The following is a 57,671-nucleotide window of genomic DNA, read 5'->3' on the forward strand; positions in this document are numbered from 1 at the left end:
ATGGCGAACAAACCGAAGTGGCGAACTTCGCTATGAAAAAATCAGTTTGGGTACCGGCATTTTGCAAAGTGTTGCCGTTGATGGTTAGTTGGTTACCAAAACCTCCACCTAAAATGTAATCGCCGGAAGCGTCTACGGTTAGGGCGGTGCCGTAATCGTCATAATTTACGTTACCGGGAATTTTGTGCAAGCCTAAGCAGTCTCCAGTGTCTTTGTTAAATCGGGCCAGCATGACTTCTGTGCCTTCGTTGGTGTTGGAAGCAAAAATGGTTTGAGAACCCCAAGTGAATGTTGGTTCAAAGCAATATGCTGCCAGACCTACTTCATTGCCATTTAAAGCTATAGCACCGTAAATATAGGAACCGTTGTAATTGTGTCGAGTACTCCAAAATACCGTATCGGCAGTTGCATCGGTTTTGATAATAAAAGGAGTGTTTATCCCCGATCCTGCTGTAAGCCCCAAAAAGGATTCTGTGGCACCAGAAATTTTTCCGGCTATGTATAGATTGTTTGATGAGTCGAATTGCAAATTGTAAAAACGTAATGATGCTGGCGAAGTGCTTGTACTTTCTTTTTTCCATTGAAATTGTCCAAGCTCATTAAAACAGGCTAAAAAGGCTGCATGCGTTATGGTTTGCCCTGCAACAGTAGCTGTTCCACTTCCTCCAGTATTACTACTGGCAATATAAAAATTTCCGTTATACGGATTATGACTGTAGATAGCATTTAAACCAAAATTACTTGTTAATTGTAAATCTAAATGAGTGGCACTAATAAAATTACCATTCGCATCGTATTTAAAGTTAAATAAATTACTACCAGACATACTGTTTATAAAAGCACCATCTGCATAAGTCCCCGAAGGAATAGAAACAAACCAATTAAGAGTACCTGTTGTATCGATTGCAAAAAAGCGATGTCCTGTCTGACTTGTGGCTACAGCTTGTGTTACCAAAGGTTGTGGCTGTTTAAACCATAAAAGGTTTCCGTTATTACTGTACTTGGCTATAAACAAAGTTTTACAACTTGCTGAAGTATACGTATTCAATATCACATCACTGTCAATACGCGCATAATAAGGCGCTGAACAACTTGCAAACCGTCCAGCAATATAAACATTGTCTTGATTATCAATTTGAATATTAGTAATTCTTTCTACCGAACCTCCACCAATAATTTTGGACCAACGGTATGTTCCATCACAGCTAAAACTACTCAATGCTAAATCTGTTTTGGAACTGCTGTCTCCATAATTGGTTTTAGGGTTACCGTCAATATTTAAAAGTGTCTGACCAACTGGTGCTAACACGTAAATGTTTTTCTGACTATCTGTAACTATATCTATTACTTCTTCTTGCCTATCACCACCCAATGTAGACAAATTATCGGTACTCCCCCCCCGTTTTCCCCATTGCCAGGTTTGAGAGTGAGCAGTAAGCGCTATTAAAAGCACTAAAATTGTGTGTAGTTGTTTTTTCATAGGTTGTAGGTTTAGATTGCCGCGCTACATTAGGTTTCGCTCGCAATGACACTAAAAGTACTAAATAAAATGCAGACGCACTAAAAGCGCGCCTGCATTAAAAAATTAATGAGTAATGAGTAAACGGGATTGTTTAATAACCGTATCATTCTCTTTCATCAGAATGAAATACTGACCACCGGCATAGCGGGTACAGTCGATTTCTATAGTTCCTGTTTGGGTTTTCACCTCCCAGGCATTCAAGAATCTGCCCTGCATATCGCGAATTTCGATGATTTTCGCCGTTTCTGCATTCTTGTAATTGTAGATTGCTTTCGTTACTTCTTTAGCCGGGTTAGGGGCTACTAAAAGTAAATTGTCCTCTACTACCAGAAGGTCTTCATTGGCGGTACGTGGTGCACCACACGGAGGGAACTTAATTTCTGTTTTTGTATAACAGCTTTTGCTTCCTTTCCAGATTCCGTTCATATCTATCGTTACCAAACCGCCGTTAAAGCCTGCTGTCGGGTAAAAATATACGGTAAAAGTAGTGGTTGCGCTACCCGGTACCAAAACCGTATTGTCTATAAAGAACCCTTCGCCGTCCGGAGCGGTAAAAGTCGTCCAGACATCATCCCCATAAGCGTTAGTGACAGATAATATAACACGATATACATACACTCCATCTATCTTAACACATCTCAGTTCTCTTATAGAATAGGACATCTCACATTTAGGACAATCTTTCTGAATAAGGCTCATGGTTGCTGCTGTATACTCACAATCACCGTTGTGAAGATATAGCTGATACTCATGCCCTATTGCTAAATCGTCGAAAGGCTCTACCATGTCATGTCCGCTGGCGTATGGTGTATAATCATCCTGCCATTGCCATTCATGATAATAACCAAAAGGCCCTATGATATATCCTGTTGGTTTTTCCTTGCAGATTTCATAACATCCTTTAGGGAATACCCAAGCTACCGATTGTAAGTCGATTGGCAAATCTGTTTGTGCCGTTACGCTGCATCCGTTTGCTTCGGCACGTACCTGAATTGGCCCGTCATGGTAACTGATTGCCGTAGTACCTGTATCGCCATTGCTCCAGTAATAACTAACACCTGCCTGAGGGTTTAAAACGGTTACCTGATACTGATACGGACTGCAAGACAACATTTCAAAATCCAGTTCCGGAATTGCCGGCTGGTCGATTACTGTTACCGTATGGTTTACCGGAGCACTGCTGCAATAATTACCCGAACCGTCCTGAACCTGTGCCACTACCTGATATACATACGCACCTAATGCCGTTTGCATGTCGTAAATGGTGTGCAGGTTGTTCCATTGCGGTTGTGGGACACCATTTAAAGACCACACATACTGTACCGAAGCATTTTGAGGTACTTTGATGCTGAACGGGTTGCCGGAACATACTAATCCCGGACCTGTTACTTTAGGTGGTGCTGGCGCCGGTACAAAAATTGCCGTAGCTGGCGGATTATTGTATACACTACAGCCATTCGCATCGGTTACATATACAAAATACTGACCGCTTTGTGACACCGTCAAATTTGGTGTAGTAGTTGTGGCAAACGGTACCGACGTATATACATTGTAATACCAGTTGAATAGTGTTGGCATTTCTTGAAATTCATTAAAAGGAGCATATTCAATTTGTAAAGTACTACCTTGACATGCATTTACAGGATTTGAAGCAAGAATACCTTTAAGCTGAACTGGTAAAACATCCACTACCATGGTAAATGAAGTTGTACATCCATACTTGTTTTTTACGGTTAATGTAACTTCGTGCTCCCCTCCAGTAGCAAATGTCCTTATCGGATTTTGCTGGATATTAATAGCCCCTCCTCCAAAATTCCAGTGGTATTGAAGGCCATCCGTTGTATCATGCGCATAAAACTGCATCGCTGCTCCCTGACACGCATTGTTGTCGAAATGGAAGCTTGCACTTGGCATAGCCGGTAATACTAATGGAATAAACTTCGTACAAGAAGGATAGCCGGCGCGACTAATACGAATTCCTACGTTGTACATTCCCGGCGCTAATGGTAACATTAACTGTGCAATACCGTTAATTACCGTACCCGGTTGCCATGAAGCTCCGTTATTTGTACTAAACTCAAATGAGGTGGCCGGTGTAGCCGGATAATAAGCCGAGAAATCGTAAAGGTTTACATTATACATCCCCGAACTACCGCATGTAATACTGTATTTCAAATTGGCTTTATACGGTACGATAAAGGTAAATTCCTCGTCGTTATGACAGATATTACCGCCTATATCGTAATAGGCATTTAACGTAATACTGTACTCACCCGGTTCGATATTCTCGATTTCAATGTGGTTGTTATTCATAGAAACCACATCGCCTAAGCCACTATAGTCTGACCATACCAGCTCTGTTGGAGAACCTTGAGCCAATGTAACCTCAGCTCTTATACTCTGACAACCAATGTTCGTAATTGCTACATCTAAATCGTTCGGGGTAGTACAACCGCCACTTCCCGGACAACTGTTATACACTCTGATACTTCTGGTATTTTTAGAACAGTTACCATTGGTTACCACTGCGTAATACATTCCTACTGCACTTAATGTAATGGTAGGTGAAGTAGCTCCTGAAATTGCCGTTCCTGTTGGATAGGTTCCAGAATACCATTGCACGGTTTCTGTAGACCATATACCGCCCTGCAATACAACAGAGTAAGTATAATCTGCCGGAGTATTGTCCGGATCGCATAAATTTAAGTTACCTATCGGACTTACACTAAATTCCGGTGTTGGTGATACCGCAATTAGATGGGTATCCACTGCCGGCATCGGACAACCATTGGCTCCGGTTACGGTTGCAGTAACTGTAAAACTAGCCGAACCGTTTGCACTTGCCGTAAAGTTATGAGACACAGAAGTACTTGTTGATGTTACCGGAGCTGATCCGTCGCCAAAATCCCAAGTAACATTAGTAAATGATGTTCCGGGATTCATTGTGAAAGAGAAGCTCGCCGGTACGCCACTGCATATTGCAACAGGACCATCAATTGTTATAGTCGCTGTGTTGATAATCGTTACAGGATACAATTGCGTAAATTCCTTACCGCATTTTCTAACGACCAGTTTTAGGTTTGCCGGACCAGGTGTCTGATTCCAAAGCACGGAAACCTCATCTGTATTCTGGCCTAATTGTACACTCCCTGCTGATGGTGGCTCTACAGACCATGTAAAGTTATCCACTACAACAGTATTACTAAGACTGTATGTTTTATAAGAACTTCCACATACTACCGAATCATAAGTCGCAAGTGCTAAATTCGGCACTTCGATTATTGGGTTTATAATGTAATCTGCAGATTTACATCCTTCATACTCATACCATGCTTTTACCTCAAAGGCTCCTGTCGGGAATGGGTTGAAGTTTACCATTATCTGATTTCCGGTAGCGCTTCCAATTATCGTTCCGTTGGTTACCTGCCAATGGGTAATGGCTCCTGCCGGCGGGATACATGTATAATTTACAGGTATTCCCGGACAGATTGTAAGTGGTCCGGATATAATCGTTGGTGCTTGCGGACTTGCAATTACCTTAATAGTATACACCTCTGTTGTACAGTATTCCGGTGAGGTTACATCGAAATTATACAATCCTGCTGCAGGAAATGAAAACTCAAAAGAAGAATCGGAACCGTTTTGGCTGAATCCGTCCGGTCCAGTAATGACCCAATCAATTGAACTTATAACATTTCCATTCTCATCATTAACTGTATAGGTTTCCGGTGAATTAGGACATACTGTTAAAGGACCATCTAAAAATACGGAAGGCTTAACTTCTATTTTCAATTCTGCCGTACCACCACATCCTAAAAGTGTATTGGTGTAATTGCATGACAGTTTTATTGTACCTTGCGTACCTGCTTTTACAACCACTTCGTTGCGCTGGTTGTTGTACATTAATTCCGCTCCTGTACCATTGTCTTCCAAAGTCCAATTGAATTCTGTAGTCGGCCATTTCGGAAGTGAGAATATACGCTGTGAATTGACACACATGGTATTCTCACCTTTAATAGTTCCGTGAAGTTGAACAACCGGGACTTTAATAGTAGTCGGACAACGGAAACAATCGGAATGAACGGTTAAATAACCAAAACCATCTTCGTCGATATTGTTCCATACCACGTCCACTTCTGTATCCGATGTATAAGTAGCGACAACTTCCCCACCTATTGCTTCCCATTCTATACGGCAATTCTCACCGTATTCTTTTGGAATGGAATAATGAGCTACTGCTCCTTCGCATACTACTGACGGACAAGCAATTGGCACACTACCTTCTTCAATTTTAACATCGACAGAATATTTTCCAACACAACTACAACCGTTATAAGCCACAAGAGTTACTGTATAAATCCCTGTAGACTGATAGACGTGTGAAGGCTCGAATTCGCTGGAAAAAGTACCGTCTCCAAAATCCCAATTATAATAGATAACTTCATTCCCACCACCAGAAGTCGTAAGGTTTTCAAAGTTAATTGGGTTGTCGGTACATCCATAGATTACCTCACTTTCTAAGTTTGGTAATACTCCGAATAAAGCATTCGGCGCTTCCAGTTTTTCAATACACTTATCAATCTCTTTTACAGTACCATCGGTGAAATAAATGGTTCCCTGTAAAGCACAAAATGCTGCTGAAGTCCAAGTGATTGTAACACTGGTATTAGTGAAAGCATCCTCGTTACCTCCTGTTATATTCCAATCCGTGTGATCTATATTACCAATATCACCAGTTAGTGTATAAGTAATTGTGCTGTTCTCACAAACTCTGATACACGGTCCATCGGCAATATTTTCATCGAATTTTATACGCGGATCATCTTCCGTAAGCTGACAACTCACATCCGACCCCCACGAAATAAAAATACCACAACCCGGAATTAAGGTAACCGGAATCGTAACCGGAACCGCACATTGCCCCACGGGCGTAAAAATATAATTACCCGGTGCTGTATTACTAACTACAGAAGGACTCCAAGTACCTTGAATACCATTATCTGAAATGGTAGGCAGTACCGGTGGCACAGACCCTCCACAAATTGCTGTTGGAAAAGTAAAGATTGGTGTTGCTCCCGGATTTACTTTTATAAGTACCGTAGCCGTATCGCAATTGGACGGATTTGCTATCTGACACAGTTGATATGTTAGCGTATAATCCCCCGGAGTTACGGAAACAGGAACTGTAATATTTCCAGAACTATTTATGGTAGCACCTGTAAGTCCTCCGTTGTTAACAAGGCTTACGATAAACAAACTCGGGTTTAAGAAGGATCCGCAGAAGGAATCGTTAGCAAAGACTGTTGTTGTGGTACCTCCTACACAACCGTTTATTGGACTTGCAGAGAAATCATCGTTAACTGCATTTAATAACGGAGGCGTTAAAGTAACCTGAACGGTCGCAACATCGCAATGTGAAGGATTATTAAGATTACAAATACGATATGTTAAAGAATAAACGCCCGGTGCCGTTCCCGGTGTAACCGATACAAATCCTAATGATGTATTTAATGTTAACTGTGGTATAACAGGAGAAATCTGTGTTATGATTACATTTCCTGTAGCTGCCGGATTACCAAAAACACTGTCATTTTCCAAAATCGGTATCTTACTCATGGTACAAGTAGAGAAGCTAACAGCATCATTAACGGCATCAATACAATTATTGAATGCCACATCGGGGCCCGTATCGTTAGCCGAATTGTCGAAGATTGGATCTAACTGGTAATTTATTGTACACTGCCTTATAAATAAACCTCGCACCCTAAATTCATAATTGCCATTTGGATTTGTTCCAAAATCTGCAGGGGAAACCGTGAAACAAAATGAATTTGAAGTTAATACATTAGGAGCCGGTATAGTATTAATTACTGTATTTCCTTGCATTATATCCAACGAAATGCTACCATATGCACTATTTGCCGGCATCTGATAGGTACCACAAATTGTTTGTGATGTAGTAGGACAAGTAATCGTTTGGATTGGATTTAAATTAATATCTCCAAATAAGGGGTTTGCACAGTTTGTGTTACAAAAATCATCTATGTAAACTGTTCCAAAGTGAGCACCAAAAGCACAATCACCAATAATAAATTCCAATCGTACATTCTGTCCGATTAAATCGCTGGTATTAATTCGGGCGCAATTCCACCCTGTGAAAAGAAAAGGCCCGTTAAATCCCGTAGTAGGATTCGTACTACTTAAAGAACAGTCTTGCTGATTTGTCAGCACATTAACTGATCTTATAATATTACCAGCCGTGTCATAAAGCCTAATCAGAAAAAAGGGTTTCTGATTTAAACCATGAGATGTTCCCGGATCATTTAAAATCACTGAATAATTAATATCCAAAAAAGATTCATTAATATTCGTCAAATTTCTTGACAACGTAACAACATGGGACGTCCCGACAGCAGAATTTTCCGGAAAATTTAATTTAAAGGCTCTGTTTCCATTAAGTACTCTGTTAAGAGTCGGAATCAATGGATCCTGACCCGGAGAAACCAAAGTTCCAAAAGCATTAAAATTATTTAACGTACCTGAAATTGCTTGAGCAACAAAGCTTGTATTGTTTGTTTGAATTTGTGTTGGGTCTCCTCCAGGCATAGGTGGGTTTATTGCTCTCCTCAATGTATATACACTTGCTGGAGCGCCATTTTCAAATCCTCCGTCAGGACAAGTCTGTTGAATTTCCCTATTGGTTAAAGGATATTCATAAGGTTCTTTTTTCTTAGGATTCTTTTCAAAAAACATTTTTCTCAACTCATGCTTTTTAATTTCCAAAATGGCATTCTGAAAAACTTTTTCATCAAAAGGCACTGCATGTTCTTTACTTTCAAAAAGTAAATTGGCTTTTATCTTCTTAACATACTCATCAGGTAATTTAAAGGTTAGCTTTTCTTTTGAAATAAACGCATCTATTTCTTTTTCAACACTTTCAATCACAATCGGAATTTTCTCCTGCGACCTCAACAATGGCGCACAACAGAGAAAAAACAGCAATAATAGTTTTTTCATAAGTGAATAAATTTTTGGTTAATCGATTGGAACATAGCTATGTTTTGTAAAACTATTTTTATTATTTTAATAAAATGTAATACAATACCTATTTTTTTATAAACTTATGAGTAATTTTTGTTATTTTTTCTTACATATTAAATATTCATTTGTTATTCCTCATTTCTTCATAGTATAGCTTTCACTTTTTTAAAAATTTTTAGCTCGTTAAAATTTGCCCACAGTATTTATAACTAATTATTTTGTAATAAGCCATTATTAAATATGGTCATTATGTCTGTATTACATGCGGAAAGGCATTTACTCGTGAAGAACACAGAAGTTTGTAAAAACAGAAAGATCAATCAAATGATTGGCCTTTCTGTTAATGAAGTTTATTTGGTATATTCAAGCATATTAGGTATCTAAAACATATCCCTTAACCGGAATAACCAAAAAAGTCAGGAAATTGAAGATAACGGCATAATCATTAATGACTGGTAAATTGACCACAAATCTTATGTATACTTTTGATTTTCAAAAATTTGACAAACGATTACAGATGTTCAGAAACAGTTGCCTTTACTTGATTTTTATGCAATAACATTTGACATAAAACAATAAAAAAATCCCGTTTAAAGTACTAAACGGGATTTTTTTATTGTTCTTATTCGTTTTAATTCATTGGAACACTAACCAAAGACATTTGAGAATCTCCAAACACACTCGCCAATAGAATCTGATTTTTATCTATATTATAGTATACTATTTGGTTTACAGATTTAAAAGGGTAATCTCTTATTAAATCGTAACTTAAATTTAAATTTGTTGCCGCATATTTATTGTTTGCATCTAATTTGTAAAAGCCATAGTAGTGACTATTATTTTTGTAATATACGCCTGTATTTACAAAATATTCCCCTTTAATATTTACAACGCCAAACGAATGGTAAAAGTCGGCTTCATTATTTTTGTTTTCTAATAACAATTTTGTGTTTTGTTTTAAAACGCCATCATAGCCAAAAACCAAAAGATTTGCCGGGCCAAATACAAAACGTGGATCTGTGAAAGCAGGGTTATTAGGAAAATCAACACTTGGTTTTGTACCTTCTTTGTATTTTCCTTCTACAAAAACATGAATCTCATTGTTCTGCATAAAAGAATATCTGAAATTTACCTGCTCAATATCTTTCACACTATTAAACCCATCAATTTCATTATTGCTTAATACTTTACCTTGCGTTATATCATAAAACATGATGTTGCCAAAATCTCCTCTTCGTATACCTTTGGTACGATAGTTAAAAGCGATTAAATAGTCTTGATCATTAATTGAGACTGCCAAAGGTTTATGAATTTTTGTGCTTTCTTCGAAATTTTTGTCTTCTTGACCATTGGCATCAATAACAGTTAAATAATTTGTCCCTTTATAACTTCTTGGTGTGCGCAGAAAAACAATTTTACCAGTATTGGTTACGATTTTTTCAGAAGTGTAAAACTCATCCTGAAAAGATACTGTCTTTTTGAATATAACATTTAATGTTTTAGCATCCAAAAGAATACACTCACTTTCTTCCGGTTCTTTCTTGGTATTATATTTTTGATAAACAAGACTTAAATATCTGGAATTTTCAGATTTAGAAACGCTTAACGAACCTGATTTAATATTCGATAAAATCGGATAGGTTGCTAAAATTTCTGAAGTGAACTTACCTGTAGTTTTATCAAAAACGTACTTGAAAATTTCTGATTTTTTTTCTTTCCCGTAATAGGATTCCACAAAAGTTACTATCCTATTGTTATCAACCTCATAAGTACCATGTACGTTATGCAATGTGAAGGCGTTTAATGAAAAATCCTGAGTAAAAGTATCTACCAACTGGTTTTTCTGATCGAATTTTCTAACTGTAATTTTATGGCTTGCCAACATTCCAACTGTGTTGGTAAATGAACAGAGATAATGATTGTAGTTATCTTTTAAAAGCACTTGCGGTGCTTGCTCTGTTTTAGAATCAAAATCGAACTTACTCCCTCTAACTATGCCGGTCTGTGCAAAACTAGAAGTAAAAACCATTGCGCATGCAATTATTGTTAATAGTTTTCTCATTTCTTTAATTATTTATTTTTTATAAATTTCTGTTTCAATATTTTTCAATGCGTTTTTATCATCATAGGACAAGTCCATATAAATCATGTTTTCCTGCATTTCATTTAACCATTTTTCAGCCTCTTTCTTATTATCCATTGCGCTGTTTAATCTAATTAAATTAAAGTATACCATTTCTGCAATCTTTGCATTGAAATCTGACTTCTTATCCTTATAATCTATTTTTTGCAATGTACTTATCCAAATATCAATTCCTTTCTGCATACCTGAAATTGCAGCTGTACTCATTTCCGGATTTTGCGGATTAAGCTTATTCAAATTTGTAGTAATGTATATGTTAGCTTTTTCTAAGTCATCGTATTTTCCGTTTTTATTTTTAACACTTAACAGTGTTACCGATTTATTTAATGACTGATATCCGAAGTTTTCGTTTAGGTATTTATTTACAGTAGCAATTACTTCATTTAAAAAATTCTTTTCTGTAAGCGGCTTATTTATATTATTACTAGGGGATGAAGAAACCATTTTATATTCTTGATAAAAAGTAGTATTCGCCTTTTCTAGACCATTTACTTTCACAATCAGTTTTGTTGGTTGATTTGCATAAGTTTGCCCATTATTATCTTGAAAATTAATCTTCTGTATATCTAAAAAAACATCTAGGTAATTTCCTTCTCGTGAAAATCCATTGATATTAATTTGAGTAGCTAAAACATTATTATTAACAATGATATAATCATTAAGATTAGGCTCACGGTAGATTGGTTTGGAAGGCGGATAATACTGTGGTTTTGTTGGCGTTACCAGTTTTGGATTTTTACCTTGGTCTGTCATAGTTAGTCTTTCTAACATAGACAATTTTTTAAATTCAGTAGATTCTAGTTCATACTTAGCGTTGGCTGCCGCTACTTCGGCATCATGATCTTTTAATTTCTGTTGGTATTCCGCCTCACTCTTTGCAAGAGTTTTATCAAAATTTTTCAATTCTTCCTGAAAATCTGATTTTGATTTTGAAATAATATCATCAGAAGTAAGATTATAGGGTGATGTTACTGCGACTTTAAATTTTCTGTTAGCTTCTTCTACTTTTACTTTCGGTTCTTTTAAAACCTGAAAAGAAACCTGTTCCCCATTAATACTTTGAGCAAAACCACTATTGAACAAAAATAACGTAATAACACTAGCAATCAAAAAACTAACTCTCATCTTCTAAATTTTTAATTATTTGTAAATCTAAATATTTTTAAAACAGCACTTCGTTAAAATATCATTATAAAGTATTCTGTGAACATACGAAATTTAAACATTCACATAATTTCAACACGCACCAATTATTTTAAGTTTGCACCTTGTAAATGAATATTTTTTGTATTAAAATTCATAAATTAACAGGGACAAACTTAATTAATAGTTATGAATTTTAGCATCACTAAATTTGGTGATTTTTTAACAAATTTGTCAGATAAATATTATTTCAAACAAATTCAACATTAAAAAACTTGACTGAATTTATAAAATCTGCATTTACACATATAATCTTCTTAAATATTAAACTATTAAAAAGTCATCTTAAATGACATTTTAATAGCTTAACAACACTAACCTACTTATTGTATTTTGGTTAGAAAATGAAAGATGTTTTCTGAGTGTATTTCTGTAAGAATATATTTTATATTTTTACAGTTAAGTTTATAAGCAAACGTATTATGAAATTCTTGAAAGCCTATTGGATGCTTATTGTTGCTGTTATTATCTTGATTGTTACAGTTTACTATTGTTGTATGTCTTCAAACTAATTTGGACTTTTCCTAAAGGAGTGTTTGTTTAATTATTTCAAAGATAAACTTAATTTTTGATTGGTTTTGTTTTTAAAGTTTTGGTATTCATTTCTACGGGTTTCATAGGCTTGTTTTTTGAGTTTTTTTCGTTCTTTTAAGATAGCTTCCCCACGTCCAAAATAGACGTCTGCCGGGGTTAAGTTGTTTAATGATTCATGGTATCGCTCATTGTTGTATCGGTATACAAACTTTTCCAAAGCCCTTTCCAATTCTTCGGGAGCAAAGTAATTATCGAGTTTTACGACGTTTTTCATAGTCCTGTGATAACGTTCAATTTTGCCCTGTGTTTGCGGATGATTGGGTCTGCCGTGAACCTGCTGCATCTGGTAATTGTCTTTCAGATAGGTTTCCAATTCCGAAGCGATATAACACGAACCGTTATCAGATAACAACCTCGGCTTTGGCTTGGTAATCAGTTTAGCCTTTACAATAGCCCTATCTACTGTTCTTTTGACATCTTCGGCTTTCATAGTAGAACAAAGCTCCCAATGTACAATATAACGGCTGTAATCATCCAAAACCGTACTGAGGTAATACCAACCCCATCCCAGGATTTTAAAGTACGTAAAGTCTGTTTGCCACATCTGATGCACAAAGCCTGTCTTGTCGGCAAATTCATCGGCTGCATTTAGAAAAATATGGGCTGGAGCCGTAATTAAACCTCTTGCTTTTAAAATTCGGTACACACTTGATTCGGAGATGAATATTTGTTGTTCATCCGTGATTTTATAAGCCAATTCCCTTGAAGACAACTCTGGGTTATCCAAAGCAATATCCACTACCAGATTCTTCTGCTCTTCGGGAATACTGTTTCATTGCCTGTTCGATGTTCGTTGTTAGGCATTAATCCCTCAACTCCGTGCTTGCTATAGGCATGATACCAGTTGTAAAAGGTGCTTTTGTTGAGTCCAATCTCCCGAAGCGTCCTGTTAACACCAATCTCGGAACGCACCACCATGTGGATGATTTCCTGTTTTTCGGATACGGTAAGTCGCATATATTTCTTGAATTTGTCCGCTATTCCAAAATGTCCAATGTTTTTTTTACGATGTCATAGCGCAAGACCAAATCCGCAACAATTTCCTTTAAACGTTGGTTTTCACGGCGAAGTTCCGTTACTTCATCACTGGTCGCTTCTCTTGTAATGTCGCCTGATAAACGTTTCTTAACAGCTTCCAAGAACTCTTTGTTCCATTTGTAAAACTGAGACTCCTGAATGGAATATTTTCGACATAATTCGGCTACGGACATTTCAGCTCGCAAGGCTTCCATGACAATCTGAATCTTCTGTTCGGAAGTAAATACTCTTCGGGTCTTCCTGCGAATCTCTTTGATGTAGTTTTCAGCTGTTTGTTTCTTTGGTGTTTTCATACTTGTTTCAAATTTAAAGGTTTTGAAAACACTCTCTTAGTTTTTGTCTAAATCAGTCCACTTTTTGCTGACGATTTACAAATTTTAAAAAATTAACATTTCATTTAAAATAAATTATACCAAATGGTATAATTTTAATACTGAAAATGTTGATTATGAGCAAGTCAGAACGTACCCGTCAATATATAATTGAAAAAACAGCTCCCATATTTAATACTAAAGGATATGAAGGAACTTCATTAAATGATATAACTCAGGCAACAGGTTTGACAAAAGGTGGCATATATGGCAATTTTAAAAATAAAGATGAAATTGCTATTGCCGTTTTTGAATACAACTTTGAAAGGCTACTGATTATGCTAAACAGTGAAATCAGTAAAAAGAAAACCTACAGAGAAAAACTTTTATGCTTTCCCGAACTGTATTTAGGTTTTTTGGGGGAAAAATTTCCGGTAGGCGGATGTCCGATTATGAACACTGCCATAGAGGCTGATGACACTCACGATAAATTAAAAAAAGTTGCTAAGAATGCGCTACTAAAATGGATCGATAGTTTTGTTTATTTAATCAATAAAGGCAAAGAAAATGGAGAATTTAAAGCTGAAATTAATCCTGAAGACAAAGCATTAATAATAATTTCACTAATTGAAGGAGCTATTATGATTACTAAAGTAACTGGAAAAACAAAATATTTAAAATCATTAATGACTAGTTTAAAAGTACATATCAAAGATTTCTAATTCTAGTAAACAAATCTTCGATTTAATGTAATTTTTAGACTGATATATGTAATCTAATAATAATTGCAGCAATGCATTTCAAGGAACATCAAAAAAACAAAAATATGAAGTTACACTGTAAGAAACAAAGACAGTAAAATTTCAGCATTACTAATCTAAAATCATATAATATGGAAACAAATTTTGACATCGTAGTTATTGGTTCAGGACCAGGTGGTTATGTGGCAGCTATAAGAGCCTCTCAATTAGGGTACAAAACCGCACTAATTGAAAAATACAGCGTTCTTGGCGGAACATGTACCAACGTTGGATGCATTCCAACTAAAGCACTTCTTGACAGTTCTGAGCATTTTTACGATGCTCAAACAAAATTTAAAAGCCATGGCATTGAATCCGATAATCTCAAATTAAATTTCACCGAATTCATCAATCGAAAAAATAATGTAGTTGAACAAAACACAGCGGGTATAAATTACCTAATGAATAAAAACAAAATTGAGGTAATTGAAGGAACAGCCTCTTTTCTTAACAACAAAGAAATAGTAGTCAGAAAAAAAGGATCAGAAGATAAAAAAATTACGGCCTCCTATTTTATTGTTGCTACAGGCTCTAAACCAGCTTCCTTACCAAATGTGATCATTGACAAAAAAAGGGTTATTTCATCAACAGAAGCCCTTTCGTTGCAGGAACAACCAAAAAATATGACAATCATTGGCGGCGGTGTCATTGGTGTTGAAATGGCATCTATATATGCAAGAATTGGCACCAAAGTAACCATTATTGAATATGCCGATAGCCTAATCCCAACAATGGATAAAGATTTAGGCAAAGAATTAAAAAAGATTCTAACCAAAAAAGGTGTTGATATTTTATTAAGCCATAATGTGCAATCGGTAGTTAACAACGGAGAAAACACAACAATAAAGTTTACTGATAAGAACAATACTACTTCTGAAATTACTACTGATTACTGTTTAGTTGCTGTAGGAAGAAAACCATATACTGAGGGACTAGGTTTAGAAAATACGACGGTCAAACTGGATGAAAAAGGAAGAATTATTACCAACAATAAACTTCAAACAAACCAAGAAAATATCTATGCAATAGGTGATGTAGTTTCAGGTCCAATGCTAGCCCATAAAGCGGAAGAAGAAGGGGTTTTTGCTATTGAAACTATAAACGGACAAAAACCACATATGAATTACAATTTAATTCCTGGTGTTGTTTATACTTGGCCGGAAGTTGCATCTGTTGGGTATACTGAGGACGAATTAAAACGTGATAACAAACCTTATCGAATTGGAAAATTTCCTTTCTCAGCAAGTGGAAGAGCCAGAGCCGCTATGGAAAGTGAAGGCTTTGTAAAAGTAATTTCCGATCCTAAATATGGTGAAATACTAGGAATTCATATTATCGGCCCAAGAGCCGCCGATCTAATTGCTCAAGGTGTCATTGGAATGGAATATGAAGTAACCGATGAAGACATGTTCCGCATTTCTTATGCCCATCCTACTTACTCAGAAGCTTTAAAAGAAGCATGTTTAATGGCCTCAGGACAAGGGGCTCTAAATATTTAAATCATAAATAATTTAAAAAAAATAAAAAAGCAGACAGTACCATCAATTTCTAAAAAGAGTTTTTAAAACAATACTATAAGTTTTAAAAACTGTACACATTATAGGTAAAATTCATATCTATAAGAGAAACAAATAGTATCATTACTAATGCAAAGTAAACTCTATTCTAATACAAGTAACAAAATAGAATTTATTTTTCTATAATATCGACTAGCTATTTAGACAACGTATTCAAAAAAATGAAGCATCGAACTGAAGCATATAGTAAAAAATGTTGTCAAGGCATACTTCTAAAAATTGAATAACAGAAGTTTTCTATATATCGTAAATTAATTTTGAAATTTATGATATATCGTAAATTAATTTTGAAATTTATGATATATCGTAAATTAAATTTATTAGAAATCGTTTAACCCGCCCATTATAGCCACTTTTCATTTTGGCATAAGAATTGGAATCTACCTCAAGCTTAAAATACTGTATTTAATGCAAATATTACTTCTTATAAAAACTTAAAAATTAATTTAGTTATGAAGACAAAATCATTAAAAACAACTAGCCTCATTTTGACAACAATTACAAATACTGAAACATTAAATGATGTAAATGCTGATACAGCACCAAACCAGTATGTTGAAGTAAACGGTGATCAGATTGCCTATCGCTCTTTTGGAAAAGGGAGCCCAATTGTTTTGGCTAATCGTATGAGAGGAACATTAGATACTTGGGATCCATTATTTCTAAATGAAATGGCAAAATCACATACAGTAATTACCTTTGATTATCCCGGAACTGGTTATTCAACAGGAACTCTTCCAAATGATATGAGCATCGTAGCCGATTATGTCAAAAAATTCACAGCAGCATTAAAAATCGAAAAATTTGCAATGTTGGGATGGTCTTGGGGAGGTTTCGTGACACAAACTACTCTTCTTGAATATCCTGACAATGTTACTCATGGATTTCTAGTAGGAACAGCTCCTCCGGGAATTAAAGATGCCATGCCTATTGAACAAATTTGGGTTGACCGAGCCATAAAACCAGTAAATGATTTAGAAGATGAAGAGATTTTGTTTTTCGAGCCGGCTTCAGAGTTCAGTAAAAAAATGGCACGATTGTCTCGTGAAAGAATTTATGCAAGAGGAGATGTTGATTCAAAAATCCCTTCTACGATGGACATATTTGAGTTATTCTTTGAAGGTCATAATAAATTTAAAGAAGATTTGAACCGAAGAGAACAGCTAACCAAAACTAAAACTCCTCTTCTAATTATTTGTGGTGACCACGATCCTAGTGTTCCGGCCGAACACTGGTATGCATTATCCGGAAAGTTCGAGAATGCCCAAATAGTGGTTTATCCAAAATCCGGACACGGACCGCAACATCAGTATCCGGAACTTTCAGCCAATTATATTAAAGATTTCATCAAGTTCACAAGTAAATGATATAATCTGGGCAATCATAACAAAAGGCAAGTGTTTACAGGCATTTGTCTTTTGTTTGCTTAACAGTCATCGGTTAAAATTATGTTAAAGTGATAATTTTATTTTGTACCAATCGGTACAATATTATAAATTTGTCCCATAATTAATAAGCAAATGGCTGGAAGACCTAAAATATTCGACGAACAGGAAGTAATCGCAAAAGCATCAAATATCTTTTGGGAAAAAGGATATGAAGCTGCTTCTTCCGAAGAACTTTTGAAAGCCATGGGAATTGGAAAAGGCAGTTTTTACTTATTTTTCAAAGGTGGAAAAAAAGAACTTTATGAAAAATCATTAAAACAGTATGCTAACAACTTGCTTTCAAGCATACGAAAAGATATCTCTGAAAGTGATAATCCAATTGAATATTTAAAAAAATTCTTTTTTCAATTAGCCGACACAACCAATATACACAAAGCGAAAGGCTGCTTTATGGGTAACGCTTTGGTTGAAATGGCAACAAAAGACGAATATACAAAACAACTTGTTGCTGGTTTGTTAAACGAACTTGAAATAATATTTATCAATACTGTTGAAAAAGCAAAAGAAGACAATCTTTTAATGACCAATAAAAGCTCCAAATTGATTGGATCCCATCTTCTCAATTTATGGAATGGTCTTAATGTTACAAGAAGAATGGATGCCGATGATGCATCCCTAGAGGCACTAATTAAATTTAATCTTGAAATATTAACCTGATTTTTTTTACCCTATTTTGTACCATTTGGTACATAATTAATTTTAAAACTTAATTTATGAAATACAAAATTTTTGGTCAGAAAACTGGACTTAGAGTATCGGAACTGGCATTAGGAACAGGAAACTTTGGAACCCGCTGGGGACATGGGGCTGATAAAGAAACCTCGATGAAAATTTTCAATAAATATATTGAAGCAGGTGGTAACTTTATTGATACTGCAGACGGATATCAAGCTGGAGAATCTGAAGAAATATTAGGTAATTTAATTGCAGAAAACAGACAGGAGATAATTCTTTCAACCAAATTCTCAACTGGAGGTTCATCGCTATTAACAACAGGTAATAGTAGAAAGAATATAATTCATTCTGCAGAGCAAAGCTTAAAGCGTCTAAAAACAGATTATTTAGATATCTATTGGGCCCATATTTCAGATGGACAAACACCAATTGAAGAAATAATGAGAGCTATGGATGATCTGGTAAGAGATGGCAAAATTTTATATACTGGATTTTCAAACTTTCCTGCGTGGAGAATTGCCAATGCAGCCTTACTGGCCGATTTAAGAGGTTGGGCACCAGTAGCAGGTATTCAAGTGGAATATAACCTAATCGAACGTGCCCCAGATAGAGAACTTTTACCAATGGCAGAAGCTTTAGGGCTTGGTGCAGCTTTCTGGTCTCCCCTAGCTGGCGGTACACTTACGGGAAAATACAGATCAAACCAACAAAATGAAGTTTCAAGACAACAAGCTTGGGGAGGAACTTTAGTTAAAGGTGAAACAGGTTCCAGAGAAACAGAAATATTGAATGCTCTGGAAAAAATTGCTAAAGAAAAAGATGCTAAAATGCTGAATATTGCATTGGCATGGGTAAGACAAAAACACTACAACAGTTCATTATCAACAGTTACCCTTTTAGGGCCAAGAAGTGAACAACAGCTTATTGATAACCTAAACTCTTTAAACATTTCACTTTCGTCTGAGGAGATCGAATTACTTAACAGAGTAAGTACTATCGATCTGGGCTATCCTCATACTATGATTTCTGAAAACCAAAAAAGCATATTTGGAGAAAGTACCGGAATCGTGGAAGTAAAAAATAAAGTACGATAACATGGAAAAGACAGAACTTATGGTTGAAATGGCTCTTAAGTCTTGGAAAATACAAGTAAAAAGAGCGGAACATCTCTTAAATTCTTTGACAAACAATGAACTGCTTAATGAGGTTGCACCCGGAAGAAACAGAGGCATTTACTTATTCGGTCATCTGGCGGCTTACCACGACTTACTTTCAGAAACTCTTGGTTCAGGCAAAAAAGATTTTCCTGAAATGCAATCCCGGTTTGTCGAAAATCCGGATGATAAAGAATCGGAATTATTAAGCATTATCGAACTTAAATCTTTTTGGAAAAAAGTGCATGAAAGACTTGAAAACGAATTCCAAACATTGACAACAGAAGATTGGTTTTCAAAACACGAAGCAGTAAGCCAAGAGGATTTTAAAAAAGAACCTCATCGAAATAAACTAAATGTGCTTTTAAACAGAACATCACATTTAACATACCATTTAGGACAACTAATGCTTCTTAAAAAATAAACATTCTAAATTTTATATTATGATTTTAATAACAGGCGCCACCGGCGGATTAGGTCAAGCAACCATTAAAGCACTGCTTAAATTAACACCATCAAACCAGATTGCAGCTTTAGCAAGAGACAAATCGAAAGCTAGTAACTTAATCGAAAAGGGAATTGATGTAAGAATCGGAGATTATGATTCCTATGAGAGTTTGGTCACTGCTTTTAAAGGGATCGATAAATTATTACTTATTTCTGCTCCTGCCCTTTCAGACTTGAGATTAAGCAGAGAAAGCAATGCAATAAAGGCAGCAAAAGAAGCTGGAGTAAAACATATCCTCTTTACAGGAATTCAAAACAGGAAAGATCAGAATTACATCATGCCAATGGTAACGGAAATCAGTCTTGAAATTGAAAAACAATTAAAAGAATCTGGATTACATTATACCATCTTAGAGAATTCAATTTATGCCGATTCTGTTGAAGTTTTTATAGGTTCTAAAGCAATTGAAAACGGTGTGATATTTCCAGCAGGAAATGGTAAAATAGCTTATGCTTCACGTGCAGATTTAGGAGAGGGAATTGCAAATCTTCTGGTTCAAGAAGGGCATGAAAATAAAAAATATACGCTTTCCAACAGTTCATCATGGTCTTTTTCTGATATCGCTGAAATATTAAGTGAAATCTCTGGAAAAGAAGTAAAATATAATAATACCAGCCGAAAAGATTTTATCGACTATCGAATGAATACAGATGGATTACCTGAATTTGTCGCTACTTTTTTAGCAGATTGGGGAGCAGCAACGGAAAATGGCGAATTTGAAGAAAACGACCCAATGCTTGAAGAATTATTAGGAAGAAAACCCATGACTTTAAACGAATTTTTAAAAACAACATTCTAAACAAAACAATCAATTTAAAAACAATGAAAACAATTATTAAAAAAATGATAGGTATTACTTTACTATCTATCATGAGCATTCAACTAAGTAATGCTCAAACTGCAGCAACTGCTAAAACACAATATGTCGAAATTAATGGAGACAAGATTGCTTACCGCTCTTTTGGGAAAGGAAGCCCAATCGTGTTGGCAAACAGAATGAGAGGTACCTTAGATACTTGGGATCCTTTATTTTTAGACGGATTAGCAAAAACCCACAGAGTAATTACTTTTGATTATCCCGGTATTGGTTATTCAACCGGAACTTTACCAACAGATATGAGTAAAGTAGCCAAATTTGTAAAAGATTTTACTGCAACAATTAAAGTACAAAAATTTGCCATGTTAGGTTGGTCTTGGGGCGGTTTTGTAACCCAAACCACACTTCTCGAATATCCAAATTCTGTGACTCATGCAGTTTTAGTGGGTACAGCGCCTCCGGGAATCAAAAACGATTTACCAATTCAACAAAAATGGGTTGAAAGAGCTTTAAAACCCGTAAACAATCTTGAAGACGAAGAAATTTTATTCTTTGAACCAGATTCTGAATTTAGTAGAAGAATGGCTAAAGAATCTCGAGACAGAATTTACGCCAGACCAGGTGTTGTCGATAAAATCGCTTCAACAATGGATATTTTCCAATTATTCCTAAAAGGACATGAGAAATTTAAAGAAGATATGAACCGAAGAGAAGAATTAACAAAAACCAACATCCCAATCTTAATCATATGTGGTGATAACGATACAAGTGTACCTGCTGAACACTGGTATAAATTATCAGGTAAATTCAAAAATGCCCAAATCTTAGTTTATCCGGAATCTGGCCATGGTCCACAGCATCAGTATCCTGAACTATCAGCACAATATATTGATCAGTTTATCAAGATCACAAAATAATTTCGCAAAAACGATATACCTCCTATAAGCAAGAATTTAATAAAGTAGCTTGGCTTCCATTCTATTTTTTCAAATCCCTTCTCAATCTAAAGTTGAAAAGGGATTTGTTATTGAATATTAGTAAGACTACACTTTCTTCTATTTTTTTTTTACAATCAGTAACACGAGACTTTTGAATTGTTTTTTGCAGAGAAAGATGAGATTTTGTGCTCTTTCGAAAGCCTCATATTTATTGGCTTTGTATGTCCTATCAAAATGGCCCACCGAAATGTGCATCTCCTTTTTCTAGATTTTCAATGCCTGTATTAACATCTTACAATATAATAAAATTCACTTGCTTTTCTGAATTAATGAACACAAAAAATGCTGAAGTTAAAGCATTTTTTATCCTATAATATGAGGTTCTACTTGTTCGTATTTTAAACCTAAGTATTCACAGAACTCTTCTACACTCACAAAGTTGTTTAAAGGCTTATTCAAGTCTTCTTTGATTTTTTGAAGTAATCTTGTACTTTGACGATAACTCTTTCCTATTAAAGCACTGTGTGTCCTAAGCGGCGGTCAATTACTTTATAATAAGGCAATAGAAGCTGCTAAGGAGAAAGGTTCTGAATATGTTTGGTTGGGTGTTTGGGAAGAAAATTCAAGAGCAATCCGGTTTTATGAAAAAAACGGTTTTGTCGCTTTTGATAAACACATTTTCAAACTCGGAAATGATGAGCAAACCGACATAATGATGAAACTGAAGTTGAATTAAAAACACTAGGATTAACAAATGCTTTATAATAACTAAACTGTTCCCAAAATCTAAGAATTGATTTTTAAAACCATTATGACCTTAATTACTGCCTTTTTGGGTTATGGAATGGCATGAAATTTTAGAGCTAATTGTATTTGTGCTTGCCGGGGTTTGACAGCGGGGGAAAGTTGATAATGGGAGGAGAAATATAGAAAATGACAGACGCTTTTGGGACTTCTTTTTTTGTAAGTAAAAGATTAAATCATTATATTCGTATATTATATACTAAATAAAAAAAAAAATTATGAATAAAGGAGTCATCAAATTCTTTAACGAAACAAAAGGATTTGGATTTATTAAAGAAGACGTTTCAAACAAAGAATACTTCGTGCATGTATCTGGTTTGGTAGATCAAGTTAAAGAAAATGATAACGTATCATTTGAACTGGAAGAAGGTCGTAAAGGTCTTATGGCGGTTAATGTGAGACAGGCTTAATATTGTTTTGTGCTTGCTAAGATTTAATTACCCACTCATTTAAAAACCATCAGAATAGTTTTGACATGGTTTAATATCAAAAATAAAGTTCAAAACATACTCGTTAATAATTCACAAAACATCTCAAAAGAGCGTACTTTTTTCACATAAATCAGCAATCTGTTTGCAAACCTCATTTCTTTCCCTTATTTTTAGGTACTGAATGAATTACAATGACAGAAATCGATTTAGAAGCTGAAAACAAGGCCATCGCCAAAGAATATAAAGAACTGCTACGCATCAGTTACCAGACGCTTTCCGAAGAAGACAAGAAACTCATCCGAAAAGCTTTTGATGTAGCCGTAGATGCGCACAAGGATCAACGCCGTAAATCCGGTGAAGCCTATATCTTTCACCCGATTGCTGTGGCTAAAATTGTGGCCTCCGAAATTGGTTTGGGCGCTACTTCCATCGCCGCGGCATTAATGCACGATGTTGTGGAAGACACCGATATTACCGTGGAAGACATCGAAAAGATGTTCAACTCGAAAATTGCCCGTATTGTGGACGGCCTGACCAAAATGGCCAAGGTTAAAACCGATCAGGAAATTTCAATGCAGGCGGAGAACTTCCGTAAAATGCTATTGACGCTGAATGACGATGTTCGGGTAATCCTCATAAAAATTGCCGATCGCCTTCACAACATGCAAACCATGGGAAGCATGGCGGATTACAAGCAGGCTAAAATTGCTTCGGAAACCCTTTATATTTATGCTCCTCTCGCCCACCGCCTAGGACTTTACAACATCAAAACCCAATTGGAGGATTTAGGTTTAAAATACACCGAACCGGATGTTTACAACGACATTGTAAGCAAGATGAAAGAAAGTAAAGAAGAACAGCAGGCATACATTAAATCGATATCCGAGGTCCTTCAGAAATCCTTAGACGAGGAAGGCATTGAATACACCATGAAAGGACGCCCAAAATCAGTATATTCCATTCGCAGGAAGATGTTGGCACAAGGGGTTACTTTTGACGAAGTATATGATAAATTCGCCTTACGCATCATTTACAAATCGGATGATCCTCATGACGAAAAGTTTCTGGCCTGGAAAATTTACTCGATAGTAACCGATCATTACCGTCCGAGTCCTAGCCGCTTACGCGATTGGATTTCTTCTCCGAAATCAACCGGATATGAAGCACTTCACATTACGGTTATGGGACCTAAAGGACGCTGGGTGGAAATTCAGGTGCGAAGTGAGCGCATGGATGAAATTGCCGAAAAAGGATATGCGGCACATTACAAATACAAGCAAGGTGCATCGGAAGAAAACAGTTTGGACGTTTGGTTGAATCAGCTGAAAGAAGCACTCGAAAATGCAGAAACCAATGCTGTGGATTTTGTTGAAGATTTCAAACTGAACCTTTACGCCAAAGAAATCTACGTATTTACACCAAAAGGGGAAATCAAATCGTTACCCAAAGGAGCTACTTCTTTAGATTTTGCTTTCAGTATCCACTCAGAAATCGGTGTAAAAACCAGAGGAACAAGGGTTAATGGTAAATTGGTTCCGTTGAATCACGTACTGAACAGTGGCGATCAGGTGGAAATTATCACATCACCCAATCAAAAACCTACGGCACACTGGCTGGATTATGTAACAACTTCGCGTGCCAAAAACAAAATCAAAAACGTACTCAACGAAAGCACCAAAAAGATTGCCGAAGACGGAAAAGAAATCCTTACCCGAAAATTGCGTCATTTAAAAATAACGCTCAACGAGCAAACCGTAAACGAACTGGTCAATTATTTCAGATTGCAAACCAGCCTTGATTTGTTCTATCGTGCGGGTATCGGAACCATTGACAACCAAAAACTTAAAGATTTCGCCGCACAAAAGAGCAATACGTTGGTTAATTTCTTCAAGAAAACCATCAAACGTTCGCCAAATGCACAACCGGAACACATTCATAAAGACGAAATCAGTAAAAACTACGATTTATTGGTTTTTGGTGCCGAACAGGATCGCTTGGATTATAAACTTTCGACTTGTTGCAACCCGATTCCAGGAGATGAAGTATTTGGATTCGTCACCATTAATGAAGGAATTAAAGTCCATCGTAAAGATTGTCCGAATGCAATCAGCATGCAATCGAATTTTGCATATCGCATTATTCAGGCCCGATGGATTGACTCTTCTCAACAGGAATTCAAAGCTACTTTAAAAATTACCGGAATGGATACTTTAGGTTTAACCAATGAATTGACCAAAGTGATTTCCAACCAAATGAACGTAAACATCCAAAGCATTTCACTTAGCGGAGAAGCCGGATTGTTTAACGGTCAGGTTACGGTTATTGTACCCAACAATATCATTCTTAAGAAGATGATGGATAACATCAAAAAAATTGACGGGGTTGACAAAGTGATAAGGGTTCACAACTAACCTTAAAGATCAATAGCTTCGTACGGATAAGCCAAAGCGTGATTATACTCTTTTAATTTAGTTCGCAATCGGTAAAAATTGGTTTCAACGGTACGAAGCGATACATTTAGTAAATCAGCTACTTCTTTGTGCGAAAGTTCGAAAGGAAGCATTCCTGCGTACAATTTTTCGGTTTTGGACAGGAATTCGAGCTTTTCTATATGATCTATCAAATCCGGATAGTCATTAAATAATACATTCTTAAATTCCATCCAGGTTCTTGCCCGGAAACCTTCTTTATCGAAGTGAAAAACAGGTATGTTTTCTTTCGGAAGGGAGATTGTTTCTAATTTAGGCTCCGCAGTAATTTTATTAAACAATGACAACCAATTGGTATAAACCGCCAAAGTAATAATAAGTAACGATACTAAAAGATTACTGGTTAGCGAGACAATATAAAGCCAATAAAACTGTTGTTTACTCGTAACCGAAAAAATCACCATTAAAAAATAAAGGATATCCTGAGCGTAATACACCAGAAACAAAAGGATAAAAACTTTACGGTAAATCCCATCGAAAAGTTCACTGCCTCCGGATAGTTCAATTTTTCGGATACCCAGGATGAAAAGCACCATTAGGATTATGTTGTAAACGATCTGCAAGAGTGCATTACTCACAATGTTTTTATTCTCCAAAACAAAAACAAGACTGTTTAAACTATTGTCCTTAATCAGTAAATGAATCGTATAAAAACCAACCGCGATCGCTACTACAACTACTACACTTCGCAAAAAAGCATTAGAACGATTTCTTTTATTGAACAGATACACTATTGCTAACGGTAAAAGCAACGCAAGATTTTCGCTAACGGCAGCGTAATGATCTAAATAATCAAAACGGTCCGTAGTATACGAATTTATAAACAGCCATATCCCGCTTAAAGAGAAATACAAGAAGGAAAACAGGGTTAAAAACCGCTCAAAACCTTTATGTCGATAGCTCTTAATCACGAAAAGTAAAAACCCGATCGCACTGAAAAAAAAGGTTAAATGGCTTAAAAACATAGGGTGTCGTAGTATTGCAGTAGTAGTTAATATCGATTAAACTTTCTCTTAAACTTAATTTTACACATCGAAATTCAAACAAGCTTAAAGCAGGCAAGTTTGGATATTTTTTCCAAAAAACCTAAACCAAAGAAACAAAAAATTTTAAAAAGATTAATCCGTATTAGTTTATGAAAAAGATTACCTCAGAAAACAAACCTTGGCGGTTGCTCTTCTACTTTTTAATTTTAATTCCACTTCTTAATACTCCAAAAGTATTTGCGCAGACAACATTAATAGATCCTGCTACTGATGGTGGATTCGAAAACGCGACTACTACTTTCCCAGCTAATGGATGGACAACCTCTACTGGTACCGTACCATTAAACAACTGGTGTATCGGACCCAATGCCATTTCCGGATTCAGTGGAACCAATGCTGCGTATGTATCTAACAGTACAGCTACAAAACCCCATACTTATACTATTACATCAAGTGCCACAGCTCACATCTTTAAAACAGTAACCATTCCTTCCGGACAAACCAATATCACTTTAAACTTTAAATGGATCTGCGCCGGACAAGGCACAACTGACTATATAAAAGTATACATAAACCCGGCAACAACAACGGCGCCAAGTTATGGCGCTTCAGCCTTTACAACTACTACAGCTCCAACAGTTTCTCCAATTACATCCAATTATCAGCTTGGTCCTCTTCTTTCAGGGCAGACTACTTGGCAAAACGCCAGTATCACCATTCCTGCTATCTACGCTAACGGTCTTGCGCATCGGATTGTTTTTGAATGGAAGTGTAATGCGTTAACAGGTACCCAACCACCAGGCGGTATTGACGATGTTTCTTTAGTATGTACGGCACCACCGCCTTGTACTACACCATCAGCAGCTACAAACCTTACTTACGGAACCATAACTGCAAGTAATCTGCCTGCGACTTTTACAGGAAGTGGCGCTACTGGTTATTTGGTAATCCGATCAACCAGCAGTACGCCTCCTTCTCAACCTGTTAACGGAACAACATACAGTACTACTGCCAGTCTAGCACCTTTAGGTTCAGGTCTTACTTTTGTACAATCCAGTAATTCTACCTCTATTCCAGGAACAGGATTAACCGGAAACACCACTTACTATTATTACATTTATGCCTACAACAGCACCAGTTGCGCAGGAGGCCCTGTATATTCAACACTTTTAAGCGGTGGTGGAACTACCTGTCCTGCAACTCCAACATCCTTGACCTCCAGTGCTGTCACCGATACCAGCTTTGATTTGAGCTGGACCCAAACTGGAGGTACAGCGAATCCGATTACTTACATGATTAATGTTTACACGGATCCTTCCTGGACTACAGACATACCAGGCTCCCCTTTTTATGTAAATTATCCAACTACCACATATAGTGTAACTGGTTTAAACTCAGGAGTGAAATACTATTACAGAATTCGTGCTTACAATGCCTGTACTAATTTTGCAGCCAGTGGAAATGTTACGACTACAGTTTGTGCGGGGAATCCATCAGCACTAACAACTTCTGCTATTACGGATACGACCGCAACAGTTTCATGGACTGCGGGAAGTCCTGTACCTTCAAACGGGTACAATTACTATGTATCCACTACATTAACACCGCCTTTACCATGGACAACTCCAACCGGAAGCACAGCGGCAGGTGTAACTACTGCTAACCTTACCGGATTAGTACCAGGAACCGTTTATTATGTTTGGGTTCGTTCCGTATGTGCCAACACCAGCACTTCATGGATAGGACCGGTTGCATTAGCTACCAATTCAGCAGCACCAATCACAACAGATGCTTTTGTTTGTGCGGGCGGATCTGCTTCTTTATCGGCAACAGCTTCGTGTCAATCGTTAACTAATATTGGAAATACCATAAATGGTTCTTGGAACAGTGCTACAGACCCAATTGCGCTGCAACCAACCGTTTTCATGAATAACTCCAACACTTGTTCTTTTGGACCGAATACTGCAAATTATACTACTTTAAATTTTCAGGTGAGTGTTTCAGGGAATTATAACTTTAACATGACAAGCAGTGGTGCTTATGATGGAATGGGTTATATCGTAACCTATCCGTTTGCACCCGGAATTTGTGGTAGCGGTAATTGGCTAATTGGAGATGATGATACCGGAAGTGGATTACCCAGTGAACCCAATCTAAACAATGTTCCTTTAGCTGCGGGCGCAACTTATACACTAATCACTACAGTTTACTTAAACACTTCAGCCACGGTTACCAACAACTATATTTGGAATGTAACCGGCCCGGGGAGTATCCTTCAGGTAAACGGTTCTTCAGGAGTAGATTGGTATACGGCAGCTTCAGGAGGAAGCCCGATAGGAAACGGAGCTACTTTCAATCCTGTAGGTGTGTCCGGATCCGGATTAGCGGATACCAATACACCCGGAACCTATACTTTCTATGCTGCCTGTCCTGAAAATCCGGGAGTACGAACTCCTGTAGATTTTGTAATCACTAACGGTCCAACCGCAGCCATAAGCGGAAACGGAAATGTTTGTGACGGAAATACCACCGTTAGCATTAATTTAACAGGCAGCCAACCTTGGACGGTAACTTATACGGATGGTACTACTCCAGTAACAGTTTCCGGAATTACCAGCAGTCCTTACACGTTTACAGTAAGCCCGTCTGGTGCTACCACTTACACCCTTTCTGCCCTATCAGACGCTAATTGTAATGCTATTAGTGGTAATCTTACGGGCACTGCTGTAATCAACGGACAAAAAACCTGGTTTGGAACTATTAACAATGATTGGAATACTGCCGCGAACTGGTCGGGAAGCAACATTCCGACTGTAGCTGACTGTATCGTAGTTCCTTCTTCTCCTAACAACCCTATTATCAGCGGAGCCGGATATATTGGTTTAGGTAAAAACATCACCATCAATAACGGAGCTATTCTAACGGTTAATTCCGGCAATACGCTTTCAATTGTCGATTTTGTAAACATTAATACCGGTGGCGATTTAATTCTTGAAAGTTCAGCTTCACTAATTCAAACCAACAATACTGCCAATACTGGTGTAGCACACATTAAACGTGCGACACAGCCTATGTACAAATATGATTATACCTATTGGAATTCACCGGTTACCGTATCGTCTAATTTTACAGTGGGTAATTTAAGTCCAGGAACTAATTTCATTTTCAGATACCTTCCAACTGTTGCTGGTGGTAATGGAACGTGGCAGAGTTTGAGTACATCCTCAAACATGAACCCTACAGAAGCGGTAATTGCCAGAGCACCTATAACATTCCCAACCAGTGGCCCTAAACAAATATTTACAAATACATTCGTAGGAACACCTAACAATGGTACTTTCACAACTACTATTTCCAAAGGGAATAATACCAATATCGGAACTTTTGTTAATGGCAGCAGCACAGCAGTAACCGATGCTGACGACGAATGGAATCTTATCGGAAATCCGTATCCGTCGGCAATTGATATTCTTTCCTTTTTAAATTTACCGGCAAACAATACTGCCACAGACGGAACTGTTTATCTATGGACGCACAACACGGTTCCTTCAACTTCGATTCTGGATCCGTTTTACGGTAATTATGTTTACAACTACACTACAGACGACTACGCAACGGTTAACGCCATGGGAAGTACAGTCACAGCAATTTCAGGAGGAATAGTTCCTACTCAATTCATAGCGTCAGGACAATCGTTCTTTGTTAGTGCCAACGATGCCATGCCGAATGGTTCTTCATCCAGTGTGACATTTACAAATGCGATGAGAGTATCAGGTAACAACAGTAATTTCTACAGAAATGAGACTGATAGTCCTGCTGAAAGAAAACGATTATGGCTAAACTTAACCAATGCTTCCAACAGCTTTAATCAGATATTGATTGGTTACACAGCAGCCGCTTCTAACGGTATCGACTGGGGATATGATGGCGATGCCTTAAAAGGAACTTCCTTAAAACTGTACTCCATTTGTGAAGACAAAAAACTGACAATTCAAGGAAGAAGATGGCCACTTAGCCTTACCGACACCGTACCATTAGGATATTACAGCCCTGCAAACGGTACTGCAAAAATAGGAATCCATGCAGCGGAAGGCTTTGAAAACATAAATATTTTCCTTGAAGACCGATTGTTAAACATTATTCATGATTTAAAATCATCGCCTTATAATTTTACAACTGGCAGCGGTAAATTCGACGAACGATTTGTGTTGCGCTACACCAATAATACATTAGGTACTGATGAGGTCGATGAGATAGAAAACAGTGTAATTATTAGTAACGAAAATGGTTTACAGGTTAGTTCTGAGGCACGAAAAATACAATCGGTTACTATTTATGAAATAACCGGAAAGAAAATTGCCAATTCTCAAAATATCAACAGCAATACTGCAATATTAGACAACGTAATTATGGCCGACAGCGTTAAAATATTCCAAATTGTACTGGAAGGCGATATAACAATTTACAAGAAGACAGTAGTAACAGTTAAATAGTTTTTTAGTTTTTTTTAGCAAGTTTTTTTGGTGTGGAGGTTAAAAAAGTTAGTAGTTAGTCTTAAAACCCTCCATTTAAAGACAGGTAAAACCTCTTACACAAGAGGTTTTAACTTGTCTGACTTCTGAAAAAATATTTATGAATCACATTTTTAAAACTCAATACATTATTTATGAATCAATTTTACAAATTAGCTATTGCTTTATTATTCGCCAATGCATCATTTGGACAATTCAGTGAAAATTTTGACAGTTCCAGTACTTTACCAGCTGGTTGGGTGGCCTATTCCGGCACTAATGGTTTAGGGGTTAATGAGAGTTGGGGTGTTTCCACGACTAATTATCATTCTACGACAAACGGTGCTCATGTTCATTATGAAAATGTTTCCGGTGGAATGGCCGAAGACTGGTTGGTAACTCCTTTAATCAATCTTAGCAACTATTCCGGATGTTCCTTAACGTTTTATGGTGCGGAATCCTACCCTTCCATGAACTATGGCAACTCCTATAGCGTGAGAGTTTCTACCACCTCACAAACCAACATCGGTTCGTTTACGACACTTGCAACCTATAGCGAACCGGACTTCGGTTATGCAAAGCCAATGACCAATCAGAAAACAGTTGATTTAAGCAGCTACAACGGACAACAGATTTATGTAGCTTTCGTGATGACACAAGACGATGGTGACAACTGGAGCATCGACGATATAAACATTAGTGGTACTTTAAGCAATGAGACTTTCGGAAATCAAAACATCATTAAAGTGTACCCTAATCCTGTAAAGGACAAATTGCAGATAACAGCACAAGAAGAAATTGAAAACTTACAGCTTATCAGCATCACCGGAACAGTTATCAAACAGGTTCAAAACACTACCGTGTTAGATATGAACGAATTGGCTTCCGGAGTATACTTCTTAAAAATCACAACAAAAGACAATACGGTAAGCACCCGAAAAATAGTTAAGCAATAATTGCACTTCATACTTTATAACGGTAAAAGGGTCTCTGGAAACAGGGGCCTTTTCTATTATCCATCGAACCAACATCAAAAAAACCGAGAAAAGCTTTTTCGGATATGCTCATTCGCTTAAAAAAACTTATCTTTGCGGGTCTTTGATAGAAAAACCAATGGAAAACAGTAAGAACCAAGAAGTTGTAAAAAGCGTTTTCACCAAATACCTTGAAGAAAAAGGGCACCGAAAAACTCCGGAACGCTACGCTATTCTTCAGGAAATCTACGAAAGTAACGAGCATTTTGACATCGAATCGTTGTACATCAAAATGAAAAACAAGAACTATCGTGTGAGCCGCGCTACCCTTTACAACACTATCGAACTGCTTTTAGAATGCGGATTGGTACGTCGTCATCAGTTTGGCCAGAATCAGGCTCATTATGAAAAGTCGTACTTCGACAAACAACACGATCACATCATCATGACGGATACCGGCGAAGTAATCGAATTTTGTGATCCGCGCATCCAAACCATTAAACAGACTATTGAAGAAATTTTCGGCATAGAAATTCACAACCATTCGTTGTATTTCTACGGAACCAAAAAACAGGAGTAAATTCGGCATTCATAAGTCCGATAATAATAAACAACAACTAAAACAACAAACAACACAATGACGGTAGATTTACTGCTAGGCCTACAATGGGGCGATGAAGGAAAAGGAAAAATCGTAGACGTTCTAACTTCAAAATACGACATCATTGCTCGTTTTCAGGGCGGACCAAACGCCGGACATACTTTGGAATTTGACGGAATCAAACACGTTTTAAGAACGATTCCTTCCGGTATCTTCCACAAAAACTCCATCAACATTATCGGAAACGGTGTCGTGATTGACCCTGTTGTTTTCCAGAAAGAATTAGAAGGTTTGGAAAAATTCAACATGGATTTAAAATCCAAATTACTGATTTCCAGAAAAGCGCACTTAATTTTACCGACACACCGTTTATTGGATGCTGCTTCGGAAGCCTCTAAAGGAAAAGCAAAAATCGGTTCTACCTTAAAAGGTATTGGCCCTACTTATATGGACAAAACAGGTAGAAACGGACTAAGAGTTGGCGATATCGAATTAGCCGATTTCAAAGAGCGTTACAGAAGTTTGGCAGACAAACATGAGGCGATGATTGCGTTCTACGATGTAGACATGCAGTACAACCTAAAAGAAATGGAAGACGAGTTTTTTGCTTCCATTGAGGTATTGAAAACATTGCAATTCATTGACAGCGAAGAATTTTTAAACAACGCTTTAAAAGAAGGAAAATCAATTTTAGCAGAAGGTGCTCAAGGTTCGTTATTAGATATCGATTTCGGAACGTACCCATTTGTAACTTCCTCAAACACAACAGCTGCCGGAGCTTGTACCGGTTTAGGAATCGCTCCTAACCGCGTAAAAGAAGTATTCGGAATCTTCAAAGCCTATACTACAAGAGTTGGTAGCGGCCCATTCCCTACCGAATTGTTTGACGAAGTAGGACAAACCATTGCAAAAGTTGGAAACGAATTTGGAGCGGTAACAGGTCGTCCAAGACGTTGCGGATGGTTGGATTTAGTAGCACTAAAATATGCTGTTCAAGTAAATGGCGTTACCCAATTGTACATGATGAAAGGCGACGTACTTTCCGGTTTTGACACACTAAAAGTTTGTACGGGATATAACTACAAAGGGGAAGTAATCAATCATTTACCTTACAACATCGAGGAAGAAAACGTTACTCCTATCTATGTTGAGAAAAAGGGTTGGAAAGCAGATTTGACAGGAATGACCAATTACGAAGACCTTCCTTCAGAATTGAAAGAATATGTAGCATTCATTGAAAGTGAAGTTGGAGTACCTATCAAAGTTATCTCGGTTGGACCAGACAGAACACAAACCATTATAAAATAATTTAAAAACGCTTTCTTCGGAAGGCGTTTTTCTTTTGAAAACAAGTCAATTATAAATAATTCTTAATACAAATTAGCTTTCACAGATTTTACTTAAATTTGGGCAAAATTTCAGACATTGAAGAATTCCATTCTATTTATATTTTGCACACTTTTCATCGGTTTGTCATCATTGGCACAGGAAAAGAAAACCATTAACATTTTGCATTCGGATTTCACTGACAGAAACGAAAATGAAATTCCGGGCGCAGTAATTTTCACCGGAAACGTTCAGGTGGAACACGACGGAGTTTTGATCAGTTGCAACAAGGCCTATCATTTTAAAAATGAAAATTATGTAAAAGCTTTTGGAAATGTCCGACTGAATCAGGGCGACACCATCACGATGTCCAGCAAATATGCTGAATACAATGGAAACCAACAGTTTGCCTTCGCAACGGGCGATGTGGTTTTGCGTTCCCCGGAATCAACTTTGACTACCGATACCATTAACTTCGACCGTAGCATCCAACAGGCGTATTACAACACGCACGGAACCATCATCAACAAAGAAAATACGCTGAGAAGTAAATCCGGACGTTATTTTTTAAACGAGAAAAAGTACCAGTTTAAAACCGCGGTTACCGTAACCAGCCCGGAATCTACCATTAAAACCAATCATTTGGATTATTATGAAGATTCGGGTCACGCTTATGTTTTCGGGCCTTCCACGATCAACAACAAAGGCAACATCATTTATACTGAAAATGGTTTTTATGACACCAAAAACCAAACGTCTAATTTGTCTAAAAACTCAACAATTACTTATCAGAACCGGAAAATCAAAGGAGAAAAAATATATTATGACGGCAAGCGGAATTTCTCTTCAGCTACCAATAATGTAAAAATCACGGACAGCATTAACCGGATGGTCGTAACCGGTCATTACGCCGAAATGCACCGCGCTAAAGATTCGATGTTTATCACCAAAAAAGCTTTAATCGCCAGTTTTGTGGAAAACGATTCGGTTTATATTCATGCAGAAAAACTATTGGTTACCGGAAAACAGGGAGAACGTATCGTTCGTGGCTTTAAAAACGCACGAATTTTCAAATCCGATATGAGTGGAAAATGTGACTCAATTCATTCCGATCAGACAAAAGGTTTAACCCAATTAATCGGAAGACCCATTTTATGGAGCCAAAAAAGCCAGCTTACTGGAGATCTCATGCATTTAATCGGCAACAATCAAACCGAAAAACTGGATTCTTTAAAAGTAATGAACAATGCTTTTATCATTCAAAAAGACACTATCGGCAATGGCTTCAATCAGGTGAAAGGAATGAATCTTTACGGTAAATTCCGGGACAACAAACTCTACGAGGTCGATATGGTAAAAAACGCCGAAATGATTTACTACATGTACAACGATAAAAATGAACTCGTTGGCATTGACAAAGGTGTTTGCAGTTCGATCCATTTAGAACTGGAAGAAAATCAGATTCAGACCGTTACAAAATTTACCAATCCGGAAGGACAAATATATCCCGAAAAAGAATTCCCGGAAAACGCACGAAAACTAAGAGGTTTTATCTGGCGAGGTGATGAAGAAATAAAACGGCTGGAAGACATTTTCTCTAAAGAGGAATTAGCACTGGATGAAAAAGCCCAGATGCAAAGCAAAAAAAATGCCGTAGAAGCCGAAAAACCGATGGAAGTGAAGAAAGAAACACTAGAGTACGGGAAATCAGAAAAGAAAACAGCTCCGGCTCCGGTTAAAAAGAAGAAGAAAAAATAGTTTTCAGTCATAATCTTAGTTTTAAGATTTCCGAATAACCCAATCCACGAATACCTACAATATGCTTAAAGATTTCTATAAATATCAGGCACAAACCTCTCCTTATCCATTAGGAATGGAGGTTTCTCACGCCAAAGGCTCTTATATTTACGACACCAACGGAAAAGCGTATCTGGATTTTGTGGCCGGAGTTTCCGCGTGTACGCTTGGACATCAGCACCCTCGTGTACGGGAAGCAATAGTCAATCAATTGGACAAATACGCGCACGTCATGGTATATGGCGAATATGCACAAGATCCTGCGGTAGAATTGTGCAAACTATTAGCCAAAAACACCCCCGCTCCATTAGACAAAGTCTATTTGGTAAATTCTGGAACGGAAGCTACAGAAGGTGCTTTAAAATTAGCCCGACGCGTGACTGGAAGAAGCCAATTGATCTCCTGTCATAACGCTTATCATGGCAACACTATGGGCTCCATGAGTGTCATGGGTTTTGAAGAACGCAAACAAATCTTCCGACCGTTGATTCCTGATGTGGATTTCATCACTTTTAATAACGAAGAGGATTTACTGAAAATAACCGAAAAAACCGCCGGGATCATCTTGGAAACGATACAAGGTGGTGCTGGTTTTATTCAACCCCATAACGATTTTCTGAAAAAAGTCCGTCAGCGTTGCGATGAAGTGGGTGCTTTGATGATATTGGACGAAATCCAACCCGGATTTGGCCGTACCGGTAAATTATTTGGTTTTCAAAATTACGATATTGTTCCCGATGTAGTGGTTATGGGTAAAGGCATGGGTGGCGGAATGCCGGTGGGTGCTTTCATGGCCAAATCGGAATACATGGATTTATTGAGCCATGACCCGAAATTAGGGCACATTACCACTTTTGGAGGCCATCCTGTTATTGCAGCTGCTTGTTTGGCAACACTAAAAGAACTACTAGAAACCGATTTAATGGCTGAGGTTTTGGAAAAAGAGCAATTAATCCGTAAATTGTTGGTGCATCCATTAATCAAAGAAATTCGCGGTGAGGGCTTAATGTTGGCACCTATGACAGAAAGTCCTGAAATCACCAATAAAATCATCTTCAAATGTCAGGAAAAAGGCCTGATATTGTTCTGGTTACTCTTTGAAGGCTGTGCTATCCGCATCACACCACCGTTAACTTTATCCAATAAAGAAATTGAAGACGGTTGTGGCATCATTCTTGAAGCGATGAATGAAGTGATGGCCGAAGAAGCTATGGAACAAGATTGTTAATAATATTGTTTACAACCTACACACGTTCATCATAAAAAGGCTGCAAAGTCTTAGTAATTTTAATAAGGATAATTTAAACAACAGGAGTATGTATTTGAGTAACGAGGAAGAGGAAAACAGTTTATCCTTATCAAAGTTCGAATCTATGTTGAAAACCAACAAGGTATTCTTCTTTGACTCCGAAGAGTTTGAAGACATCATTCTTCATTATCTTGACACGGGGCGCATAAACTTAGCCAAAAAGGCACTTAAATTAGGTTTAGAACAACATCCCAAATCTACCGGTTTGAAGTTAGTTCAGATTGAACTCTTAGTATTTGAAGACAAGCTTGACATTGCCGATAAACTCTGCAATGAATTGTTTGCCATTGAACCGACCAACGAAGAAGTTTACATCCAAAAAGCAAACATCCATTCCAAAAGAGATGAGCATGAAAAAGCAGTGGAAATGCTAAAAAATGCTCTAAAATACACTGATGATTATGCCGATGTGTATAATTTAATCGGTATGGAATATTTGTTTATGGACGAATTGGAGCTGGCTAAAGAAAATTTCATCAAATGTTTGGATGAAGACATTGAAGACCATTCCGCTTTATACAATGTGGTGTATTGTTTTGACTTTTTAGATCAGAACAACGAAGCCATTTTATTCCTAAATAATTTTATCGACAGAAATCCATACAGTGAAGTAGCCTGGCATCAGTTAGGACGCCAGTACTATACTGTTAAGGATTACGACCAGGCGGTCCGTGCTTTCGATTACGCCACTTTAATTGACGAGAATTTCTTAGGCGCATATCTTGAAAAAGCAAAAGCACTGGAAAAACTAAAAAAATATCAGGAAGCTATAGACTGTTACAACATCACCATGGAATTGGATGACGCTACTTCTTTTGCCTTGTTGCGCGTTGGAAAATGTCATGAAAAACTGGGAAATGCAGAATTAGCACTACAATTCTATCAAAAAACTGTTCATGAAGATCCTTTGTTAGATAAAGCCTGGATTGCCATCACGGATTTTTACATCCGTCAGAAGAATTTCCAAAAAGCTTTATATTATGTAAACAAAGCAATCAGCATTGACAACGAAAACAGATTATACTGGAAACGCTATGCTGCCATCAACAAAGCGCTTAATTTCTTTGAAGAAGCAGAATATGGTTTCAGAAAAGCTATCGAATACGGCGATTTGGAATTGGACACTTGGTTATTTTGGGGCGACATCCTTCAATTTTTAGGTGAATTTGACAGTGCAATTCAAACGCTTTTACAAGCTGCCGAATATTTCCCTGAAGAGTACGAAGTGGAATACCGTTTAGCCGGAATGTATTTCATGTTACAGGACGAAATAAAAGGAAAATTTCATCTTGCCAACGGCTTACGACTGAACTACGAAAACAAATCCTTACTTGAGGAATTGTTTCCGGTAATCTGGAATCGAAAAACGGTACAGGATTATATTCAAAAACATAAAAAAGCCGACGAATAGTAAATCAAATACCACATTTTACTATTATCTTTATGGTCAGTTATCAAAATAACTGACCATAATTTTTATGCAAAAGCTCAAAAAAAAGAAATTCGGTTTGTTGGGAAAGAACATCAGTTATTCTTTTTCCAGAAAATACTTTACGGAAAAGTTTGAAAAAATCGGCTTTGACCATTATTCCTATAAAAATTTCGATGTGGAATCGATTGATGATTTCAAACACATTGTCGCAAACAATAAAAATCTTAAAGGAGTAAATGTAACCATTCCGTATAAAGAAGCCGTAATCCCCTTTTTGACTGCACTTTCCAAAAACGCAAAAATAATTGGAGCTGTAAATACAATTAAGATCTCCAAAAAAGGCGACCTTAAAGGCTACAATACAGACTTTCACGGATTTAAAAAATCATTAAAACCTTTACTGAAGAAACACCATGAAAAAGCCCTTATCTTAGGTACGGGAGGCGCCAGTAAAGCGATTGCCTATGCACTGCGAAAACTCAGAATTGAATATGATTTCGTATCCAGAACACCGTCAGAATATCAATTTTCGTATGACGAATTAACAAAAGACATATTTGACGACTATCAGATTGTCATCAACACAACTCCAATAGGCACTTTTCCAGATGTTGACAACTGTCCGCCTTTAGATTATTCCCTTTTCACCGATAAACACATCGCTTACGACCTAATTTACAACCCGGATGAAACCAAATTTTTACGATTGGCGAAAGAAAAAGGAGCAACTGTAAAAAACGGGTACGATATGTTGGTTTTTCAGGCTGAAAAAGCATGGGAAATATGGAACAAATAGCCCTAAAATCTTACTTGCAGAACCCTTTTTTAAAATAATTTTATTGGCCAATGATCCAATCTTTAAAAAAGTAAGAATTGTCCTTATATTATTAAAGATGTATTTCAACCGAAAAACCGTTTATTTAACCTGTTTTCCTTTGAATTATCGGGCTGCTTTAGTATCTTCGGCAAAATTATGTTAAACTTAAGCATTTATTACAATGTTAGAAGAAAAGAATGGTAACCTGCCTCAGGCAGAAGGACAGGAAGAAATTATCCAGGCGGAAACTGCTCAGAATGAAAATCAATCGGCCATTGAAGCTATTGAGAATTCTAATGCGGAAGAAAGTGAAGACGAAAGCATCAGTGAAGGGCACGACATACCAATGCTTCACTACGAAGCCATGTCAATGGAAGAACTTACCGACGAACTGAACAAACTGGTTTCCAACGAAAAAGTAATGTCTATTCGCAATCACGTGGAAGAAATCCGTAAAGATTTCATGGTGAAATACCACCACTTCATTGATGAGAAGCGCGACGAATACAGCCATGAAAATAATGGCGACACCAGCGGATTTGATTATCATTTCCCGCTTAAAAACAAATTTGATTCAATTTACAACAAATACAGAGAGCAGAAGAATCAACACTTCAAAGTAATGCAGAACAGTCTGAAAAACAATCTGGACGTTCGCCTTGCTATTATTGAAGAACTGAAGAACCTTGTTGACAATTCCGGCGAGAACATGCAGGAAACAGCTAAAAACGTTAACGAGCTACGGGAACGTTGGAAAAATGCCGGACCAATTCCGCGTGACAAATACAATCACGTTTGGAACAACTTTCACTTTCATATTGAACGTTTTTACGACCATTTGCATTTAGATCGTGAGGCCCGCGATATGGATTTCAAACACAATTACGATCAGAAGCTTAAAATCATTGCCCGTGTTGAGGAATTGGTTAAAGAAGAAGACGTTGCCAAAGCTTTCCGTGAATTACAGTCTTTACATAAAATCTGGAAAGAAGAAATAGGACCGGTATCGCGTGAACACCGTGAAGAATTGTGGAACCGTTTCAGCGAACTGACAAGACAACTGCACGACAAACGCGAAGGCCTTATTGCAAAAGCAAGAGAAGTTGAAGAAGAAAATCTCGCCCGCAAAAAAGAAATTATCACACAAATAAACGCCGTTGCTAAGGAAGAAGTAGTTTCCCACAGTGCATGGCAAGGTCAGATTGAAAAAATCGAAGCGCTGCGTGCGGCTTTCATGCAGGCCGGAAAAGTACCGATGGAAGTTAACGAGGAAACCTGGACTTCTTTCAAAGATGCGGTGCGCCATTTCAATGCCCAAAAAAACGCTTTTTACAAAGACATCAAAAAAGATCAGCAGGACAATCTGAATAAAAAACTGGCTTTGGTGGAAAAAGCAAAATCCTTACAGGATAGCGAGGATTTCAATGCGACAACCCCAATCATGAAGCAGATTCAGGAAGACTGGAAAAAAATTGGTCATGTTCCAAGAAAATACTCCGATGCCGTCTGGAAAGATTTTAAAGAGGCCTGCAATCACTATTTCGATAAAATGCATGCCAAACGAAACGAAGCCAGTAACGAGGAAATAGAAGCTTTTGAAAGCAAAAAAGCCTATCTGGAAAGCATCAAGGAGTTTCAGTTAACCGGTGAACACAAATCGGATTTAGATGCTATTAAAAAACATATCGAAAACTGGAAAGCATTCGGAAAAGTACCACATAACCGCCGTCACATTGAAGGCAAATTCAACAAAATCTTAGATGCCTTGTTTGACAAACTGAGTTTATCCAAAAAAGATGCTGAAATGGCTAAATTCAACAACCGATTGGGACAATTGGCAGAAGGTGATGAACGTCAGTTACAGAATGAACAGATTTTCATCATGCGTAAAATTGATGAAGTACAAAATGAAATCTTTCAGTTGGAAAACAATGTGCAGTTCATTTCCAATGCCAAAGCAGACAATCCTTTGGTAAAAGAGGTAAACAAAAGCATCGAACGCCACAAAGAAGAGTTAAAAACGTGGAAAGAAAAATTGAAACAGATAAGAAGTCTTAAACAGGAATAATTTCAAGCAAAACCGCAATTTCACTAAAGAGTTGCGGTTTTTTTATTTCCAAAACTTTACCAATTCCGTAATCATGACAAGTGAAGAATTAAAAAAACTGCAAACGCCGTTAAAAGAAAAATACACCAACGATGCAGCTTCAGCTTTAATAACACTAAAAGCGCAAGGTCACCTTGGAGAAAACGTTTCCTGTAAAATCGAAACCGGATTACGCATCTCAGAAGCAGGCCTCCACCCGGCAACCGGAGGAACCGGCTTACAATTATGTTCCGGCGATATGCTGCTCGAATCTTTAGTAGCGTGTGCCGGAGTTACACTAAATGCCGTAGCAACATCTCTAGGAATTAAAGTAGATGAGTGTATCGTAAAAGCTGAAGGCGATTTGGATTTCAGGGGAACGCTTGGTCTTTCAAAAGAAATCCCAGTCGGTTTCCAACAGATACGCTTGACTTTTGAAATCAAATCAAACGAAAATGACGAAAAAATAGAAACGCTTTTAAAACTAACGGAGCGTTATTGTGTGGTTTACCAAACCTTGATCAATGCTACCAAGGTAAACACAAAAATCATCAACCTTTAACGCTATTTGCGGGCATAATCTGACGTTACCAATATCTTACGCGTAACAATCGTAGGCTCTGAAACAATTTTCTTGCTATATTTTGGCGTAATCTGTGTATCGGTATATGTTTCTGTTTTATACTTTTTGTGCTCCATAATGGCTGAAATTTTCACGTTTACATCTATCGACTGCACGTAATTGTCGTTTTTCATCATTACGAAATATTTTCCTTGAAGTAAATTCGGTTCGGTAAATCGCTTGTAAGCCGCAATGCCTTTTCCAAAATCGTAGGACTTGGCTGGTTTTTCTTCCATAAACAACTTTTTATTTTCCTCATTTACCAAGGCATATTCTACATCTTCACCATTAGAAGGCAAAGCAAGATTGGTAATAGCTCCTGCAGCAATGCCACCCAAAGGAGTCGAAAAATAAGAGGCGACACCTTGTACGGCACCCACAATCATTTTTCTGTTCTGGTTCCAGTATTCGTTACTTTCTTTTCCTACCCCTACCCAATAGGCCCATGCAATTACTTTTTTAGTTTCGTTCTCGGAAATCTCGTTTTTCGGCAAAGAGAAAAACACACTTGAAGTACTGGAATCAAAAGTGGTTTTGGCATTAACCCGCTGGTTTTTATCCAATACCATCTCTTCGTATTTTTTCTCGTAGAATGCTACTTTCCTTGTTTTCTGAAGACGCAAAGTATCATAACCTACCACTACTTCTTTTGTTATCGAATTCCAGACCGTATCTTGTTCCGTAATCCATTTTACACTTGTATTAAAATTGGCAGTATTATGGTTTGACGGAATACGTTGAATAATAAGTTTTCCTGTCAATTCGTAGTTTCCTGTATTTTTAAACTGAAATTTATAGACCGATTTATGAGTTACCAACAACTCTTCTTTTTTAATTTTTTTAGCATCTAAAACCTTGAATTTAGTTACTTCCGGATACTCGGAAACAGATACTTCACTGACTTTATTTCCGTTTTCTTCCACAAACGTGAATACGATTTTATCGCCGTCAGCAAATCCGTATTGCAATTCTTCCGTGGAATTTGGTTTAATTTTAAGGGTTTGTTCGGTTACTTTAACAGCTTTTTGAGCCATAATACTATTTGCAATCAACAGGAATAGTAAAGTTACTTGTTTCATTATCAGTTTAATTATTTTGTAAAATCATAATCGCGTTCCACTTTGGCGATACGCACTTTAAAGGCTTGATACCAATCCGTTCTTCCAGTTTCTCTGGCGATGGTGTGTTCGGTATTCATTTTCCAGTTTTTAATCGACTCTAAATCTTTCCAGTACGAAACCGTGATTCCTATTTCATTCCGGGCGGATTCCACGCCTAAAAAACCGGGTTGTTCACTGGCCAATTCCACCATTCGATCAGCAGTTTCTCCATATCCTTCCTCTTTCTCCGTTCTCACTGAAGTAAAAATCACAGCATAATATGGTGGTTCTGGTGTTTTTGCAATCATACTTTCCATTTATAATTATAATTTATAACTTCTTTGCTTCTTCCCAAAACACATCCATCTCTGAAAGCGTCATGTCTGCCAAAGGCTTTCCGATTTCATTGGCTTTGCTTTCCAAATACTGAAATCTTTTAATGAATTTCTTATTGGTGCGCTCTAAGGCATCTTCCGGATTTACATTCAAAAACCGTGCATAATTTATCATCGAGAACAAAACATCGCCAAATTCGGCTTCTATTTTATCCTGATTCGCCGTTTCGACTTCATGTTGCAACTCGGAAAGCTCTTCCTGCACTTTTTCCCAAACCTGATGCGGCTCTTCCCAATCGAAACCAACGCCTTTCACTTTGTCTTGGATTCGGCTCGCTTTTACCATCGCCGGCAAGCTCTTGGGAACACCTTCTAAAACGGATTTTTTACCTTCTTTCAGTTTGAGCTTTTCCCAGTTTTGTTTTACCTGTTCTTCATTTTCCACCACTACATCACCGTAAATATGAGGGTGACGGTCTATCAGCTTATCGCAAATCGAATTCGCCACATCAGCTATATCAAATGCTTTTTTTTCACTTCCGATTTTGGAATAAAACACAATATGCAACAACACATCGCCCAGTTCTTTCTTGATTTCGTCCAAATCGTTGTCCAGAATTGCATCACCCAATTCATAGACCTCCTCAATGGTTAAGTGGCGCAAACTTTCAAGGGTTTGCTTTTTATCCCAAGGGCATTTTTCGCGCAAATCGTCCATAATGTCCAGCAATCGGTTGAAAGCTTCCAGTTGTTGTTGGCGTGTGTTCATAGCATGAGAATTTGTGTAAAAATAAGAAATCCCACCACAAGGCGGGACTTTATTAGTAAACAGTTTCAGTTAGCAGTAATCAAATAGAAAACGATAGAAACCAAAACTTAACTTTGAATCAAAATTTATTCTTCAGTTTTTTCAACTTCAGCAGTTGCAGGAGCGTCTTTGGAAACCATTCCTTTTGCCTGAAGCATGTTATACCAGTTCAATACCTTTTTGATATCGGACGCATATACTCTGTCCTGATCATAATCCGGTAAAATTTCCGCGAAATACGCTTCTAATTTAGCGTTATCTTCTTTGTGCGAAATGGCAGCACCATTGTTTTCTTTTTCAGCGATTTTTCTGAAAACTTCAGACAAACGTACTTCACCGCTATTAGTATAAATGGAAATTTCAGATAACAAACTTACGTTACTGCGCATTCCAACCGTTATTTTTTTACCATCAATCAAAGACTCGGCAACGAATCCTGTTCTGGTTTGTAATTTCAAATCGTATAACCCCGGTTTACCAGAAATGGCTAATATTCTTTCTATGCTCATTGTGTATTATTTTAATAGGGTGACAAATATCTAATCTTTACCTTAAAAAACAAAAATTATCGTCCTTTTTTGGCCGCAAATTTCATTTTATAATCCGGACGGGCTTTCCCCTCCATAATGTTTTGCAATTTCTTGGAGATTAAACGTTTTTTAAGCGAAGATATTCTGTCGGTAAACAAAATTCCTTCAATATGATCGTACTCGTGTTGTATTACTCTGGCAATCAAACCTTCATAAACTTCTGTGTGCTTGTTGAAATCTTCGTCGTAATACTCAATAGTGATTTGTTCATGACGAAACACATCCTCACGCACATCCGGAATACTCAAACAACCTTCGTTGAAACCCCACTCTTCACCTTCTTCCTTAAGGATTTTAGCATTGATGAAGGTTTTCTTGAACGTTCTTAATTGTTCTTCTTCCTCTTTGGACAAATCGTCGCTGTCGCTGAACGGCTCACAATCCACAATAAAAATACGGATAGCCAAGCCAACCTGAGGGGCTGCCAGTCCTACTCCATGTGCATTATACATGGTCTCATACATATTGGCAATCACTTCTTTAAGGTTTGGATAGTCTTTTGAAACCTCTTCTCCAACTTTGCGAAGTACCGGATCGCCGTATCCTATAATCGGTAAAATCATTTTCTGTTACTTAATTATGCCGCAAAAGTAATCAAAAAAGAAAGAAATAGACAGTATTTGACCCGTTTTGACTTTTTTTAAACACAATATGTGAAATGATTCTTAAATTTATAGTTGCTTTTCTTACAGGCTCCTACCTTTGCACTGACAACTATGCTTCAGAGAATAAAAAAATACGCCGATAACACTAATGCTGCAAACGCTGTAAAAGCAACGCTTTCATGCGTACTTCCGGTTATTACTTTATCGCAACTGGGTCATTTTCAAGAAGGTTTTGTAATTGCACTTGGCGCTTTGCTTACTTTCCCAAGTGATGTTCCGGGAAGTTTGAACCACAAGATTAAAGGCATCCTGATTGCCATTTTCCTGATCACGGGTACCAATCTTTTCTTGGGATTTATTCAGAATTACACCTTTATCGTTTATCCGGTTTTATTGTTTTTGGTGTTTTTTTTATCCATGATTTCCGTTTACGGACATAGGGCCAACATGATTTCATTCGTTGCATTGATTTCGGCAACATTGGTTTTCAGTCATTCTTATACAGGTGCCGAACTTTTGAAACATTGTGGCTACATCTTAATAGGCGGGTTATTTTATCTGTTTATCTCGCTCCTATTTTACTTTTTGAGACCGCATCGTTATATTGATTTGCAATTAGCCGATTGTTTACGACTTACTTCCAAATACTTAAAACTTCGTGGTGATTTATGGAATGCCGATGCAGATCGCGCCAAAATAACCGAAAAACAATTGGAACTTCAGGTAGAAATCAATACAATACACGAAAACATTCGGGAATATTTGATTCGAAATGCCATTAATTCCAACAACTCCAATCAAAACAGAAGAAAGCTCATTGTTTTTACCAATTTGGTGGATATTCTTGAAATTGCGTTATCCTTCGCCTTCAACCATGAAAACCTACACAAAAAGTTTGACAGCCATCCGAAAGTACTGAGAACATATCAAAATCTGGCCTATACGATCGCTTCCACCCTCAAAAAACTGTCGCAGAGTTTAGAAGCCGACACAGCATACATCCCTGATAATGTACTGTTCGATGCTTTGGAAAATCTTGAAAAAGTAATTCAGCAGTATCAGGAAGAAGTTGGTAAAAACCAGGCAGCCGAAGGCGTTTTAATGCTCAAAAACATGCAGCATTACGCCCAAAAACAAATTGAAAAAATAAAAGTGATCGAACAGGCGTTGACCGGTTCCATGAATCCCGAAATTTTAAAACGCAAAAACAAGGAAATCGAAAAATTCCTAACCCCTCAAAATTATCGCATCGGTACCCTTTTAGAAAACCTCAGTTTTTCATCTACCACTTTCAGGCATTCGTTACGTTTATCGATTACAATTTTGATTGGGTTCATTATAGGACAAGTGCTTCCATTTCAAAACGGGTACTGGATTTTACTAACCATAGTAGTGATTATGCGACCAGGCTACGGCCTTACCAAACAACGCTCTTTTGAACGCATCTACGGAACGCTTTTGGGTGGAGCCATTGCTTTTGGCATCTTGTATTTTACTCAGAATCATTACGTTTTGGGAACTTTATCGGTTATTGCTATGGTTTTTGGATATGCCTATTCACAAATAAATTACAAAATCGGGGCCACCTTTGTAACCGTGTATGTCATTTTCATTTTCGGAATGATTACACCAAATGTACTGGAAGTAATACAATACCGAGTGCTTGACACCCTTTTAGGCGCAGGACTGGCGTTCCTTGCCAATTATTTTTTATGGCCTTCGTGGGAATTCCTGAACCTTAACAAATATCTTGAAAAATCAATTCTTGCCAACAGAAATTATTTAAAGGAAATTACCGCGTATTACAATGAGAAAGGTGAAGTGACAACGACTTATAAATTAGCCCGCAAACAGGCTTTCATCGAAATCGGAAACCTGATGGCTTCTTTTCAGCGCATGAAACAGGAACCGAAATCCAAGCAGAAAAACATGGCACAGGTATATAAATTCGTAGTACTCAATCATACATTGCTTTCGTCGGCTGCTTCCTTGGGCACTTATGTACAATCTCATAAAACCACTAAAGCGTCGGAAGCCTTTAATATCGTGGCTAATTCTGTGATCCGAAATTTAAATTTAGTCATCCAATCCCTTAACAGCAAGCACAATGTATCGTTAACTGAAGACGAAAAAGAACGCTTGGATTTAAGCTTTACCGAACTGAAAAACATCCGCGCTCGTGAACTTAAAAACGATGGTTTGGAAGATGCCGATTTCCGTCAGAAAATGGAAGAAGCACAATTGGTTATCGACCAGCTGATTTGGTTGATTAATTTATCGGAGAACCTTTTAAAAGTATCCAAAACACTTACTGCCGAAAACTAAAAAAGCGCATTCGTTTCGGATGCGCTTTCATATTATTTACAAGTTGATTAAGCTGTCACTACATCGCGTAGTTTCAAAATCGTTCCGGTTTTGTATCGGATTTCATCGGCTAATTCCGGGTTTGCATTTAGTGATTGCCCGTAAGAAGGAATCATTTCTTTTAGTTTCGCCTGCCATTCTGGTGTGGCTAATTCTTCTTTGAAACAACGACCAAGCAAATCCAGCATAATAGAAACTGCCGTTGAAGCTCCCGGAGATGCTCCTAAAAGTACTGCTAACGAACCATCGGCACAGTTTACCACTTCCGTTCCGAATTCTAAAACTCCTTTTCCGTTTTTATCCTTTTTGATAACCTGAACACGTTGTCCGGCATTTTCCAACGTCCAGTCTTCCGGTTTCGCATCCGGTAAATATTCGCGTAAGGCTTTCATTCGGTCTTCTGAAGATTGAAAAACCTGTTCAATCAAATATTTGGTAAGCGGAATATTATTGATTCCAGCAGAAAGCATCGGTTTAATATTGTCTAATTGAATCGATTTCGCCAAATCGAAGTACGAACCATTCTTTAAAAATTTAGTTGAAAAACCTGCATAAGGTCCGAACAGCAACGCTTTTTTACCATCAATCATACGAGTATCGATATGTGGAACTGACATTGGTGGTGCGCCCACAGCTGCCTTTCCGTATACTTTAACCTGATGTTTGGCAATCAGTTCTTCATTGGTACATTTCAACCACTGACCACTTACCGGGAAACCTCCGTAACCTTCACCTTCCGGTATGTTTGCTTTTTCCAGCAACAACAATGAACCACCGCCGGCTCCAATGAAAACAAATTTAGTCTTTACTCTTTTTTTTCCACCGGTTTCCAAATCTTTCACGCGTACACGCCAAGTGCCGTCGTCGTATCTTCTAAGTTTCTTTACTTCATGATTGAAATGCAAACTAACGCCTTCCAAGGTTTCCAAATACTTGAAGATGTTTCGGGTTAAGGCTCCAAAATTCACATCGGTTCCGTATTTCATGGTAGTTGCAGCTACTTTTTTAGCGCCTTTTCGGCCTTCCATGATTAGTGGTGCCCATTCTTTAATGGTTTGCGGATCTTCGGAATATTCCATATCCTTAAACAAATGAAACTGCTGCATCGCGTCGTAACGCTTTTTAAGGTATTTGGTGTTTTTTTCACCCCAAACAAAACTCATATGAGGCACATGCTTGATAAAACTCTCCGGATTTTTAAGCAATCCTTTTTCCACCAAATACGACCAGAACTGACGGGAAACCTCGAAAGCTTCCACAATTTTTACGGCTTTGGAGGTATCAATGGAACCGTCTGCTTTTTCAGGGGTATAATTCAATTCGCAAAACGCGGCATGACCTGTTCCTGCATTGTTCCAGGCGTCGGAACTTTCTGCGGCAGCAACATCCAGACGCTCAAATATTTCGATTTTTAAATTAGGTTGTAGTTCTTTCAGAAGTAATCCTAAAGTAGCACTCATAATACCGGCGCCAATCAAAACTACATCTGCTTCTGATTTTTGTGTTGTTGTTGTCATTGCAATGGATTTCAATGCACAAATTTACGGCTTCCATTGCAAAAGTTATCTTAATTTTCAAGGCTTTACTCTCCAAAAATCATTTTTAAGGAATTAGAAACATTTTTTAAAACATTTTTCGGGATAGATAATCCTGAAGCATAATTGTTGCGGAAATTTCATCAATTAACGCTTTATTTTGACGTTGTTTCTTTTTAAGACCACTATCAATCATGGTTTGAAATGCCATTTTAGAAGTAAAACGTTCGTCAACCCGCTCTAAAATCATGTTGGGAAAACTAACTTTAAACTTTTCTACAAAGGCTTCAATAACAGCCGTACTTTCTGAAGGTTCTCCATTCATTTGTTTGGGTTCACCGATGAGTACTTTTTCCACTTTCTCCTTTTGAAAATAATCCGTTAAGAAAAGTAAAACGGTTTCAGACGGAATTGTGGTTAAACCGGAGGCTATAATTTGCAATTCGTCGGTTACGGCAATTCCGGTACGCTTTTGTCCATAATCTATGGCAAGGATTCTTGGCATTTCTTTTTTGAGTAAAATTAAGTTATTTTCGGATTTCTTTTTCGATAATTTGTAAAATCGTATATTTGGTTTTATTCTTATAATTTGAAACATTACCTTATTTTTCTGGCCGTCGGTGCAACAGACTACCTGAATGAAGCCTTGTTTTCATTACTTTCCTTCTGCAAAAACAATCCGGATACCGAAATAAAAACAATTATTTACACGGATACGCCTGATTTTTTCAGAAGCAAAACACCTCAAAATGCCATTGTAAGAAATATTTCCCCTTCAGAATTAAGCAATTGGAAAGGTCCTGATAATTTTATCAACAGGGTTAAAATCAAAGTACTTCAAGATGCTGTTCAACACTATTCCGGAAGTTTTTTATTTGTGGACAGTGATACGGTTTTCAGAAAAAACATTTCCGAAATTTTCATAGAAATAGACAAAGGCGAATTGTTTTTTGACAAATGCGAAGGTTTACTGGAAGGCAAAAAAGGCGGAATTGCAAAAAAAACACGAAAAGTGCTCCAAAAGCAAAACAGTTTTGAACTCAGCACTACAGAAAAAGCAGTGTTTGAGAAATCTTTCGTAGTTTGGAATTCTGGCGTAATCGGCTTAAACTCGTCACATGCAACAATTTTAAAAGCCGCTGAAGAACTTACCGATCAACTTTATGCATTGGAAAAACTTTTTGTTATGGAACAGTTGGCGCTGAGTTATTTATTTCAAAAATCCGGCAGACCGAAATCGACTGAAAAGCATATTCATCATTATTGGTATTTTAAAGAATTTCGAAGTGTTTTAAAGGATTTCTTCAATGTTTATCATTTAAAAAAATTTGAAGAATTAGTCCCGAAAACTACTGCGATTGAACCAGAAACCTTAGCAATTCCAAAATTAGAATACAAAAAAATGTCTTTTTTTCAAAAAACTACACAAAAAATTTTAAAAGGTTATAAATGGAAAATCCCCAAATATCAGCTTGGGTAAATTAGTTCATCCGGATGACAATAAGTATATTTGCTGCTAAATAATTCAACATGGAAGCACTACAAAATATTATAGAACAGGCATGGGAAAACCGTGCATTATTACAAGAAGAGAATACAACAAAAGCCATCAGAGAAGTAATTGAACTGTTAGATTCTGGAAAACTAAGAGTGGCTGAACCCATTGAAGGCGGCTGGCAGGTTAACGAATGGGTGAAAAAAGCCGTAGTAATGTACTTCCCAATTCAAAAAATGGAAACATTGGAAGTGGGAATTTTCGAATACCACGACAAAATGCCTTTAAAACGCAATTATGCCGAAAAAGGAATTCGCGTGGTTCCAAATGCGGTAGCACGTCATGGTGCATATATTTCAAGCGGAGTTATTTTGATGCCGAGTTATGTAAATATCGGTGCATATGTAGATGAAGGAACCATGGTCGATACTTGGGCAACGGTTGGAAGCTGTGCCCAGATTGGTAAAAACGTACACTTGAGTGGTGGTGTTGGAATTGGCGGGGTTTTAGAACCGTTACAAGCTGCTCCGGTTATTATTGAAGACGGTGCTTTTATTGGTTCCCGTTGTATTGTTGTGGAAGGTGTTCGCGTGGAAACGGAAGCGGTTTTAGGCGCTAATGTTTGTTTAACAGCTTCTACTAAAATCATTGATGTTACGGGTGATGAACCTGTAGAAATGAAAGGAATCGTTCCGGCACGTTCGGTAGTGATTCCGGGAAGTTATACCAAAAAATTTGCTGCTGGGGAATATCAGGTGCCTTGTGCACTCATTATCGGGAAACGTAAACCTTCAACAGATTTGAAAACGTCTTTGAACAATGCGTTGAGAGAATACGATGTAGCGGTGTAATAAGCCACAGTATTTAGATACAAAAAACTCCAAATGTAATTATTTGGAGTTTTTCATTTTATTTACGTTTCAGTTTGCGTTTCAACCATTTCTTTTTGGTAATTTTCCGCTTGAAATCCAGTGTTTTTTCTAAAAGGATTTTATGAAGTTTTTCTTCCGGCTGACCACTTAATTCGGCATATTTCTTCGCGATTACTTTCACCATCGTTTTGGAAAGCCACATTTTCTTGAAATTATCCATTCGAGCTTCAACGGAAAGGTTTTCAAACTTCATTCGGTTCAAATCGATCAGATAAAAATCATATCGCCCTGCATCTCTTTTAATTATCAAGGTATTGCCTGGTGAATGGTCTAAGAAATTCACATTTGCCTGATGCATCTTGAAGGTAAATGCTGCAAATTGTTCTAAAATACTATTTCGATCGGGAAACAAAGGATCGTGAATTAACTCACGAATGGTAAAATCGTAATCAATCTGCTGACTCACATAATAACTATCTCCTAACAATCCTAAACCGCTGCGTTCTTCCATATAAGCAATCGGAAACGGTGTTGGAATGTTATGCTTTAAAAGATAATTCGCATAATTAAACGAACGCTTGGCTTTGGTACTTCTGAAAAACGAATAAATAACGGATTTTAACGCACCCGGCCTCTTAAAGTATTTGATATTTACCTTTTCCTCACCCAAAACATTGGATTTAATAGTGTTTCGGGAACCTTTTACAATAAGATTACCTTCACTGAAAAAAGCGTTAACCAATTGAAGCAAAGCCTTTTCACTTTCTTTGTATTTTGGATGGGTGATAATTCGCACAGCGTTGAATAATATTTTGGTTTAAAAGTATAAAAAATAGTACTTTGCACCAAGAATTAGTTGTATGAAGAAGATTTTAATCATCCAGAACAAACGCATAGGCGATGTTTTAATCAGTTCCGTGATTGCTAACAATTTCAAGGCAAAATACCCGGACAGTGAAGTACATTTCCTAGCTTATGATTTCACACACGGGGTAATCATAAACAATCCGAATATTGATAAAATCATCTCCATCAACGATAAAGAACTGAAAAAACTCCCAGTATTACTAAAACTGATTCGTCAGATCCGAAAGGAAAAATACGACATCATCTTCGATCCGTATTCCAAAACGCAAAGCCGGTTAATCTGTAAATTTTCGGGAGCTAAACAAACTATCGGACACAAAAGCCGTAAGAAGTTTGGCAATTGGGGGTATTACACTCATCCGGTGGAAATCTCAAAAGAGAAAACTAAAAACTGCGGAAAAGCCATCGAAGACCGTATTCATCTTCTCAACCAAGCCGGTAATTTCGATCCGGTTAATTATGAACCGAAAATCTTTTTATCCGAAGCGGAAAAAAAAGAAAACTGGCTAGGCAAATACGCTACTAAAAAAGTAATTGTTCTTGGTGTTTTGGGAAGCACACCGCAAAAATCCATGCCTTACGAATATGTGGCGCAAATGTGTGATTTCATTGCAGAACATTATGATGTAAACCTACTTTTCAATTATGCTCCGCACCAGAAAGAGGAAGCGATGAAAATCTACGAAATGTGTAAAAAGAAGGAAAACATCATTCTGGACATTTATGCACCAAGTATCCGCGATTTCATCAAACTAATGCACCAATGTGATGCTTTAGTAGCTAACGAAGGCGGGACAGTGCATATTGCCAAAGCCTTAAACAAGCCAACGTTTACCATTTTCTCACCGTATGTAAACAAAGATCATTGGGCCAGTTTTGAGGACGGAAAATTTCACCATTCTGTTCATTTACTGGAGATGAAACCGGATTTATTTGACAGTTTCACTTTCGAAGAACGCAAAAAAATCGAAGCCAATCCGGACGAACTTTACAAACAACTCACGCCGGAATTGATTGTTCCTGAATTGGATAAATTTCTTAAAAACAATTTATAACTACCTAAAAAAAAACCGCAGATTCGCAGTTTATTATATTTTTTTAATCTGAGAATCTGCGGTCGATGTATTTTAAGACTTTTTAAGGGACTAGTTTTTCACAATCCCGAAATCGGTCCACTTTTTCTTTAGCTCCTTGGTTTCCTTTCGGATGTTTTTATTCTTATTGATGGATTCCGGTGTAGCATAACCTCTTGGATGATCTAAATGCAGGCAAACCGTGCTGTAACGAATCTGTTTGGGCTTAATACCAAAATTCACCAATCGCTCGCCTAATTCGCGGTCTTGACCTCCATACTGCATGCGCTCGTCAAATCCGTTGATCGCCATAATATCTTTCTTCCAGCCCGAAGCATTGTGTCCGTTCCAACTTGGTGTTGTGGGAGTCAGCAAATTAAGAAACCAACTCTTCAAGCCTACAGCATCAACTTTATTGTTCTTGAAAGAAGTTTTCATTCCGTTTTTTTTCAACCAATCGATTTCAAAACATTTACCGGAATAAATATCTTCTTCCGTAATACTTTTCGATAAATCCATCGGAAGTTTGTGATAACCTCCGGACAAAAAGTAACCTTCTTCACGAAACTTAATATGTTGTTCCACAAAATCCGGGCGTGGAATACAATCACCATCGGACATCATGATATAGTCTGTGGTACAGGCCAAAATCGCTTTATTCAGAATTTGTGATTTCTGAAAACCGTTATCTTCATGCCATACATGAATTATAGGATAGAATACTTCTTTTTTCATCTGTTCGATCAAATCAAAAGTATCCTGACGGGAGCCGTCATCGGCAATTACCATTTCGAAGTTGCGGTAGGTTTGCGCATTATATCCCCAAATCACTTTTTTAAGCCATTCGGGTGAATTATACGTACTGATAACAACAGAAATATTCTTTTGCATAATGCTGCAAAGGTAACCTAATTTTGTTAAATTTGTTTTCACTAAAACGAAATAATGAGTACGCTTTCCGTAATTATCCCTACTTACAACGAAATAGATTATATCGAAGATGCTGTTAAATCTGTAGATTTTGCCAACGAGATTATCGTAATTGATTCGTTCAGTAATGATGGTACTTATGAAAAAGCACAAGCCTTAGGCTGTAAGGTTCTTCAACGGAAATTCGACAATTTTTCCAGTCAGAAAAACCACGCCATAGCTTCGGCAAAGGGTGATTGGGTGTTATTTTTGGATGCGGATGAACGCGTTACTCAAAAACTGAAATTTGAAATTTTAACGACTATTAAAAAAGCCGAACATTCGGGGTATAAAATTTGTTTTCCGCATTTTTACATGAATCGTTTTTTGTATCATAAAGTGGATCGCGTACTTCGTCTGGTAAAAAACAACAGCATTCGTTTTACGGGAGATGTTCATGAGAAACTTCATGTGGAAGGTTCTGTAGGACAACTGAAAAATTTCATGATTCATTACACGTACAAAGGGCTTTTTCATCTTTTACAGAAAAAAGATTCCTACGCTTGGTTTCAGGCCAATACTGCTGTAAAAAAAGGAAAAAAAGTAACTTATTTTCATTTGTTTTTCAAACCATTCTACCGTTTCTTTTCTTCTTACATTTTGAAACGGGGCTTTATGGATGGGGTACCTGGTTTGGCATTGGCAAGTGTAAATGCATACGGTGTCTTTTCGCGCTATGCCAAAATGTTACTGATTCAGAAGGGTTTAAAATAGTTTCAGCTTCCCGAAACGAAGTTTTATCCGGAATCGCAACAGGTTATCTTCACCTTTAATATCAATGCGCTTGATTTCGTAAGGATCTTTAAACGGAAATTTGTTTACCGCATTGCCGATTCGCAAGCCCATTTGTATTCCATTTCTTTTTAAAACTTCCTGAAACTGTGATTTAGCCGGTTCTTTTTTCGGATAATTACCGTAAGGATACGCTACAGACTGATGCATGCTTAAACCATTTTCACGAATCTGTTCGAAACATTGTTGGAAGTCCTGATTAATTTCGGTTTCCGATAAAGCAGCATATTTACGATGTGCAAAAGAATGATAACCCAATTCAATATTCGGAGGAAGGCTTTTTAAATCATCATAAGACATAATTGTTTCCTCACCGTTATTCCATTGATCGGTTTTTCCCACGTAGGCAAAAGGAATAAAAAAAGTAGCCTTTAAATTGTATTTCTGCAACAATGCTACTGCAAACTGCTGATTTACCGTTACATCATCAAAAGTAATTACTACACTTTTCTTTGGAAGTTCCGTTTTATGCTCCAACTCCTGCAAATGAAATGTTACATACTTGTTTTCTGAAAGGTAGCGGAAATGACGTTCCAAAAGATGCTCGGAAATGGTTAATCCTCCTGCACTCTGATTACCTTCAGCCACATTGTGATACATTAAAATCGGTAAACGTTCCATTTCAATAATTTATAGTAGTAAATATCGGTAAAATTATTATTTTTGTCCGTATACCTATCAATAGAAGCCAAAATAATTTGAAACCGAAAATTACTGCATTAGCAATTACCCTAAACGAAGAAGAGAACGTAAAACAGTATGTTGAAAGTTTGTCTTTTGCAGATGAAATTATTTTTGTGGATTCTTTCAGCACAGACAAAACGGTTGAAATTGCAGAAAGCCTAGGCGTTAAGGTATTACAGCGTGCTTTTGACAATTTTTCCAACCAACGAAATTTCGCCATTTCTCAGGCAAAAAACGATTGGATTGTATTTTTCGATTTAGACGAAATTGTTACCCCAAAACTGGAAGGGGAAATTATTTCCGTAACCAGTTCCGAAACGGACTGCGTGGCTTTTTACGTAAAACGAAACTTTCATTTTTTAGGCAAGCACATTAAATACGGAGGATGGCAATCTGACAAAGCCATTAGGGTTTTTAATAAAAAACATTGCCATTATAACGGCTTAGTACACGAAAGGGTTACTGCCATAGGGAAAGTTGGATACCTGAAGGAACGTGTAAATCATTACAGCTACCGAAATTTCGACAATTATAACAACAAACTGAACCTGTACAGTAAACTCCAAGCGGAAACGCTGTATCTTAAAAACAAAAGGCCAAACGCCTATCATTTTTTCTTCCGTCCTAAGTACCGGTTTTTGTGGCAATACATTTATCGATTGGGATTCCTTGACGGAAAAGAAGGCTTTATCTTAGCCTATGTTCACGCTTTTTCAGTTTTTAAACGTTATCTGCAATTGTGGATGATGTACCGTAAAATCGAGTAATTTACTGTTTTAAATACTTATCAACGCCGTTTTCAACCCAAACAACTTTATTTTTGATGGTTTGATGCTGCATTTCGTCATTCTTTTCGAAATTGGCTCTCGAATTGATTTTGTGATGAATATGATAAACAATACCGGCATAACGCAATCTTTTGGCAAAAACGCCTTTATTGCCCATTCGGATGACTAAGTCGGAGTCTTCACGTCCCCAGCCTTCATAATCTTCGTTGTAGCCATTAACATCGATAAAATCCTGCTTCCAGAACGACACATTGCAACCACGAAATTTATCCGAATAGTTACGATGTACTTTATAAAGTTTCGCCATAAATGGAATGTGCAACGAACGGGATTTATTTTTAATCTCTTTTGAGAAATAATTAAACGAGACAAGTTTCTTTTCTAAAACTGACGTAACCGCTTCAGGAAGAATATTCACCCTGGCACCATATAAATACACATTTTTCTCCATCGCTTCCAGATGATCCTTCACGAAGTTTTTATGCATGATACAATCACCATCTACCTGAATAATATAATTTGATTCGGAACCGGCTACCGCCTGATTTAAAATTCTGGATTTTCTAAAACCTTTATCTTCCTGCCAGAAGTGCTTTATATTTAATTGCTTATTCTCTTTAAAGGTGGCTATCAGCTGTTTTGTTTCCTGGGTAGAACCATCGTCGGCAATTAAGATTTCATGCGGCAAAACGGTTTGATTTTCCACGCTTTTCAGGACTAGACCCAAGGCTTTAGGCCAATTGTATGTTGAAATTAAAAGTGCCGCTTTCATCGTTTAAAAATAAGGTTCGAAATGGTTTTTGGTCTTTTTGAACAAATGCTTGAACCACTGTCCAAAGT

The 57,671-nt window shown here is 37.3% G+C and carries 43 protein-coding genes and 2 pseudogenes (2 of these 45 cut by a window edge); 27 read left to right on the plus strand and 18 right to left on the minus strand.

Features of this window, described 5'->3' with window-relative positions; all coding sequences use genetic code 11:
* The 5 genes and pseudogenes from ABGT15_RS06895 to ABGT15_RS06915 all read right to left on the minus strand — a co-directional run.
* A protein-coding gene (locus tag ABGT15_RS06895) for a T9SS type A sorting domain-containing protein (protein ID WP_367230700.1) crosses the window boundary here: on the minus strand, positions 1-1,480 show its 5' portion. It extends 254 nt beyond the left edge of the window; 1,480 of the gene's 1,734 nt are visible here — the first part of the coding sequence; it begins with the start codon at positions 1,478-1,480; its stop codon lies beyond the left edge, outside the window.
* A 105-nt stretch (positions 1,481-1,585) separates the two neighbouring features.
* Positions 1,586-8,539, minus strand: a complete 6,954-nt coding sequence (locus tag ABGT15_RS06900) for a PKD domain-containing protein (protein WP_367230701.1) — start codon at positions 8,537-8,539, stop codon at positions 1,586-1,588.
* 655 nt (positions 8,540-9,194) lie between these two features.
* The gene (locus ABGT15_RS06905; RefSeq protein ID WP_367230702.1) at positions 9,195-10,625 is read right to left on the minus strand and encodes a hypothetical protein; all 1,431 of its coding nucleotides are present in this window, start codon (positions 10,623-10,625) and stop codon (positions 9,195-9,197) included.
* A gap of 12 nt (positions 10,626-10,637) precedes the next feature.
* Positions 10,638-11,831 (minus strand): hypothetical protein, encoded by a 1,194-nt coding sequence (locus ABGT15_RS06910; protein WP_367230703.1) that lies wholly within the window; start codon positions 11,829-11,831, stop codon positions 10,638-10,640.
* 622 nt (positions 11,832-12,453) lie between these two features.
* A pseudogene (locus ABGT15_RS06915) lies at positions 12,454-13,834 on the minus strand (IS3 family transposase).
* Positions 13,835-13,989: 155 nt separating this feature from the next.
* Between ABGT15_RS06915 and ABGT15_RS06920 the strand changes: the two are divergent.
* From ABGT15_RS06920 to ABGT15_RS06970, 11 genes and pseudogenes are all read left to right on the plus strand, one after another.
* Positions 13,990-14,574: a TetR/AcrR family transcriptional regulator gene (locus tag ABGT15_RS06920; protein WP_367230704.1), complete on the plus strand. Its 585-nt coding sequence runs from the start codon at positions 13,990-13,992 to the stop codon at positions 14,572-14,574.
* A 170-nt stretch (positions 14,575-14,744) separates the two neighbouring features.
* Positions 14,745-16,151: a dihydrolipoyl dehydrogenase gene (gene lpdA / locus ABGT15_RS06925; RefSeq protein WP_367230705.1), complete on the plus strand. Its 1,407-nt coding sequence runs from the start codon at positions 14,745-14,747 to the stop codon at positions 16,149-16,151.
* A 566-nt stretch (positions 16,152-16,717) separates the two neighbouring features.
* Positions 16,718-17,596 (plus strand): alpha/beta fold hydrolase, encoded by an 879-nt coding sequence (locus ABGT15_RS06930; protein WP_367230706.1) that lies wholly within the window; start codon positions 16,718-16,720, stop codon positions 17,594-17,596.
* Positions 17,597-17,749: 153 nt separating this feature from the next.
* Positions 17,750-18,334 carry a TetR/AcrR family transcriptional regulator gene (locus ABGT15_RS06935; protein ID WP_367230707.1) on the plus strand — a complete coding sequence of 195 codons (585 nt, stop codon included), beginning with the start codon at positions 17,750-17,752 and terminating at the stop codon, positions 18,332-18,334.
* A gap of 56 nt (positions 18,335-18,390) precedes the next feature.
* Complete coding sequence (locus tag ABGT15_RS06940; protein ID WP_367230708.1) at positions 18,391-19,446, plus strand: aldo/keto reductase; 1,056 nt, start codon at positions 18,391-18,393, stop codon at positions 19,444-19,446.
* 1 nt (position 19,447) lies between these two features.
* Positions 19,448-19,930 carry a DinB family protein gene (locus tag ABGT15_RS06945; protein WP_367230709.1) on the plus strand — a complete coding sequence of 161 codons (483 nt, stop codon included), beginning with the start codon at positions 19,448-19,450 and terminating at the stop codon, positions 19,928-19,930.
* Positions 19,931-19,949: 19 nt separating this feature from the next.
* Positions 19,950-20,813, plus strand: a complete 864-nt coding sequence (locus ABGT15_RS06950; protein ID WP_367230710.1) for an SDR family oxidoreductase — start codon at positions 19,950-19,952, stop codon at positions 20,811-20,813.
* 23 nt (positions 20,814-20,836) lie between these two features.
* Entirely contained in the window at positions 20,837-21,748 is a 912-nt protein-coding gene (locus tag ABGT15_RS06955) for an alpha/beta fold hydrolase (protein ID WP_367230711.1), read from the plus strand.
* Positions 21,749-22,307: 559 nt separating this feature from the next.
* A pseudogene (locus ABGT15_RS06960) lies at positions 22,308-22,505 on the plus strand (GNAT family N-acetyltransferase); the annotation flags it as partial.
* 286 nt (positions 22,506-22,791) lie between these two features.
* The gene (locus ABGT15_RS06965; protein ID WP_367230712.1) at positions 22,792-22,983 is read left to right on the plus strand and encodes a cold-shock protein; all 192 of its coding nucleotides are present in this window, start codon (positions 22,792-22,794) and stop codon (positions 22,981-22,983) included.
* A 212-nt stretch (positions 22,984-23,195) separates the two neighbouring features.
* The gene (locus ABGT15_RS06970) at positions 23,196-25,415 is read left to right on the plus strand and encodes a RelA/SpoT family protein (protein ID WP_367230713.1); all 2,220 of its coding nucleotides are present in this window, start codon (positions 23,196-23,198) and stop codon (positions 25,413-25,415) included.
* A gap of 2 nt (positions 25,416-25,417) precedes the next feature.
* Here the strand turns inward: ABGT15_RS06970 and ABGT15_RS06975 are convergent, their stop codons facing one another.
* Positions 25,418-26,347, minus strand: coding sequence for a hypothetical protein (locus ABGT15_RS06975; RefSeq protein ID WP_367230714.1), 930 nt, complete (start codon positions 26,345-26,347; stop codon positions 25,418-25,420).
* 281 nt (positions 26,348-26,628) lie between these two features.
* Between ABGT15_RS06975 and ABGT15_RS06980 the strand changes: the two genes are divergently transcribed.
* The 10 genes from ABGT15_RS06980 to ABGT15_RS07025 all read left to right on the plus strand — a co-directional run bounded on the left by ABGT15_RS06980 (position 26,629) and on the right by ABGT15_RS07025 (position 41,894).
* A complete protein-coding gene (locus ABGT15_RS06980) occupies positions 26,629-30,972 on the plus strand; it encodes a fibronectin type III domain-containing protein (protein ID WP_367230715.1) in 4,344 nt (1,447 codons plus the stop codon).
* Positions 30,973-31,145: 173 nt separating this feature from the next.
* Positions 31,146-31,946, plus strand: a complete 801-nt coding sequence (locus tag ABGT15_RS06985; RefSeq protein ID WP_367230716.1) for a T9SS-dependent choice-of-anchor J family protein — start codon at positions 31,146-31,148, stop codon at positions 31,944-31,946.
* A 157-nt stretch (positions 31,947-32,103) separates the two neighbouring features.
* A complete protein-coding gene (locus tag ABGT15_RS06990) occupies positions 32,104-32,544 on the plus strand; it encodes a Fur family transcriptional regulator (RefSeq protein ID WP_367230717.1) in 441 nt (146 codons plus the stop codon).
* 57 nt (positions 32,545-32,601) lie between these two features.
* Complete coding sequence (locus tag ABGT15_RS06995; RefSeq protein ID WP_367230718.1) at positions 32,602-33,873, plus strand: adenylosuccinate synthase; 1,272 nt, start codon at positions 32,602-32,604, stop codon at positions 33,871-33,873.
* Between the two features lie 117 nt (positions 33,874-33,990).
* Positions 33,991-35,649 carry an OstA-like protein gene (locus ABGT15_RS07000; RefSeq protein ID WP_367230719.1) on the plus strand — a complete coding sequence of 553 codons (1,659 nt, stop codon included), beginning with the start codon at positions 33,991-33,993 and terminating at the stop codon, positions 35,647-35,649.
* Between the two features lie 61 nt (positions 35,650-35,710).
* Positions 35,711-36,916 (plus strand): aspartate aminotransferase family protein, encoded by a 1,206-nt coding sequence (locus ABGT15_RS07005; protein WP_367230720.1) that lies wholly within the window; start codon positions 35,711-35,713, stop codon positions 36,914-36,916.
* 88 nt (positions 36,917-37,004) lie between these two features.
* A complete protein-coding gene (locus ABGT15_RS07010) occupies positions 37,005-38,408 on the plus strand; it encodes a tetratricopeptide repeat protein (protein ID WP_367230721.1) in 1,404 nt (467 codons plus the stop codon).
* Between the two features lie 67 nt (positions 38,409-38,475).
* On the plus strand, positions 38,476-39,225 hold the full coding sequence (locus ABGT15_RS07015; protein ID WP_367230722.1) for a shikimate dehydrogenase family protein: 750 nt from the start codon (positions 38,476-38,478) through the stop codon (positions 39,223-39,225).
* A gap of 202 nt (positions 39,226-39,427) precedes the next feature.
* Complete coding sequence (locus ABGT15_RS07020) at positions 39,428-41,314, plus strand: DUF349 domain-containing protein (protein ID WP_367230723.1); 1,887 nt, start codon at positions 39,428-39,430, stop codon at positions 41,312-41,314.
* Between the two features lie 73 nt (positions 41,315-41,387).
* Positions 41,388-41,894, plus strand: coding sequence for an OsmC family protein (locus ABGT15_RS07025; protein WP_367230724.1), 507 nt, complete (start codon positions 41,388-41,390; stop codon positions 41,892-41,894).
* Between the two features lie 2 nt (positions 41,895-41,896).
* On the opposite strand, the gene ABGT15_RS07030 is transcribed toward ABGT15_RS07025, so the two are convergent.
* From ABGT15_RS07030 to def, 5 genes are all read right to left on the minus strand, one after another.
* Positions 41,897-43,033, minus strand: coding sequence for a hypothetical protein (locus ABGT15_RS07030; RefSeq protein WP_367230725.1), 1,137 nt, complete (start codon positions 43,031-43,033; stop codon positions 41,897-41,899).
* An 11-nt stretch (positions 43,034-43,044) separates the two neighbouring features.
* Positions 43,045-43,371 (minus strand): antibiotic biosynthesis monooxygenase family protein, encoded by a 327-nt coding sequence (locus ABGT15_RS07035; RefSeq protein ID WP_367230726.1) that lies wholly within the window; start codon positions 43,369-43,371, stop codon positions 43,045-43,047.
* Between the two features lie 13 nt (positions 43,372-43,384).
* Positions 43,385-44,158 (minus strand): nucleoside triphosphate pyrophosphohydrolase, encoded by a 774-nt coding sequence (mazG, locus tag ABGT15_RS07040; RefSeq protein ID WP_367230727.1) that lies wholly within the window; start codon positions 44,156-44,158, stop codon positions 43,385-43,387.
* Positions 44,159-44,283: 125 nt separating this feature from the next.
* The gene (locus ABGT15_RS07045) at positions 44,284-44,706 is read right to left on the minus strand and encodes a DUF5606 family protein (protein ID WP_367230728.1); all 423 of its coding nucleotides are present in this window, start codon (positions 44,704-44,706) and stop codon (positions 44,284-44,286) included.
* 56 nt (positions 44,707-44,762) lie between these two features.
* Positions 44,763-45,350 (minus strand): peptide deformylase, encoded by a 588-nt coding sequence (gene def / locus ABGT15_RS07050; protein ID WP_367230729.1) that lies wholly within the window; start codon positions 45,348-45,350, stop codon positions 44,763-44,765.
* A 153-nt stretch (positions 45,351-45,503) separates the two neighbouring features.
* Between def and ABGT15_RS07055 the strand changes: the two genes are divergently transcribed.
* Positions 45,504-47,717 carry an FUSC family protein gene (locus ABGT15_RS07055; RefSeq protein WP_367230730.1) on the plus strand — a complete coding sequence of 738 codons (2,214 nt, stop codon included), beginning with the start codon at positions 45,504-45,506 and terminating at the stop codon, positions 47,715-47,717.
* 47 nt (positions 47,718-47,764) lie between these two features.
* On the opposite strand, the gene ABGT15_RS07060 is transcribed toward ABGT15_RS07055, so the two are convergent.
* Positions 47,765-49,273, minus strand: coding sequence for a malate:quinone oxidoreductase (locus ABGT15_RS07060; RefSeq protein WP_367230731.1), 1,509 nt, complete (start codon positions 49,271-49,273; stop codon positions 47,765-47,767).
* A 106-nt stretch (positions 49,274-49,379) separates the two neighbouring features.
* Positions 49,380-49,796, minus strand: a complete 417-nt coding sequence (ruvX, locus tag ABGT15_RS07065; protein WP_367230732.1) for a Holliday junction resolvase RuvX — start codon at positions 49,794-49,796, stop codon at positions 49,380-49,382.
* A gap of 84 nt (positions 49,797-49,880) precedes the next feature.
* On the opposite strand from ruvX, the gene ABGT15_RS07070 reads away from it, so the two are divergent.
* Positions 49,881-50,771, plus strand: a complete 891-nt coding sequence (locus ABGT15_RS07070; RefSeq protein ID WP_367230733.1) for a hypothetical protein — start codon at positions 49,881-49,883, stop codon at positions 50,769-50,771.
* 50 nt (positions 50,772-50,821) lie between these two features.
* On the plus strand, positions 50,822-51,637 hold the full coding sequence (locus ABGT15_RS07075; protein ID WP_367230734.1) for a 2,3,4,5-tetrahydropyridine-2,6-dicarboxylate N-succinyltransferase: 816 nt from the start codon (positions 50,822-50,824) through the stop codon (positions 51,635-51,637).
* Positions 51,638-51,695: 58 nt separating this feature from the next.
* Here ABGT15_RS07075 and ABGT15_RS07080 read toward each other — a convergent pair whose 3' ends face one another.
* Positions 51,696-52,454 carry a lipopolysaccharide kinase InaA family protein gene (locus ABGT15_RS07080; protein WP_367230735.1) on the minus strand — a complete coding sequence of 253 codons (759 nt, stop codon included), beginning with the start codon at positions 52,452-52,454 and terminating at the stop codon, positions 51,696-51,698.
* 64 nt (positions 52,455-52,518) lie between these two features.
* Between ABGT15_RS07080 and ABGT15_RS07085 the strand changes: the two genes are divergently transcribed.
* Entirely contained in the window at positions 52,519-53,580 is a 1,062-nt protein-coding gene (locus ABGT15_RS07085; RefSeq protein ID WP_367230736.1) for a glycosyltransferase family 9 protein, read from the plus strand.
* Positions 53,581-53,670: 90 nt separating this feature from the next.
* Here ABGT15_RS07085 and ABGT15_RS07090 read toward each other — a convergent pair whose 3' ends face one another.
* Positions 53,671-54,489, minus strand: coding sequence for a glycosyltransferase family 2 protein (locus tag ABGT15_RS07090; protein ID WP_367230737.1), 819 nt, complete (start codon positions 54,487-54,489; stop codon positions 53,671-53,673).
* 54 nt (positions 54,490-54,543) lie between these two features.
* Between ABGT15_RS07090 and ABGT15_RS07095 the strand changes: the two genes are divergently transcribed.
* Positions 54,544-55,281: a glycosyltransferase family 2 protein gene (locus tag ABGT15_RS07095; protein WP_367230738.1), complete on the plus strand. Its 738-nt coding sequence runs from the start codon at positions 54,544-54,546 to the stop codon at positions 55,279-55,281.
* On the opposite strand, the gene ABGT15_RS07100 is transcribed toward ABGT15_RS07095, so the two are convergent.
* A complete protein-coding gene (locus ABGT15_RS07100; protein ID WP_367230739.1) occupies positions 55,273-55,980 on the minus strand; it encodes a polysaccharide deacetylase family protein in 708 nt (235 codons plus the stop codon). The genes ABGT15_RS07095 and ABGT15_RS07100 overlap by 9 nt on opposite strands.
* Positions 55,981-56,057: 77 nt before the next feature.
* Between ABGT15_RS07100 and ABGT15_RS07105 the strand changes: the two genes are divergently transcribed.
* Positions 56,058-56,810, plus strand: coding sequence for a glycosyltransferase family 2 protein (locus ABGT15_RS07105; RefSeq protein WP_367230740.1), 753 nt, complete (start codon positions 56,058-56,060; stop codon positions 56,808-56,810).
* Position 56,811: 1 nt separating this feature from the next.
* On the opposite strand, the gene ABGT15_RS07110 is transcribed toward ABGT15_RS07105, so the two are convergent.
* Together ABGT15_RS07110 and ABGT15_RS07115 are read right to left on the minus strand one after the other, a co-directional pair.
* Positions 56,812-57,603, minus strand: a complete 792-nt coding sequence (locus ABGT15_RS07110; RefSeq protein WP_367230741.1) for a glycosyltransferase family 2 protein — start codon at positions 57,601-57,603, stop codon at positions 56,812-56,814.
* 3 nt (positions 57,604-57,606) lie between these two features.
* On the minus strand, positions 57,607-57,671 hold the 3' portion of the coding sequence (locus ABGT15_RS07115; protein WP_367230742.1) for a hypothetical protein. 829 nt of this gene lie beyond the right edge of the window; the window shows 65 of its 894 coding nt (coding positions 830-894); its start codon lies beyond the right edge, outside the window; its stop codon occupies positions 57,607-57,609.

This window comes from Flavobacterium enshiense (genome assembly GCF_040750275.1).
Taxonomy (GTDB): domain Bacteria; phylum Bacteroidota; class Bacteroidia; order Flavobacteriales; family Flavobacteriaceae; genus Flavobacterium; species Flavobacterium enshiense_B.

Bases quoted from the DNA above. Each gene is read 5' to 3' on its own strand.
- ABGT15_RS06900 (WP_367230701.1), bottom strand. From the start codon at position 8,539: ATGAAAAAACTATTATTGCTGTTTTTTCTCTGTTGTGCGCCATTGTTG.
- ABGT15_RS06905 (WP_367230702.1), bottom strand. From the start codon at position 10,625: ATGAGAAAACTATTAACAATAATTGCATGCGCAATGGTTTTTACTTCT.
- ABGT15_RS06910 (WP_367230703.1), bottom strand. From the start codon at position 11,831: ATGAGAGTTAGTTTTTTGATTGCTAGTGTTATTACGTTATTTTTGTTC.
- ABGT15_RS06920 (WP_367230704.1), top strand. From the start codon at position 13,990: ATGAGCAAGTCAGAACGTACCCGTCAATATATAATTGAAAAAACAGCT.
- lpdA (WP_367230705.1), top strand. From the start codon at position 14,745: ATGGAAACAAATTTTGACATCGTAGTTATTGGTTCAGGACCAGGTGGT.
- ABGT15_RS06935 (WP_367230707.1), top strand. From the start codon at position 17,750: ATGGCTGGAAGACCTAAAATATTCGACGAACAGGAAGTAATCGCAAAA.
- ABGT15_RS06940 (WP_367230708.1), top strand. From the start codon at position 18,391: ATGAAATACAAAATTTTTGGTCAGAAAACTGGACTTAGAGTATCGGAA.
- ABGT15_RS06945 (WP_367230709.1), top strand. From the start codon at position 19,448: ATGGAAAAGACAGAACTTATGGTTGAAATGGCTCTTAAGTCTTGGAAA.
- ABGT15_RS06950 (WP_367230710.1), top strand. From the start codon at position 19,950: ATGATTTTAATAACAGGCGCCACCGGCGGATTAGGTCAAGCAACCATT.
- ABGT15_RS06955 (WP_367230711.1), top strand. From the start codon at position 20,837: ATGAAAACAATTATTAAAAAAATGATAGGTATTACTTTACTATCTATC.
- ABGT15_RS06965 (WP_367230712.1), top strand. From the start codon at position 22,792: ATGAATAAAGGAGTCATCAAATTCTTTAACGAAACAAAAGGATTTGGA.
- ABGT15_RS06970 (WP_367230713.1), top strand. From the start codon at position 23,196: ATGACAGAAATCGATTTAGAAGCTGAAAACAAGGCCATCGCCAAAGAA.
- ABGT15_RS06980 (WP_367230715.1), top strand. From the start codon at position 26,629: ATGAAAAAGATTACCTCAGAAAACAAACCTTGGCGGTTGCTCTTCTAC.
- ABGT15_RS06985 (WP_367230716.1), top strand. From the start codon at position 31,146: ATGAATCAATTTTACAAATTAGCTATTGCTTTATTATTCGCCAATGCA.
- ABGT15_RS06990 (WP_367230717.1), top strand. From the start codon at position 32,104: ATGGAAAACAGTAAGAACCAAGAAGTTGTAAAAAGCGTTTTCACCAAA.
- ABGT15_RS06995 (WP_367230718.1), top strand. From the start codon at position 32,602: ATGACGGTAGATTTACTGCTAGGCCTACAATGGGGCGATGAAGGAAAA.
- ABGT15_RS07005 (WP_367230720.1), top strand. From the start codon at position 35,711: ATGCTTAAAGATTTCTATAAATATCAGGCACAAACCTCTCCTTATCCA.
- ABGT15_RS07010 (WP_367230721.1), top strand. From the start codon at position 37,005: ATGTATTTGAGTAACGAGGAAGAGGAAAACAGTTTATCCTTATCAAAG.
- ABGT15_RS07015 (WP_367230722.1), top strand. From the start codon at position 38,476: ATGCAAAAGCTCAAAAAAAAGAAATTCGGTTTGTTGGGAAAGAACATC.
- ABGT15_RS07020 (WP_367230723.1), top strand. From the start codon at position 39,428: ATGTTAGAAGAAAAGAATGGTAACCTGCCTCAGGCAGAAGGACAGGAA.
- ABGT15_RS07025 (WP_367230724.1), top strand. From the start codon at position 41,388: ATGACAAGTGAAGAATTAAAAAAACTGCAAACGCCGTTAAAAGAAAAA.
- ABGT15_RS07030 (WP_367230725.1), bottom strand. From the start codon at position 43,033: ATGAAACAAGTAACTTTACTATTCCTGTTGATTGCAAATAGTATTATG.
- ABGT15_RS07035 (WP_367230726.1), bottom strand. From the start codon at position 43,371: ATGGAAAGTATGATTGCAAAAACACCAGAACCACCATATTATGCTGTG.
- mazG (WP_367230727.1), bottom strand. From the start codon at position 44,158: ATGAACACACGCCAACAACAACTGGAAGCTTTCAACCGATTGCTGGAC.
- ABGT15_RS07045 (WP_367230728.1), bottom strand. From the start codon at position 44,706: ATGAGCATAGAAAGAATATTAGCCATTTCTGGTAAACCGGGGTTATAC.
- def (WP_367230729.1), bottom strand. From the start codon at position 45,350: ATGATTTTACCGATTATAGGATACGGCGATCCGGTACTTCGCAAAGTT.
- ABGT15_RS07055 (WP_367230730.1), top strand. From the start codon at position 45,504: ATGCTTCAGAGAATAAAAAAATACGCCGATAACACTAATGCTGCAAAC.
- ABGT15_RS07060 (WP_367230731.1), bottom strand. From the start codon at position 49,273: ATGACAACAACAACACAAAAATCAGAAGCAGATGTAGTTTTGATTGGC.
- ruvX (WP_367230732.1), bottom strand. From the start codon at position 49,796: ATGCCAAGAATCCTTGCCATAGATTATGGACAAAAGCGTACCGGAATT.
- ABGT15_RS07075 (WP_367230734.1), top strand. From the start codon at position 50,822: ATGGAAGCACTACAAAATATTATAGAACAGGCATGGGAAAACCGTGCA.
- ABGT15_RS07085 (WP_367230736.1), top strand. From the start codon at position 52,519: ATGAAGAAGATTTTAATCATCCAGAACAAACGCATAGGCGATGTTTTA.
- ABGT15_RS07090 (WP_367230737.1), bottom strand. From the start codon at position 54,489: ATGCAAAAGAATATTTCTGTTGTTATCAGTACGTATAATTCACCCGAA.
- ABGT15_RS07095 (WP_367230738.1), top strand. From the start codon at position 54,544: ATGAGTACGCTTTCCGTAATTATCCCTACTTACAACGAAATAGATTAT.
- ABGT15_RS07100 (WP_367230739.1), bottom strand. From the start codon at position 55,980: ATGGAACGTTTACCGATTTTAATGTATCACAATGTGGCTGAAGGTAAT.
- ABGT15_RS07110 (WP_367230741.1), bottom strand. From the start codon at position 57,603: ATGAAAGCGGCACTTTTAATTTCAACATACAATTGGCCTAAAGCCTTG.